This is a genomic window from Nonomuraea sp. NPDC050153 (genome assembly GCF_044460125.1).
Taxonomy (GTDB): Bacteria; Actinomycetota; Actinomycetes; order Streptosporangiales; family Streptosporangiaceae; genus Nonomuraea.
Genome location: NZ_JBITJQ010000017.1, coordinates 1 through 54,641 on the forward strand (window position 1 = coordinate 1; position 54,641 = coordinate 54,641).

Below are 54,641 nucleotides of genomic sequence, written 5' to 3' on the forward strand. Positions count from 1 at the left end.
CCCGTCCAAGGCCGGCCACCTCTGCAAGGCCATCGCCGTCCTCCAGAACCATCGTGTCGCCCAAGCCGCGTGAGGTTGAAATAGGTTCACTGATCGAAACCGTAGCATGGGATGCTCGTGAGAGCGCAAGTTAATTTGCTTACATCATGTACGTGACACGAGGGTGCAGCTTGTAGCGCTGACGATCAGATAGTGATCATGCGTACGTGGCGAACGACTAGTGGCCGCGGGAAAGAAAGTGGCCCCGGCCTGCGGACGGGGCCACTTGTGGTTTCCCGCCCGAATGGGGACTGATCCCCACCCTACTGACGCCTTCGGTGACGAGCGCGACGAGGCCGGTCGCCGTCTGGCCGTACGCAACGGGCTACACCAGCCAAGCGAGATCCTCACCATGGCTGTCGCGATCGAGGTCAAGGCCCCGCGCGTCAACAACACACTCCCTCAAGCCTGCTGCGAAACGGATCTACTACGGTCAGTCTGACGGCGGGTGAAGTTGCCTAGGAACGACGCGCTTGACTTCTCGCAAGAACTTTAGGACGTCCTGCTTGCGGGCGGCCGAGGTGGACCTGTCAGCCTCGGCTTTGACCGCGGCCATGAACCGCTTCACCTTGACACGCTCGGCCGGGCGGCCCTTTGACGCGGTCGCCAATGTTCGTTTGATCGCCGAAAGACTGGCGTCAGTTATGACAAAGGTCTCAGTCGGCTGGGGCTTGAGAAGCCGCGTGGAAGCGCCGGTAGTTCGTGTGCCTGGACGTAGCACGAGGTCGGCTGGGTGCCAATCGCGCTTCTGCAGCGCCGGATTGATGGGGAGTAGGACACAGATCTTGTCAATCGGAGTGCATCGTGCCCCCGTGTCAGGCCGAATCGTGTACGCAGTCGCGAGTGCGGTCGCCTCTGCGCTCAATGCGGCATTGCCAACTGGAGCGGCAGGTCGAAGCTCATAGTGGAGGGTGTAGTCGGCACAGTCCTCACTGCAGTGGCTTCTACTGAAGTGCATGCAGCTGTTGTATGTGCAGGCCCGGTCCGCCTGGCCGTGGGTGATGAGGTCATTGACAGAGCCGGTGTCCGTGTCGATGATGCTGTCACCATCGAAGCCCGAGGTGTGGACCCATATGTGCTGTTTGGGGAAGAGGAGGAGATCGGGACCCAGATCGGCGCCTGTGTGAGTTGACGATGGGAACGTCTCCGTTCCGTGGACGCACTCGGCACAGTCATAGAGCTTGGTCCATTCTTGGGCGCCGTTGTTGGTGTTAACCCAGAATCTCCAGTCGCCGTCGCCGCGCGCCCTGGCGAGATCGTCACCATCGTCATGTACTTTCATTGAATCGAGCCGCAGTCGCCAGCTGCGCAGCCCCCAGTTGTCCGCTGCGGGATAAGCCCAGGCTGCCAGGATCTTCCTGTCATATTGCTCACCAGTGAACGAGCCGAGATCGACTGAAACCTCCAGCCATGTGGCATCGCCGGATGTACGTCGGGTAATCGTGGGGTTCGGGCCGCCTGTTCCCAGAGTCCTTGTGAAGATCGGCACTGGCGGTGCTGTCCTTCCAAGCCTGCGCATGAGAACGCGCGGATCAGGCGGCAGGTATATGTTGAAGGTGAAGGTCCGGTTGATTGGGGATGGACCCCGGATGCACCGCCCGTTGTAATAGGTGCCACCTATCTTCTGTCCAGGTTGAGCGAGACCCGTGTCGCTACAGTTGCTTGTTATTTCACCTGAATGGCGATTGAAGAATATGTTCGTGATGATTCCGGGGACGAAGACGTTCCGCCCGAAGCCGTTCGGGAATCCTGCTGGTCGGAAGTCTGGAGGAATCTGGACCGGACGAGGCCGATGTACTGCTACTCCGACTGGTGGATGTATCTCAGTATAGAAGGGCGGGTGGCCGCAGTCGAATATCCAGTACCCGAAGACTGATGCACGGTCACCCGGGGTTGGGCGGAAGCGTTCCGGGAAGTGGTCGCGTTCCCATTCGACGCCAAGTGTGTACTCTTGTTCGGGCCATTCAGGTCTTTTCGAGACGAGCCGTCGGGATGGCCCGTCCGCATACACTGAGAAGTTGTGATCTTGAGATTCGTGATTAAGGAAGTTGTCCTTTCTGCTGATACGGCTCCGGCCTATCTCGCCTTCGAGTAGCTCGTAGTCCTGCGGCCCGTCCCAGCGAGATGTCGTAACCCATTGCGGGTCAAGAGCTCCGCCCCCGAGCGCACACTTTTCCTCGCGCTCCGATTCGGAGAAGTCGGTGGGGTTCGTTGCCGGCAGGAAGGGCAAACCAAACTCGGGTTCCAGCTCGGGTGGGACAGTTATTGTTCCTACTGCTGTGATGTCGGTGTCGGCATGTTGCGCCGGTACCGACACAGCCCTCCCAGCAATGGAGACGGAGCATTTGGTCGGGCAGGCGGTGAATCGCACCTTGTAGGAGCCCTGCCTGTCGAGGTTGAGAGAAGGAGTGAGCGACGTTCCTCCCGAGAGGGTCGCATTGCTCGCGCGGGGCTTGCTGATGAGGTTCCACTGAAACGTGGGGACTGACACCATTGGCGTTGGACATTCGTCTTGATTCCTGCCCATTAGCTTGGCGTTGGATCCGTCGATCTGGACGGAGGAGCCGGCAAGGGGCAGGCCGACGATATTTGCCCGGATGCTTAGTTGGATTGAGCCGCTGGAGCAGTTTCCCGTTTTTTCGGTGGGCTCCGGTGGAACTGCCATTCCCGGCGAAGCCGACATGACGAGTACGAGTATGCACGGAATTATGGCGAGCTTACGGTATCCGAAAAGTACTCTCTTGCCCTGAGTGGCGCGTTCGGGCGATATAGAGCAGGTCATTGCTTCCGCTCATTTCTTACTAAGATCTAGTATATATCAGTCCGACACAACACAAATATCCTCACTCCACATGTAAGCGGGCCTGCGGTCATCGCGGGGTAAACAAGCTTTCGGCGCGTCGTCAACCTCCTCTTCTTTTGTTCAGAGTTGGATGTCGGGTTTAGTGAGTTTTGCCATCGGCCTACGATGCGGGAAGTGACACTCGAGCCTCTAAATAGAACAACATTCGAACGGATAATTTGCAAAAGAATGAGCTTATTTAGCTCGATCGGGGCTACGGGAGAGGTGCTGATGTGCTGCCCATGGGGTGGTCAACAGGATGCGTGCCAGCGTTCAACGTGACATTGAGTTCGCGTCCGGTGAATTGGCGTAAGTAGTAGCACTTTCATTTAATGTAAAGGAGTTCAGCTGTGACGACACTCGCCTGCTCGCTGTGGGCACCCGTGCCCCTGTGGGAGGAGAACCACCTGGAGGCGTTCGTTATCGGCAGTCTCGCGTACCGCACCACCGATCCCCTGCTGGTGTGCATCGACCATGAACCCGGCCGGTTCACCGATTACTCACACGCGTTACTCGACGAGAGTCTTGCGTACGCCATCCGGTACGGCGAGGCCGAGATCCAGCACTGCGCCTACGACCCGGCGTTCCTCCTCGCCCGGTTCGTGACCGGCGGATAGGTGTGGCGAGTGCCCCGGCAGGCCGTCTCAACGTTCGTCATGCGCAGTCGCAACCTGGTGTCCTACAGCTCCGAGGATGAGCACATCGACTGGGACGCTGGCCTCGCGGTAATCGACGAGGAGCAGCCGTGAACGTTACGAAGCAGGACACCCTGCTGTGATCTGCCATGTAGGCCCACGAACTCGCGGATCTGCGTCTCGCGCGCCAACCAATGATCGTCATGGGCTGGCACAGAAAGGTGGGAAACATGGGCTGCGGGAGCCCTCGAATCCATGAAACCCCCATGAATGGGCATACCAAAGGCTACTATCGTCTACCAAGAACGACCAATCGAGTCGTCATGGGACGAGCGTGATCCGCGACCTTCGGAAAGCCTCGTCAAGCTGCGATAACACACCGAATGGCTAGTCACGCCGCCATTCCGCGGGGATGCCACTGTCCCCGGCGGTCGAGGACGTGGCGGAGGCCGGTGATGTTGTCGGTCATGATGCCGTCCACGCCCAGGTCGAGCAGGTGTTCCATGCGTACGGGGTCGTTGACGGTCCACACGTGCACCTGCATGCCGATGGCGTGCGCCGTACGGACCAGACGGCGGGTGGTCACCCGCAGCCCGCGGAAGCCCACGGGCACCTGCGCGCACGGCACGCCGGAGCGCGACAGGCGGGCCAGCAGGCGGCCGTAGCCGGAAGTGGACGCGGCGGCGCGCAGCGCGGCGACGCCGCGCGGGCCGAGCGCCGAGCACACCTCCCTGCCCATCGCCGCCCTGGCCAGCGTCAGGCGTTCGTCGGAGAAGGAGGTCAGGCAGATGCGGTCAAAGGAGTTGGTACGCCGGATCGCCTCGGCCAGCGGCGCGATGGCAGCGGCCTCCTTGACGTCGATGTTGAAGCGGATCTCGGGCCACGTGCCCAGCAGGTCCTCCAACAGCGGGATCTCGTGAACCCCGCCGATGCGGGCCTGCCTGACCGCCTGATAGGGCAGCTCCGAGATGCGGCCGCGATGGTCGGTCACCCGGTCGAGCGTGTGGTCGTGGAAGGCGAGCAGCACGCCGTCGGAGGTGGCGTGCGCGTCGGTCTCCAGATAGGTGTAGCCGAGCTCGACCGCCCGTTCGAAGGCCGCGACGGAGTTTTCCGCGCCCTCGGCGGCGCCTCCGCGGTGCGCGAAAGCCAGCGGGCCCGGATGGTCGAGAAAGGCGAATCGACGGCTCAGCACGTCCTGAGTATGCCTTTCGTGGGTGAACGGATCGGTTAAGGTTCGGGGAGATTCTCCCACTCCTGGCGGCGAGCCTCGGCCAGCGCGATGGCGGCGGCCACCGCCACGTTGAACGAACCCACCCGCCCGACCTGCGGGATGTAGCAGACGCCGTCCACGGCGTCGAGCAGGGCGGGGGAGCAGCCGTGGTCCTCGCTGCCGACCACCAGGCACACGTCGCGACCCAGCTCGGCGCGGTGCAGCGGCACGGCCTCGGCGGTCAGCTCGATGGCGTTCACGGTGTAGCCCGCTCCCTTGGCGGCCTTGACCGCCTCGGTGGCGGGGATCGGCTCGTGCCAGGTGACCAGGCGTTCGGTGCCGAGCGCGGTCTTGCCCGCCTTGGGGTTGGTCGGCGGGGTGGCGTTGCCCGCGAGCCAGATCTCGTCCACGCCGAACGCGGCGGCGCTGCGGAAGATCGAGCCGATGTTGAACGGGCCGGTGACCGACTCGATGATCAGGGCGAGCCGGTGCTCGGTGTTCCTGCGCCAGGTGCGGTTGAGCCGCTTGACGTCGGTGGGGCGCAGTTGCCTTCTCATCGGGTCACCTTCAGGATCCGGTAGGCGGCCCGGCTGGCCTCGCGGGAGGCCTGCCAGCCCTGCTCGCCGAGCCAGCGCTGCAGGGAGTCCGAGCCGAGGTGTTTCTGGACGACCAGGTAGGCGACGCCGTCGGGAGTGAGCCGCGTCAGCCACCTGGTGAGCATCTCGTGCAGGGCCTGCTTCCCAATACGGATCGCAGGATTAGACCAGATTGCCCGAAATTTCACATCATCTGGCACTTCATCGACATGTACTGACCGTACTTTGTAAAGGCCGGCGGCCTCGGCGTTCCTGGCGGTCAGCTCCAGGCTGCGCCGGTTCACATCGACGGCCCACACCGTCGCCTCAGGCGCCCTGGAGGCCATGGTCAGGGCGATCGGCCCGTACCCGCAGCCCAGATCGAGCAGGTCGCCCTCCTGGGGCGGCGGGGGGACGGTCTCCAGCAGGATGCGCGTGCCCACGTCGACCCGTTCCGGCGAGAACACGCCGCTGTCGGTCTCCAGCCGCAGGTGCAGATCGGGCAGAACCAGGTCGACGGAGCCCGGCTTGCTCGCTGCCTTCGGCTGTTCGGAGAAGTAGTGGGCCACGTCGCAAAACGTTACCGGACCGGCCCGGATCCCCGACCCACGCGGCAGTCCCGAGCATGATCATCGCAACGGCTCGGAGCGCGCGCCGGCCACCGCTCGGGGCAGGTGGGGCCATCCCCGCTGGGAGGTGGCGAGAGGCGATGTGCGGCCCTGAGCGCTGGTGCCGGTGCCGGTGCCGGTGGTGGTGGTGCGGGTGATGGTGGCGGCGGTGCTGTGATGATGGTGGTGGTTCGGGTGATGGTGGCGGTGGGGTGGTGGTGCGGGTGGTGGTGATGGTGGTGGTGCCTTGGGATTGCGGCGGGCAGGCTGGTGCTGTCATGGAGGGGCAGGACTGGGCGCCGTCCATGATCCTCGGACGGCGATGTGGCTCTGGAGCATGGCATCACCGGCCTTGGCGTTCGCGCCCATTGCGCTGCCTCAGCCTGGCCCCGGCTCCGAACCTCCGGCTCGTGGCCATGCGCATCCAGCGCTCGGCTCGTGGCCTGGCTCGCTTCCCCGACCGGTTTGGCTCCCGACCTCGCCTGACTTGGCTCCCAGCCTGGCCTGGCCGGCTCTCCGCGTCCGGCTCTCCATATCCGATTGCCCGCGCCGGGTCATCCGCGTCCGACTGCCCGTGCCGACTACCCGTGCCGGGTCCTCCGTGCCTCGACTGCCCGCTCCCGGGCCGCGGTCCGGCTCTCCCCGCCCCGTTCTCCGCGCCCGGGTCTGAAGCCCGGTCCGGCTCTCTGCGCTCGGGTCTGAAGCTCGGTCCGGGCTCCCCACACCCGGCTCTGCGAGACCGGTCCGATTCCCCGTGTCGGGCCCGGGGTCTGAGCTGTGGGTCTGGTGCGTGGTTTGGCCGGGCGTCGGGGAGGGGCGCAGAGAGCCGGGTGGGAGTGGGTCAGTGGGCTGGGGTCAGGGTGCGCTTTCTGGAGGCGTAGACGTCGTCCACCAGGCCGTACGTGCGTGCCTGCTCTGCCGTGAAGATGTGGTCCCGCTCGATGTCCTTCCTGATCTCCAGGATCCCCCGGCCCGTGTGGCGGGACAGCATCTCCTCCTGCTGGTCGCGCATCCGCAGGATCTCCCTGGCGTGGATCTCCAGGTCGCTGCCCTGGCCGCGGCCGCCCTCCGCGTGGGGCTGGTGCAGCAGGATGCGGGAGTGGGGCAGGGCGGCGCGTTTGCCGGCCGAGCCGGCCGCCAGCAGGACCGCCGCGGCCGAGGAGGCCTCGCCGATGCAGACGGTGTGGATCTCCGGGCGGATGAACTGCATGGTGTCGTAAATGGCCGTCATCGCCGTGAACGAGCCGCCGGGGGAGTTGATGTAGATGTTGATGTCCTGGTCGGGGTCGATCGACTCGAGTGTGAGCAACTGCGCCATCACGTCGTTGGCCACGGTGTCGTCGATGGGGGCGCCGATGAAGACGATCCGGTCCTCGAAGAGCTTGTTGTACGGGGTCATCTCCTTGATGCCGTACGACGTGCGCTCCGTGAACGAGGGCAGCACATAGCGGCCGCTCATATCAGTTCATCCCTTCTGCGATATGGTCGACGATGCCGTACTCCAGCGCCTCCTGGGCGGTGAACCAGCGGTCGCGGTCGGAGTCGGCCTGGATGCGCTCCAGCGGCTGGCCCGTGTGGTGGGCGATGATCTCGGCCATCCGGCGCTTGGTGTAGAGCATGTTGTCGGCCTGGATCTGGATGTCGCTGGCCGTGCCGCCGATGCCGCCGAGCGGCTGGTGCATGACGACGCGGGAGTTGGGCAGGGCGTAGCGCTTGCCCTTGGCGCCCGCCGTCAGCAGCACCTGCCCCATCGACGCCGCGAACCCCATCGCCACCGTCGCCACGTCGCACGGAATGAACTGCATCATGTCGTAGAGCGCCATCCCGGCGGTCACGGACCCGCCCGGCGAATTGATGTAAAGCGTTATGTCGCGGTGTGGGTCTTCGGCCGCCAGCAATAGGAGCTCCCCGCAGAGCCGGTTGCAAATCTCGTCGTCGACCTCCTGGCCGAGGACGACGATCCGCTCTTTCAGCAGGCGCTGGCTGAGCTGGTCTGGCCAGGCCGCACGCTGGGTCTCCGTCATGACCGGTCGCCTTTCTGCGCTGGGTATTTCCGAGAAAAACGCTAGACCCGGCGGGCGGTAATTTTGGGATTATTTCGCTGGGGGCGCATTTCTCTAAGGGCGCATTCCACCGAGAGCGAATAACCATCGACATATAATCGCGGATGTGAGAGGGAACCTGCCCGCCGATGGGCGTGCCTCATCCTGGGCGGCGCGTTGCTGATGCCGTACATGATGGCGGGCGTCCTGATCGTGGCCTAGTGGCAGGGCCAGAGCGCCAACCTGCTGCTGCCCATCCAGATCGGCGTGTTCGTGGCGGTGCTGCCGGTGGTGGCCGTGACCGGGCTGTTCCTGCCGGTCCGGGCTCTGGGGGTGAACGCGGCGCAGGGGCTGCTCGGCGCGCACGTCGAGATCCCGCCCAGGCAGGCGGGCCGCACCTGGCAGGACCGCCGCCTGGTTCACCCTTGCACCTGGTGATCGGCGGGCTGGTCAGCGGCTCCACACTGGCCATCGTGCCGTTCGCGCTGGTGGCGACCGCGGCCGGCGCGGGCGAGCTGCTGGCCAGGCTGGCTCCCGTCCTGCTCGGCCCCACCCCGGCCGAACGCCTGGCCGCCGCCGAAGAGCACGCCCGTACGCTCGCCGAACGCAACCGGCTGGCCCGCGAGCTGCACGACTCAAGGCGGTCAAGCTGGTCGCGGCGGGGGAGTCGCTGCTGTTCCCGGCCGCGATCCGGGCGCTGGCTGGGCGGCGTCTCCAAGGCGGCTCGGGGCGGGTGGCCGGGATCGAGAGGCTGACCGGGCGTGAGGGCGATGTGCTGCGGCTGATGGCCAAGGGGCTGTCCGACAACGAGATCGCCGCCGAGCTGGTCGTCAGCCAGGAGACGGTCAAGACGCATGTCGGGAACGGGCCGGCCAAGCTGGGGGCTCGCGACCGGACCCAGGCTGTGATCGCGGCCTACGAGTCCGGCTTCGTCTCCGCGCGCTGAGGTCCGCCCCCCGAGACGACCCCTAACCCCGGAGGGCAGGGTGGTCGCTCTCCCGCCATGCGGGGCCGAGGTCCCTTGGGGAGCGGGAGGCGGGTGGGTCGGTCGCCTTCCCGCCGCGCGGGCTGGGGCCACTTGAAGGGAATGGGGGTGCCCGTACGAACGCCTCGGCCGGCCCCTCGGCCACCACGTGCTCGCCCACGGTCACGCTCACCGGGTTCCGCCCGACGTTGGTGTGGCGGAGGTTGTGGTGGAACTCGTGCACGGCCAGATGCGCGATCCGCGATGAATTTCCATGCCGCGGACGCTGAAGCCTCCTGTTGGGTGAGGCTCGAGCTAGTTGAAGAGCGGGGACTCCTCGCCCAGCTCGTCGCCGGGCGTCTGGCCGGGGGTGACCTGCCCGCTCTCCGACGGAGAGGGCGTCTTGGACGGCGAGGGCCGCGGCTCGGGGCTGGCCGGCGTCGGCGGCGGCGTCGGCACGAACACCGTCGGCGGCAGCTGCCGCGGCTGCGGCTCGCTGTCACGCCTGCCGAGCAACATCAGCAGCAGGATCGCGATCACCAGCATGAGCAGCAGCACCAGCGCCAGCGCGGCCATCAGGACCCGCTTGCGGGTCTCGGTGAGCGGCCTGCGCTGCCGGGTCGGCCCGGGCAGCGCCGGGGCGCGGTCGGTCAGCCAGTACGGCACGAAGTCGGGCCCGTGCGCCTCCCCGATGAACGTCCCGCCCACCATGACGGGATCGAGGAACCGCTCGGCCCCGGGCCGGCCGGGCACGTACGGGACCGCCGCCCAAGGCGCGTGACCGCCGTCGAAGGCGAGCACCTCGGGCGTGTCGTCCAGCACCGCGCCCCGCGAGCGCCCCGGGCGCCCGAGCCAGCCGCGCAACCTGGACCGCTCGCCCCTGGCCTCCCTGACCGCGGTCACGAACCGCTCGCGGGCGGCGGCGTCGAGCGCGGCCCCCCTGGTGAGCACGGCGAGCGAGACCGCCCGCCCGTCGGGCCCCTGGCCCAGGTACACGAAACCCGCCGGGGCAGTGTGCAGACGGGCCTGGACCACGAATGGCCCCAGCCGGGGTGGATCGCCGTACTGCAGGGGACTTGCCACGTTTGCCATGAAAGCACAGACGTGGCGTCGTGCAGGTTTGCGGCGCGTTTGGTGGAATGGCGTCATGAGCGTCGCCGAAGAGTTGCCAGGCGGAAACGATGCGGCACTGCTGCGTCAAAGTCTCGACGAGGTCCGGCGTGTCATCGTCGGACAGGACCACATGGTCGAAAGGCTCATCGTGGCCCTGCTGGCCCGCGGGCACTGCCTGCTCGAAGGAGTCCCAGGCGTCGCCAAGACCCTCGCCGCCTCCACCCTGGCCACTGTCGTGGGCGGCACGTTCGCCCGGATCCAGTTCACCCCCGACCTCGTGCCGAGCGACATCATCGGCACCCGCGTCTTCCACCCCTCCAACGAGAAGTTCGATGTCGAGCTCGGCCCCGTGTTCGTCAACTTCCTGCTGGCCGACGAGATCAACCGCGCCCCCGCCAAGGTCCAGTCCGCGCTGCTGGAGGTGATGGCCGAGCGGCAGGTGACCCTCGCCGGGGTCACCCACCCGCTGCCCAGGCCGTTCATCGTGCTCGCCACCCAGAACCCGATCGAGTCCGAGGGCGTCTACCCGCTGCCCGAGGTGCAGCGCGACCGGTTCCTGTTCCGCGTACGGGTCCCGCACCCCAGCGCGCACGAGGAGCTGGAGATCCTGCACCGGATGAGCGTCACGCCGCCGGTCCCCGAGCGCGTGCTCGACCCCGGCAAGCTGCTGGCCCTGCAGGAGGCGGCCGAGCAGATCTCGGTGCACCAGCTCGTCGCCGACTACGTGGTGCGGCTGGTCATGTCCACCCGCAGCCCCGCCGAGTACGGCCTGCCCGACCTCGTCGAGACCATCGAGATCGGCGTCAGCCCCCGGGCCACGCTGGGCCTGGTCTCGGCCGGACGGGCGCTGGCCCTGCTGCGCGGCCGCGACTACCTGCTGCCCGACGACGTACGCGACGTGGCCGTGGACGTCATGTCGCACCGGCTCATGCTCACCTTCGACGCCCTGGCCGACGGCGTCGACCCCGAGCAGGTCGTCAAACAGATCCTGCAGGCCGTGCCCCCGCCCCTCGTCGTCTGGAACCAGAACCGGTGAGCGGCCTGTGAACACGGCGGAACAGGCGCTCAGGCGGCTGGAGCTGACGGTCACCCGGCGGCTGGACGGGCTGCTGCACGGCGCCCACCAGGGGCTGCTCCCGGGGCCGGGCAGCGAGGCCGGCGACAGCCGCGTGTACGTGGCCGGCGAGGACGACGTGCGCCGCATGGACTGGGCGGTCACCGCCCGCACGACCGTCCCGCACGTACGCGACCTGATCGCCGACCGCGAGCTGGAGACCTGGGCGCTGGCGGACCTTTCGCCCAGCATGGACTTCGGCACCGCCGACACCGACAAACGCGACCTGGTGGTGGCCGCGATCGGGGCGATCGGGTTCCTGTCGAGCAGGATGGGCGACAGGTTCGGCGCGCTGGTGCTGCACGACGAGTACGTGCACCGCATGCCCGCGCGCACCGGCCGCCCGGCCCTCTACGGGCTGCTGCACTCGCTCATGGACGCCCCGCGCGGCCGGATCGTGCCCGACGCGCCCGACCTGGCCGAGGGCATCGACGTGCTGTCGGCCAGCCGCAGGCGGCGCGGCGTGCGGCTGATCGTCTCCGACTTCCTCGACGCCCACCCCAGCCTCGACCCCGACGCCGAACGCCCCTGGGAGCGCCCCATCAGGCGGCTGGCGGCCCGCCACCAGGTGCTGGCGGTGGAGGTGATCGACCCGCGCGAGCTGGAGCTGCCCGACGTGGGGCGGGTCGCGTTCGCCGACCCCGAGACCGGGAAAGTACGCGAAGTGCATCTTTCGCCCAAGGTTCGGCAAGCGTACGCGGAGGCGGCCGCCCTGCAGCGCGAGGGCACCCGCGTGGCGCTGCGCCGCGCCGGCATCGCGCACCTCGTGCTGCGCACCGATCGGGACTGGGTGTTCGACATCGCGCAGTTCGTCCTCCGCCAGCGCCGCATGAGCCACCTCGCCCACAGGAGACCCACGTGACCGAGCGAAGCGAGGGAACAATCAGACGCAGCACCTTGGTCGCAAGGCCGACGAAGGAGGCCTTGTGACATTCCTAGCGCCCGGCTGGCTCTGGCTGTTCCTGCTGGTGGGGCTGCTGGTGGCCGGGTACATCGTGTCGATGTTCGCCCGGCGCCGCTACACGGTGCGCTTCACGAACCTGGCCCTGCTCGACCTCGTCGCCCCCGCCGGCCCCGGCTGGCGCCGCCACGTCGCCCCCGCGCTGTTCCTCCTCATGATGGCGCTCCTGGTCGTCGGCGCCGCCAAACCCGCCGACCAGGTACGCGTGCCGCGCGACCGCGCCACCATCATGATCGCGCTGGACGTGTCGCTGTCCATGGACGCCGACGACGTCCAGCCCAACCGGATCAGCGCCGCCAAGGCCGCGGCGCAGGCGTTCGTCAAGGAGTTGCCGGACCGCTTCAACGTCGGCGTGGTGTCCTTCGCCCGCTCCGCCAACGTCGTCATCTCGCCCACGACCGACCACCAGGCCGTGATCACCGCCATCGGCGCCCTCACCACGCGCCCGGGCACCGCGATCGGCGAGGCGGTCTTCAACGCGCTCGACTCGCTGCGCTCGTTCGACCAGCAGGCCGCCACCGACCCGCCCCCGGCGGCGGTCGTGCTGCTGTCCGACGGCGACAACACCTCGGGCAGGTCGGTGAACGAGGCCATCGACGCCGCCCAGCAGGCCCGCGTGCCGGTCTCCACGATCGCGTACGGCACCCAGGAGGGCACCGTCAACATCGACGGCCGGCCGGTGAACGTGCCGGTCAACAAGCAGACCCTGCAGTCGTTGTCCGACGGGACCAGCGGCCGGGCCTACGCGGCCGAGTCCGGCAGCGAGCTGCGCGAGGTCTACGACCAGATCGGCACCTCGCTCGGCTACAAGCTGGTCAGCCAGGAGATCACCCAGTGGTTCATCGTGGCCGCGATCGTGGCCGGGCTGCTGGTGGCGGGCGCGGCGGTGCTGTTCGGCTCCCGGATCCCCTGACGTCACCCCTGCCCCCGAGCCAGTTGGTGTGCGACTTGTACACTCTTGGGGTTTCTTGGGGGAAATCGGGGGAGTGGCGTGCCGCTGGAGCAGGTCCTGGTGTTGCTGGTCGCGGCGGCAGGGGCGGGATGGGTCGATGCCGTCGTGGGCGGGGGCGGGCTGGTGCAGCTCCCCGCGATCTTGATGACCGGGCTGCCCACCGTCGAGGCGATGGCCACCAACAAGCTGTCGTCCATCTTCGGCACCACCTCCGCGGCCGTCGCGTACGCGCGCTCCACCAAGATCGACCGGCAGGTGGCCCTCCCCGGCGCGGGGCTGGCGGTGCTGAGCGCCGGGCTGGGGGCGTGGGCGGCGGCGGCGATCTCGGCCGAGGTGCTGCGACCCGCCGTCATGGTGGTGCTGCTCGGGGTGGCCGCGTTCGTGACGCTGCGGCCCGCGCTCGGGTCCGTGCCCGTGCCGCACCTGCGGACCAACGCCCGGGTGCTGGCCGCGGTGGCGGTGGCCGGGGTGGGGATCGCCTTCTACGACGGCATCATGGGGCCGGGCACGGGGATGTTCCTCATCGTCGCCTTCACCACCATCCTGGGGCTGGACTTCGTCTCGGCCTCCGCGTCCGCCAAGATCATCAACGTGGGGACCAACCTCGGGGCGCTGGTGGTCTTCGGGGCGCAGGGGCACCTGAACTGGGGGCTCGGGCTCGGCATGGCCGTGTGCAACGTGGCCGGCGCCCAGCTCGGCGCGCGGATGGCGCTCAAGCGGGGCACCGGCTTCGTGCGGATCGTGCTGCTGTGCGTCGTGGTGGCCCTGGTGGCCAGGCTGGCCTGGCAGCAGTTCGGCGGCTGACCGCGCGCTCTAGCCGAGCAGGGAGCGGACGTACTCGCCGATCGTCCGGGTGGGGCGGCCGATGAGGTCGCGCAGCGTGCCGGGGGTGTGGTCGAGCCAGCCGCGGGCGATGTTGACGTCCACGTCCGCCATCATCTCCGCGAACGGCCCGGGCAGGCCGGCGCCGGCCAGCACGGCCGCGTACTCGTCCTTCGGCAGGTCCTGGTAGACGACCTCCTTGCCGGTGACCGCGGCGATCTCGGCGGCCAGGTCGGCCCGGCTCCAGGTCGTGTCGCCGGACAGCTCGTACACCTTGCCGTCGTGGCCCTCGCCGGTCAGCACGGCGGCCGCGCCGGCGGCGTAGTCGGCGCGGGAGGCGGAGGCGACCCGGCCGTCGCCGGCCGCGCCGTGCACGGCGCCGAACTGCGGGGCGGCCGTGATCGCCGCCTCGTAGACCTCGTTGTACCAGTTGTTGCGCAGGATGGTGTACGTCACCCCGGCCGCCTTGATGTACTCCTCGGTCGCCCGGTGGTCGGCGGCCAGGACGGCCTCGGTGGTGTCGGCGCCGGGCGCGCTGGTGTAGACGAGCGTGGCCCCGGCCTCCTTGGCGGCGTCCACGACGGTGGAGTGCTGCTGGAGCCGGTTGGGGTCGATGCCGGAGATGAGCAGCACCTTGGTGGCGCCCCGCAGCGCGCTCCTGACGGTCTCGGGCCGGTCGTAGTCGGCCTGGCGCACCTCGACGCCGAGGTCGGCGCCCTTCTCCGGAGTACGCGCGGCGGCGACGATCTGCCCGGCCGGGACGCGCTTCTTGAGGTCCTCGATCACCAGCCGGCCCAGATGTCCGGTGGCTCCCGTCACCACGATCATGATTTCTCCTATTCAGTACTGCCGCGATGGTTAGTACTTTCTATCAGAAAGTACTGCCGAACGCGTACGCTGAATTCCATGGAGGAGTTCGAAGAGCTGGTGGCCGATGTCTTCTCGCGCCGGTGCACCTCGCGCTCGGTGCTGGAGACGATCACCGGCCGCTGGGCGATCCTGGCGCTCGTGGCCCTGTACGAGGGGCCTTACCGCTTCAACGCGCTGCGCCGCCGGGTCGACGGGGTGAGCGAGAAGATGTTGTCCCAGACGCTCCACGCGCTCGAACGCGACGGCATGGTGCTGCGCGTGGCCGAGCCCTCGATCCCGCCCAAGGTCGAGTACAGCCTCACCGAGCTGGGCCGGGAGGCCGCCGAGCGGCTCGTCCCCCTCCTGGAGTGGGTGGAGGAGCGGATGCCCCAGGTGGTGACCTCCCGCGAGGAGTACGCCGCCCGCTGAACGGCCGCTCGCAGGCGGCGCGCTTTCCTAGAATGGGGCCATGCGCGCCAGCCGCCTGCTCTCGCTCCTCCTGCTCCTGCAGTCGCGCGGCCGCATGACCGCGCCGGAGCTGGCCGAGGAGCTGGAGGTGTCGGTCCGCACGGTCTACCGCGACGTGGAGGCGCTGTCGGCGGCCGGCGTGCCGGTCTACGCCGACCGGGGGCCCACGGGCGGCTACCAGCTGCTCGACGGCTACCGCACCAGGCTCAACGGGCTGACCGCCGAGGAGGCGTCCTCGCTGTTCCTGGCGGGGCTGCCCGGCCCCGCGGCCGAGCTGGGGCTGGCCGAGGTGGCCGCCACCGCGGAGCTGAAGCTGCTGGCCGCCCTGCCGCCCGAGCCGCGCTCGTACGCCTCGCGGATGCGCGAGCGGTTCCTGCTGGACGTGCCGAGCTGGTACCGCTCGGCCGACGACGTGCCGCATCTGAGCGAGGTGGCCGAGGCGGTGTGGGACCAGCGGCCGCTGCACATGACCTACCGGCGCTGGGGGCAGCAGGAGGTCGACCGGGTGATCCACCCGTACGGGCTGGTGCTCAAGGGCGGCTCCTGGTATCTGGTGGCCGCGCCGCCGGGCGGCGGTCCCCGCACCTACCGGGTGGCGCGGATCCTGACCCTGGAGACGCTGCCCGGCCGCTTCGCCTGGCCCGAGGGGTTCGACCTGGGCGAGTTCTGGCAGGGCTACGCCAAGGAGTTCCGCGAGCGGATGTACACCGCCGAGGCCGTCATCCGGCTCGCCCCCGACCACGGTGAGCTGCTGGCGTACACGATGGGCTCCGACGTGGTCGGCGCCGCGCTGGCCGCGGCCGGCGAGCCCGATCCGGAGGGCTGGCTGACGCTGACGGTGCCCATCGAGTCGCTCACGCACGCGCGCTGGCTGCTGCTGCGGATGGGGGCCGCAGTGGAGGTGCTGGGGCCGCCGGAGCTGCGGGAGCTGATGTGCGAGGCGGTCGCCGAGCTGGGCAAGATGTACGGCTGGGCCGCAGCTCAGGGTCGATAATTCAGGCGACTTCAGGGCGCGGTTTCTGCGAACATGCCGCGCATGTACCTTCTCGCTTTCGTGGGCGCATGCGTCCTGGTGGCCATGGTGCCCGGGGTCAGCACGGCCATCATCCTGCGTCAGACGCTGCGCGCGGGCCGCGGCTCCGGGATGGCCGCCACGCTGGGCAACGAGACCGGCATCCTGCTGTGGGGGCTGTCGGCCGCCTTCGGCCTGTCGGCGCTGCTGGTGGCCTCGCAGCTGGCCTATGACGTCATGCGTGTGGTCGGCGCCGTGGTGCTGGTCGTGATGGGCGCGCAGGCGCTGTGGCAGGCCCGCAAGGGGGCGCCGGTGACAGGGCCCGAAGCCGAGGGGGCGGTGGTGCCGGGCTGGCGCGGGCCTTACCTGGCGGGTGTCGGGACGTGCCTGGCCAACCCGAAGGCGGCGGTGTTCGCGATGTCGTTCCTGCCGCAGTTCGTCCCGCCGGGGCAGAACGTGCCGGCCACGCTCGCGACGCTGGCCGTCGTGTGGGTGCTGGTGGACCTGCTCTGGTACGGGCTGCTCATCTGGGCGGTGGCCAAGGCCAAGGCGTGGCTGGGCCGTCCCGCCGTACGGCGGCGGCTGGAGCAGATCTCCGGGGTGGTGCTGATCGGGCTGGGCGTGCGGCTGGTGGTGGATTCGCGGTGACGATCTGGCACGCCGAGCGCGGCGCGGGCGAGCCCGTGGTGCTGCTGCATTCGACGGCGGTCGACTCGGGCATGTGGGACGCGCAGGTGGAGGCCCTGTCCGACCGCTTCCGCGTGATCACGGTGGACTTCCGCGGCTACGGGCGCAGCCCCTACCGGGCGGAGGCCCCGTACAACGACGGCGACGACGTGGCGCGGCTGCTGGCCGCGCTGGAGGTGAGCCGGGCGGCGCTGGTCGGCTCGTCGGGCGGGGGCCGGGTCGCGCTGGAGCTGGCGGCGGCAGGGCTCGCCGACCGGCTGGTGCTGCTGAACCCTATCTCCGACCTGCCGCCCACCCCGGACCTGCGGGCTTACTGGGACGAGGAGGGGCGCCTGCTGGAGGCGGGCGACGTCGAGGGCGCGGCGGAGCTGAACGCGCGCACCCTGCTCGGGCCCGAGGCGCCGCGGGAGGCCTTCGGGCGCGTGGTGGAGATGCAGCGGCACGCGTTCGAGGTGCAACTGGCCGCCGATCCGGAGCCGTCGCAGGCCGAGAAGGAGCTCGCGCCGGCGGAGATCGACGTGCCGGCGCTGGTCGTGGCCGGCGCGCACGACCTGCCGTACTTCCGGGCCAGTGCCCGCCACCTGGCGGGCGAGCTGCCGCGGGCGCGGCTGGTCGAGCTGGAGTGGGCCGGCCACCTGCCCGCCCTCGAACGTCCTGAGGAGATCAACCGGCTGCTCCTGGACTACCTTTAGGGCATGACGAACGACCTGGCGACCCTCCTTCGGCAGGCGCAGGACGACGACCCGCTGCTGGCACTGCACGCCACGACCGCCCTGCGCCGCGAGATCGAGCGGCTGGAGGCCGTCCAGGTGCGGCGGGCGAGGGTGGCGGGGCTGGCCTGGGCCCAGATCGCCGTCGCGATCGGGGTGAGCAAGCAGGCCGTGCACAAGAAGTACGGCCGCCGCTAGCCCTTCCACCTGCCGGCGAACCAGCGCAGCGCGATGTTCCAGGAGTAGCCCCGCCGGATGCGCCCGGCCACGTCCGGGGGCAGCGTGTCCAGGCCGCGGTGCTCCAGGAGCACCTCGGTGCCGCCCTCGACCGGGCTGAAGGCCACCTCGATCTCCATCCGGCCGCCCTCGTTGAGCAGGTCGGCCCAGACGAGGCGGCGCGGCGGCTCCCAGACGAGGATCCTGCCGGTGTCGACGTGGCCGCCGTCGGACCACAGCTCGCGCAGGAAGCCCTCCTCGAAGCGGATGCCGACCGCGCGGTCCGGGTCGACCCAGCTGTGGCGGCCGCGCACGTACCAGCTGTCGATCTCGTCGGTGAAGATCCGGAACGCGGTCGCCGGATCGACCGGCACGGTGACGCCGGCCCGGACGGAGCTCACCGGCCCCGCTCCACATGGTCCTTGAACGAGCCGAGCTGCTCGGCCCAGAACGCCTGCACCTGGTCCAGCCACGCCTGCAGCGCCGCGAACGGCTCCTGGCGCAGCGTGTAGAGGCGCAGGCGGGCGTCGGCGCCACCCGCCTCGGCCCGCACGAGACCGCCCGCCCGCAGGACGCGCAGGTGCCTGCTGAGGGCGGGGGCGCTCATCTGGACGGCCTGCGCCAGCTCGCCGGCCGGCCGCGGTCCTTCGCGCAGCAGGTCGATGACCTTGCGCCGGGTGGGATCGGCGAGCGCGGCCAGCGTCGCGTCGATTTCGTTAACGCCTGTGTTAATTGTTGCCTGCTTCCGTTAGGCTGTTAATCCTTAACGCTAGCGGCAATTATTGCGGAGGCGCTTACATGAGTGTCGAGCTGGGCTACTACACGCTGTCCGTCGCGGACCTGGACCGGGCGGCCGCCTTCTACGGGGTGCTGTTCGGCTGGGGGTTCAAGCGCGAGCACGAGACGTACCTGCACGTCACGAACACGGCCGTGCCGATGGGGTTCGTCGCGGGCGGGCCCTCGTCGCAGCCGAACCTCTACTACCACGTCACCGACATCGACGCGGCCGTCGAACGGGTGCGGGAGCTGGGCGGCAGCGCCGGCACGGTGTACGACAGCAAGTCGGGGCGCGGCTGCGCGTGCGTCGACGACCAGGGCACGGAGATCAGCATCTGGCAGCCCGCCCCCGGGTTCGATTAGCCGGGGGCCTTGACGGTGGCGATGCCGAGGGTGCTGGTCATCGGCAGCAGCCCGGCCTCGAAGACCGCGCCGAGGAACGGCCCGGCGAGCCGGGCCAGCCGCTCGGCGCGCTCCTCCCCGAGCAGCCGCCACGGCTCGGCGGCCAGCGCGTCGGTCATCCGCTCGACCTGGTCGCGCAGCGCCCGCCCCCGCTCGGTGGCCTGCCCGTCGGGGCCGACCAGCCCGCGGGCGGCCAGCCGCTCCCGGGCGGCGTCCCACTCCTGCTCGCTCCAGCCGCGCCCGGCGAAGTTCGCCGCGGGGGCCGCGCCGATCGCGGCGAACGACACCAGCGACTCGCAACCGTCCAGCTCCGCGGCCTGCAGCGCCGCCAGATGGCCGTCGCCGCGGTGCTCGCGCAGCACGGTGGCGGCCTGCCACAGCACCAGGTGCGGCTCGTCGGGCCAGGGCAGGTCCAGGTTGGCCGCGGCGAGCGGCCGCCCGGCCACGCCCACGCTCTCGGCGGCCCGCCTGGCCAGCTCCGCGGCCTCCGCCGCCTCGGCCGTCGCCACCTTGCCGCCCAGTAGTTGGCGGTACGTGCGGTCGACGGCGGTCATCCGGGCCTCCAGCACCCGCTCGGGCGGGGCGACCTCCCACACGGAGGGCACGTGCTCGGCGATCGTCCGCGGGCTGAAGCTGTAGTAGGCCGCGGTGGCGAAGTGGGCGCCGGCCCGCCCGAGCGGGGCCGTGCGGTAGGCGAAATAGCTCGGCCAGCGCGACTCCACGTCGTAACCGAGCGCGGCCGCCTCCTCGAACGCCTGGGGCGAGAAGTACAGCACCGCGTGGATCGGTTCGAGCTGGTGCCACATGCGGCGGGCAAGTACGGACGATGCGCTCATCGCAATCCCTCACTGTCTAGATAAGCTATGTCAGTGACGATAGAGGCTTGGCGCATCACTGGTCAATCGCAAATAGACAGTTATGTCGGGAGGTGGGCGGAGCTGGCCGTCCTCCTGGTGAACGAGCTGGCAGTCACCCAGGCCCGCGGTCGTCCCGCGGAGCCGCCCGCCGACCGCCGGGCCGCGCTGGAGGCGGCGTTCGCCCAGCGGGGCTGGACCCCCAGCCGCGCGCTGACCGGCGCGGACGCCGACCGGCTCGCGGACGTGGCCGCCGAGCTCCACCCGGCCTTCGCCGGCGACGTCGCCGCGCTCAACGCGGCCCTCGTCCGCCACGCGGCCGTGCCCAACCTGCACGGCGACCCGCCCGTCCTGGCCTTCCACGGGCCCGGCGCCGACCTGGTCGACGCCTGGGCGGCCGACGCCGGCACGGCCCTGGCCATGGTGATCGGCGTCGGCCAGGGCCGGCGGCTGCGGAGCTGCGAGGCGGACGGGTGCGAGCTGGTCTTCTTCGACGTCACCAGGAACGCCTCGCGCAGGTTCTGCGGCCTGTCCTGCCAGAACCGCGCCAAGGCCAGCGCCTACCGCGCCCGCCGCCGCGCCTGACCCCGGCAGCCGGCAGGTGCTCCGCACGACGCCCGCGACGAACGCCGGGCGGGTGAGCCGATTCTGTCGGTCGCGGCGGCATGATGGCGGGCATGATGGCGGGCATGATGGCGGGCATGATGGCGGGCATGATGGCGGGCATGGCTTCATGGCAGGAGTTCGAGCGGCAGGCGCCGGAGCTGGCCGGGGTGGCGGGGCGGCTGCTGGCGGCCTACCGGCACAAGGTGCTGGCCACGTTGCGCAAGGACGGCTCGCCCCGGGTCAGCGGCACCGAGACCATGTTCCGGGACGGCGAGCTGTGGACGGGGTCGATGCCGGGCGCGGTCAAGGCGTCCGACCTTCGGCGCGACCCGCGGATGGCCGTCCACGTCACCTCCCGCGCCCCCGAGGGGGACGATCCGTCCTCGTGGGAGGGCGACGTGAAGCTGGCCGGGCGGGCCGTGCAGATCACCGACCGGGAGGTGCTGGCGTCGTTCGGGCTGCCGGGCGAGGAGTCGGACCTGTTCCGGATCGAGCTGACGGAGGTGGTGTGGACGCGGGTCGAGGGCGACGAGCTCGTCATGGACGCGTGGCGGGAAGGGGTGGGGGTGCGCCAGATCCGCCGCAAGTGAGCAGCCCACCCGGCCACGCCTCCGCCCCGGGGCTAGTGGACGGAGAAGCCGCCGTCCACGAAGAGCATCTGCCCGGTGACGAACGCGGAGGCGTCACCGGCCAGGAAGACCGCCGCGCCCGCGAAGTCCTCGGGCACGCCGTTGCGGCCCACCATGTGGCGGGCGGCGAGCGCTTCCACGCGGCCCGGGATGGCCTGGGCGGGCTCGGTCAGCGGGGTCAGCACGAAGCCGGGGATGATCGTGTTGACGCACACCCCGCGGGCCGACCACGCCTCGGCCTGGGAGCGGGTCAGGCCGGCGACGGCGGCCTTGGCCGTGCCGTACGCGCCGCTGTCGCCGAAGGCGCTGATCGACTGCTGGGAGCCGAGGTTGATGATGCGGCCCCATCCGCGGGCGGCCATCCTCGGGCCGAAGTGCTGGCCGAGGAGGTAGGGGGCGGTGAGGTTGACGGCGATGGTGCGCTCGTAGTCGTCGAGGGAGAGGTCGGCCATGGGCTTGCGGATGTTGTTGCCGGCGTCGTTGACGAGGATGTCGATGTCGCCCGCCGTGGCGCAGACCCGCTGGACGTCGTCGCGGTCGGCCAGGTCGGCGCTGATCCGCGAGGCGGTGACGCCGTGCTCGCGCAGGCGGGCGACGGCCTGGCCGAGCTCGCTCTCCCTGCGGGCCACCAGCACGACCTCGGCCCCGGCCCGGCCGATCGCCTCGGCGATGGCGTACCCGATGCCGGAGCTGCCGCCGGTCACCAGGGCGCGCCGGCCGTCGAGGGAGAACAGCCCTCGCAGATAGTCAGACATGGTCGGACAAGCTAGCACCCCGGGGTGGGCGGCCCATCGCCCGAGGGGCACCACCGCGTGGCTCCAGGCGTCGTCGCGGGGCCGGCCGGGCCGCTCGTGCCTTCGGCCGGCGCGGTGGGGACCGACCCGGAGGTCTTCCGGCGGCTGATCGGCCTCCCGGCCGTGGATCCCGAAGCCCTGCTCGCCGGCGTCGCCCGGCTCGGCTGATCGACGACCTGGTTTCGCCGGCTTGGACGCGGCAGATTGGCGGGCAGGTCGGGATGGGAGAGAATGTGAGCCCGTTCACCCACTGGGAAGAGGCCTCGGGTGCGTCATGAGCCTGGATCCGACCCGCGCGTCCGGCGACGGCACCGGCACCCCGCTGAGCGCCGCGATCGGGGCCGCACGGTGGATCAGGACGGCGGCCGCGGGTGACGCGCGGGCGCGGCACTGGGTGGCCAATCCCGACCCGCGGGGCCGCTCCGCGCTGACGCCCGAGCCCGCCTCCCTGTACGGCGGCGCGGCCGGCATCGTGCTGTTCTTCCTGGAGCTGGCCGCCGCGACCGGGCGGGAGGAGTACCTGGAGGACGCCCGGGCGGGCGTGCGGTACCTGGTCAAGGCCTGGCCCGGGGTCGGCGACGTGACCTTCCACCACGGGCTGAGCGGGATCGCGGTCGCGTTGTGCGAGGCCGGGTGGGTGCTGGGCGACGGTCTGGCCGAGGAGGCGGCCATGGCGGCGCTGGAGCGGGTGGCGCGGGCGGCGCGGCCGATGGAGGGCGGTCCCGGCTGGTCGGGGGACCCGGCGCAGCGGGGCGACGGCGGTGTCGTGCTGGCGCTGCTGCACGGCGCCTCGATGCTGAGGACGCCCTCGTACGGGGAGCTGGCGGCCGAGGTGGGGCTGCGGGCGGCGCGGCTGGCGGTGCCGGGGCACCGATTCGGCGACTGCGCGGGCCTGCCGGCGGACGCGGTCACGCCGGGGTTCCTGGCCGGCACGGCGGGGACGGCGTTCCTGCTGGCCCGCCTGTACGGGGTGAGCGGGGACACCCGGTTCCTGGAGGCGGCGCGCAGGGGCGCGAACTTCGTCCGCGGGGTCAGCGTGGTGAGCGGCCGGCGCGCGCTGGTGCCGCATCACCTGCCGCAGGCGCGGGGGCTGTACTACCTGGGGTTCTGCTCGGGTTCCGCCGGGGTGGCGCGGATGTTTGTGGAGCTGTTCCGGGCCGGGGGCGATCCGGCCGACCTGGAGTGGGCCGAGCGGCTGGCCACGGGGATCGTGACGAGCGGCGTGCCGGGCCGGCGGGTGCCCGGGTTGTGGGACACGGCCTGCCAGTGCTGCGGGCTGGCGGGGCTGGTGGAGCTGTTCGTCGGGTTGTGGGCGGTGACAGGACGGGAGGCGTACCTGAGCTTCGCCCGGACCCTGGGCGCGCACCTGGCGGGCAGGGCGAGCGGCGACAGCGGGGGGCTGCGGTGGTATCAGGCCTTTGAGCGGGTACGTCCGGGAGAGGTCAGCGCGGACACCGGGTACATGGCTGGTGCGGCGGGCATCGGCGCGGCGCTGCTGCATCTGGAGGCGGCGGCGCGGGGGCGGCGGGTGATCCTGCTGCCGGACAACCCGTTCCCGGCGATCCCGGCACCGGCGGGCACGCTGCCCGAATAACACCTGGAACACGGCAATGAGGAGATTGCGCGCACGCGCGCGCGGCGTTAAGCTCGATTGCCCAATTCAGGCAAAGGTTTCGCAATCCTCCGGTTAGGAGTATATCAGCGAATGGCTAATCGTCAAGATGGTCTTGCGGAAGCCCTTGACAGCGAACAGCGTACTGTGTCGTGGCTCTACAGCAGGCTCGACGTCGCCAGGCAGCGGGCCCAGGCGACACTGCGGGACGTGTACGCCAGGGCCGGCGGCACCCGCCAGGCGATGGTCGAACGCGAGGCGATGGCCTCGGAGCAGGCCAGGAGACTGGCCCAGCTGAACGCGGTCGAGCGGGGCCTGTGCTTCGGCCGCATCGACGACGGCGCGGGGCAGAGCGCGTACATCGGCAGGATCGGGCTGCGCGGCGAGGAGCACGAGTCGGTCCTCATCGACTGGCGGGCGCCGGCGGCGCGGCAGTTCTACGTGGCCACGGCCACCCACCCGGGCGGGCTGGTGCGCCGCAGGCACCTGCACCTGAAGGACCGTACGGTCGTCGGCATCGACGACGAGGTGTTCGACCTGGAGGGGATGAGCGATGGGGACCGGCGCACGCTCGTCGGCGAGGCGGCGCTGCTGGCGGCGTTGCGCCGGGGCCGGACGGGCCGGATGGGCGACGTGGTGGCCACCATCCAGACCGAGCAGGACCGGGTGATCCGCGCCTCGCTGCAGGGCGCGCTGGTGGTGCAGGGCGGGCCGGGCACCGGCAAGACCGTGGCGGCGCTGCACCGGGCGGCGTACCTGCTCTACACCCACCGCGCCACGCTCGAACGGCGCGGCGTGCTGGTGGTGGGCCCCAACTCGATGTTCCTGCGCTACATCAGCCAGGTGCTGCCGGCGCTGGGGGAGACGCAGGTGGTGATGACCACGGTCGGGGAGATGTTCCCGGGGGTGCGGGCGAGGGCGGTCGACGCGCCGGCGACGGCGGTGGTCAAGGGCGACGTGCTGATGGCCGAGGTGGTGACCCGCGCGCTGGAGCTGCGCCAGCGCACACCCGAGGGCGATCTGGTGGTCGAGCTCGACGGCCTGAACCTACGGGTCCCGCACGCGACCTGCGTGCAACTGCGCAACCGGGCGCGGGCGGTGCGGCTGCCGCACAACATGGCGCGCAAGCTGTACGTCACCGAGATGCTCAAGGAGCTGGCCAGGGCCGAGGCGCGGGCGCTGGAGGAGTCGCTGCACATCGAAGAGCTGGTCATCGAGGACGAACCGGAGCTGGCGCAGCCGCTCGACCTGGAAGGCGACCTGGACGAGCTGGACCTGGAGCTGGCCTCGCAGCGGCTGTGGGGCGAGCCGGAGGTGCGGCGGGCCGTCGACGACCTGTGGCCGGAGCTGACGCCGCAGGGGCTGATCTCGCAGCTGCTGGCCTCGCCGGAGACGTTGTGGTCGGTGGCGCCGTCGGGGCTGGACTGGCAGGAGCTGGTCCGCCCGGTGGACGCGCCGTGGACGGCCGGGGACGTGCCGCTGCTGGACGAGGCCGCCGAGCTGCTGGGCGAGGACGACTCGGAACGCCGGGTCGTGGCCAGACGGGAGTCCGAGGAGCAGGCGTCGGGGGAGCTGTACGCGCTGGAGGTGCTGCAGACCACGGGGGTGCTGGAGGAGGGCATCTTCGACCGGGCCGACGTACTGGCCGGGCGGCACGCCGACGACGGGCTCGGGCTGACGACGGCCGACCGCGCGGCGGCGGACCGGACGTGGGCGTACGGGCACGTGATCGTGGACGAGGCGCAGGAGCTGTCGGCCATGGCGTGGCGGATGATCATGCGTCGGGTCCCGGCGAAGTCGCTCACCGTCGTGGGCGACCTGGCGCAGACGGGGTCGGCGGCCGGGGCGCGGTCGTGGGGGGAGGTGCTGGACCCGTACCTGGAGGGGCGCTGGCGCGAGGAGCGGCTGCTGGTCAACTACCGCACGCCGGTGGAGATCATGTCGGTGGCGGCGGACGTGCTGCGGGCCTTCGCGCCCGAGCAGGAACCGCCGGAGTCGGTGCGCGAGGGCGGCTCGCGACCGCGCGCGGTGCGCCTGCCGGTGCCGGGGCTGCCCGGGCTGGTGGCCGAGGAGCTGGCCTCGATCGGTGAGGGCCGGGTAGGCGTGGTCACCTCGGACGCGCGGCACGCGGAGGTGGCCGGGCTGTTCCCTGAAGGTGACCTGGACGCGCCGGTGGTGGTGCTGACGGTGGGGCAGGCCAAGGGGCTGGAGTTCGACGCGGTCGTGGTGGTGGATCCGGCGGGGATCATGGGGCAGTCGCCGATGGGGGGTCAGGATCTGTACGTGGCGGTTACGCGGGCCACTCGGCGGCTGACGGTGGTGTATGAGGGGGAGTTGCCGGGGGTGTTGGCTCGGCTGACTTCCGAATCCTCAATGTAAAGGCGCCGGGCGGCGGCTTCGGCCCTGGCGTTCGGGGCCGCCGCCGTTCCCGCGTCTGCCACCCGCCTTCTCAGGTGTCGGCGCTTCCCGTGAGGAAGGCGTCGCCCGTCCTCCGTCCAGGGGTCGCGGGTGGAGCGCCGTCAACGGTGGGGTGGCGGAAACCGATGGCGTGGGTCAGCCGTTGTAGAGCTTGTCGGCCACCGCGCGGATCGTGCGGGTGATGTGGTCGAGGGAGCGAAGGGTTTCGAGGTCGAGGTGGTCCAGGATGCGGCGGTAGTGCTGGAGCCCAAAGTTGTGGATCTCCTCGACCAGGGCGGTCCCGGCGGGGGAGAGCTCGACGCGGCGGACGCGGCGGTCCTGGGGGTCCTCGTGGCGGGTGACGAGGCCGTGGGCGACGAGGCGGTCGACGAGGCCGGTGACGGTGCCGAGGCTGACACTGAGGTGGTGGGCGAGCTCCTGCCCGGAGGCGGAGCCGTTGAAGGCCAGGAGCATGACGACATGGAGTTGTCGCATGGTCAGATTGGAGGTGAACAGCGGGGACTGATCCTGGGCGAACAGCCGCCCCATGCCACGCTGTGTCTCGCTGATTCGACGGATCAGGTCTTCGCGTTCGTCGCTCACACTCACCTCTCGCTTCCTGAGAAGGTTATCAGGAAAGCTCAATCTGTCTAAATATTCGTTCAAGGCGAAGTGTTAGTCTGGGGCGAACTCTTGGAGGGGACGCCTATGACCGCATTCGCCCGGTTGAGCTTGGTCAACCGCACCCTTGTGATATTGATCGCGCTCGTGCTCAGCGCGTTCGGCGCGTTCACGATTCCGCAGTTGAAGCAGCAGCTGCTGCCATCTTTGAGCTTCCCTGGCGCGTTCGTGGTCGCGGCGTATCCGGGTGCCTCGCCTGAGATCGTCGAGGACCAGGTGACGAAGCCGATCGAGGACTCGTTCCAGGGCCTGGACGGCATGGAGCAGATGACCTCGACGTCGAAGGAGGGCCTGGCGCAGATCCAGGTGGCCTTCGAGTACGGCACTGACGTCGAGTCCTCGCTGAACAAGATGCAGCAGGCCGTCACCCGGGTCACGCTCCCGGACGGGGTGGACCCGCAGGTCGTGGCGGGCAACACCGACGACATCCCCGTGGTGGTGCTCGCGGTGGGCGACGGCGGCGACGAGCGGGCGATGGCCGACAAGCTGCGCCGGATCATGGTGCCGGAGCTGCAGAGCGTGGAGGGCGTACGGGAGGCGTCGGTCACGGGCACCCGCGACGAGGTCGTGACGATCGAGCCGGACACCAAGAAGATGGCGGCGGCCGGGGTGTCGGCCGCGCAGATCCCCGACGTGCTGAAAGCGAACGGCACGCCGATCCCGGCGGGCGCGCTGACGGCCGACGGCAAGTCGCTCACGGTGCAGGTGGGCACGCGGGTCGACTCGGTGGCCAAGCTGAAGGACCTGTACCTGACCCCGGCCCAGCCGGCGGCCACCCAGCAGCAGCCGAGCCAGGCGCAGGCACGCCCGCAGACCGGGCAGGCCGGTCGGCCGGGCCAGTCCCAGGCGGCGCTCGCGCAGCAGCAGGTGGTCAAGCCCAAGCCGCTCAAGCCGGTCAAGCTGGGCGACGTCGCCGAGATCAAGCAGGGGCTGGCGGACGCGACGACGATCACCCGTACGGACGGCAAGACGAGCCTGGGCGTGTCGGTGACGATGGTGCCCGACGGCAACGCGGTGTCGATCTCGCACGACGTCCGTGAGAAGCTGCCCGACCTGACCAAGGCGCTGGGCGACGGCTCGGACACGGCGGTGTCGGTGGTGTTCGACCAGGCGCCGTACGTGGAGGAGTCGATCCGGAGCCTGACCACCGAGGGCCTGCTGGGCCTGGCGTTCGCGGTGCTGGTCATCCTGGTGTTCCTGCTGTCGGTGCGTTCGACGCTGGTGACGGCGGTGTCGATCCCGCTGTCGGTGGTGATCGCGCTGATCGTGTTGTGGGCGGGCGACTACTCGCTGAACATGCTGACCCTGGGCGCGCTGACGATCGCCGTGGGCCGGGTGGTCGACGACTCGATCGTGGTGCTGGAGAACATCAAGCGACATCTCGGGTACGGCGAGGCCAAGCTGCAGGCGATCCTGGCGGCGGTCCGCGAGGTGTCGGGCGCGGTGACGGCCTCGACGCTGACGACGGTGGCGGTGTTCGCGCCGATCGCGATCGTGGGCGGCATGGTGGGCGAGCTGTTCCGGCCGTTCGCGATCACGGTGGCGGTGGCGCTGCTGGCCTCGCTGGTGGTGTCGCTGACGGTCGTGCCGGTGCTGGCGTACTGGTTCCTGAAGGCGCCGGACCTGACGCCGGAGCAGGCGCGCAAGCAGCGCGAGGAGGCCGAGGCCAAGGAGCTGCGCTCGCCGCTGCAGCGGGCCTACCTGCCGGTGCTGCGGTTCGCGACGCGGTTCAAGCTGGTGACGATCCTGATCGGCGTGGCGGTGTTCATCGGCACGATGGGCCTGGCCGGCGGGCTGCAGACGAACTTCCTGGACTCCTCGGGCCAGAACACGATCTCCCTGTCGCAGAAGATGCCGGTCGGTACGGACCTGGCGACCACGGACAAGGCCGCCAAGCAGGTCGAGGGCGTGCTGAAGGGCCTGGACGGCGTGGAGACGTACCAGGTGAACGTGGGCGGCGGCAACGCCATGCAGGGCGGCGCGGTCGGCGGCGGCGCGGACCGGGCGTCGTACTCGGTCACGGTCAAGGAGGACGCCGACCCGGACAAGGTGCAGCAGCAGCTGCGCGAGCGGATCGACGGCCTGTCGGGGGTCGGCGAGGTCACCGTGGGCGGCGCCGGCGGGGGCGGGTTCTCCTCCGACACGATCGACGTGATCGTGCAGGCGCCCGACGCCGAGACGCTGAGTACGGCGACCGACACGGTCAAGACCGCGATGGGCGGGGTGTCGGGACTCACCGAGGTGTCCTCCAACATGGAGGCCAGCGCGCCGCGCGTCGAGGTCGTGGTGGACCGGCAGGAGGCCGCGGAGCGGGGCCTGTCGGAGGCGCAGGTCGGGCAGGCGGTGGCGCAGGCCTTCCGCGGCGCGCCGCTGGGCCAGATCACCCTGGACGGCCGCTCCAGCGACCTGGTGCTGCGCGGCGCGGACGCGCCGGACGACATCAAGGCGATCAAGGACCTGAAGCTGCCGACGGCGGCGGGCATGGTGAAGCTGTCGACGGTGGCGGACGTCAAGGAGGTGGCCGGGCCGACGCAGGTGACGCGGATCGACGGCGAGCGTTCGGCCACGGTGTCGGCCAAGGCGGCCGACCCCGGCAACCTGGGCAGCGTGACGCAGGCGCTGACGACCAAGCTGGACGGCCTGACGCTGTCCGCGGGCGCCACCTACGAGATCGGCGGCGTGTCGGCCCAGCAGTCGGACGCGTTCTCCGACCTGGGGATGGCGATGCTCGCGGCGATCGCGATCGTCTTCCTGATCATGGTGGCGACGTTCCGCAGCTTCGTCCAGCCGCTGATCCTGCTGGTGTCGATCCCGTTCGCGGCCACGGGCGCGATCGGGCTGCTGGTCGGCACCGACACCGCGCTGGGCGTGCCGGCGCTGATCGGCATGCTGATGCTGATCGGCATCGTGGTGACCAACGCCATCGTGCTCATCGACCTGATCAACCAGTATCGGGAACAGGGCATGGACGTGGTGGAGGCCGTCATCGAGGGCGGGCGGCGCAGGCTGCGGCCGATCCTGATGACGGCGGTGGCCACGATCTGCGCGCTGACGCCGATGGCTCTGGGGGTGACCGGCTCCGGCGGGTTCATCTCGCAGCCGCTGGCGATCGTGGTCATCGGCGGTCTGATCAGCTCGACGCTGCTGACCCTGGTGCTGGTGCCGACGCTGTACACGATGGTGGAGCGGGCGAAGGAGCGGATGCGGCGCAAGCCGGCCGAGCCCAAGCACGAGGCGAAGGTCCTCACGCCGACCTCCTGACGGCGGCAGCGCCCTTGCCCGGCGGGGTCCACACCCCGCCGGGCACGTGGCCGGGCGGCGGCTGTGTCGAACGACCTGACGAGGTCAAAGAAGGCATCCTGGAAGCGATGCGAGCCGGGGGTGAGGCATCCTGTCGGCGTCTCACCGGCTTGAGGCAGTCGGTGACCCTGCTCGCAGTCCTCTCGCGCCGAGGAGGGCAGGAGGTCAACAAAACGGAACGCAAGGGAGATCCCTCGACTCTTCTCCGTGGCGTTGCCGGTGATCGTAGGATCGTCAGCGTGGATCTGGACGCCGCCGCCGCCCGGCTCGGGGTACCCGTCGAGGACGTCGACCGCGTGCACCGGCTCGCCGGCGACCGGCCCTCGGCTCCGCTGCCCGCCAAGGCCGACGCGCCCGCGATCCTCGACCGGCTCGCGGTGCGGCCGGACGACGCCGCCGAGATCATGGCGGGCTGGCCCGACCCCGACTCTCCACTGTGGACTCCGGAGCTGCGCTGGCTGCTCGACCGCTCGATCGCCCTGGTCCGCGCCGATCTCGGGGGCCACGGCTGGCTGCCTCCCGGTCCGGAGTTACCGCGCGAACGGGGGCCCGCCTGGCGGCATCTCTACGTGTACGCGTACCTGGCCCTGGTCGACGTCGTCACGGGGTACCACCGCGACCACGGCATCGCCGATGCCGTGTCGTGGGCGACCCTCGCGGATCTGGGCCGCAACCTCGCGATCGACCGGCGGATGCACCGCGAGGGCTGGCCGGTCATGCAGAGTTGGCTGACGCTGCACGCGCGGGGCGGCATCTACGAGCTGGGCCGGCTGCAGCACCATCGCGGCGGCACCACCATCGACCTGCACATCCCCGAGTCGGGGCCGATGACCCCGGAGGCGGTCGCGGCGTCGCTCGACGAGGCCCGCGCGTTCTTCCCACGCCACTTTCCCGACGAGCGCTACACGGCGTTCTCCTGCAGTTCGTGGCTGCTCGACCCGCAGTTACTGGAGTACCTGCCCGGGGACTCCAACATCGTCCGGTTCCAGCGGAGGTTCGAGCTGGAGCCCCACGAAGAGCTGGAAGGGCTGGACGCCGACGTCGAGGTGCTGCGGTTCGTGTTCCGTACCCTGACCACGCCGCTCGACCAGCTGCCGCGCCGTACCGTGCTCCAGCGCGCGATCGTCGACCACCTGAAGGCCGGCCGCCACTGGCGCATCCGCCGCGGCCGCTTCCCGATCTAGTACTTGCGGCAGTCGTGCTTGGCGAGAGTCAGGGTCATCCCCGCGACCTGGTTGGTCTTGTTGGACACATAGAAGAGGTAGAGCGCCTTCTTGTTGCCCGGCACGCCGGCGGTGGGATAGCCGCCGGGACCACGCCGCAGGTCGGGGTAGGCGGCCTTCAGTTGTGCCCTGGTGGAGCCGATGCCGATGCCCTTGGGCGTCCTGAGGCCAGAGGGTGCGACGATCATGGTCACGCCGTAGTTCTTGGAGATGTACATCCCGACCCGGTAGTTGGGGTACGGGTTCTCCTTCAGATCCCAGCCCGTGCATCTGGCGTTGTCCCCGACTGATTTGCGGACGATTCTCCCGGTCGCCTTGGCTTTCGCGGCGCTCATGCCGAGCTTCAGGTTGCCGTACCCGTACGGTCCCAGTGTCGCCTTCTGGGCGGCGAGCGCGGCCGGCGCGACGGCGACCGGCACGAGCCCGCCTGCCAGCGCCACGGCCAGCGCCGACAGGCCGATCCGTAGGGCGTTCGTTCGGTTCATGGCGTTCCCTCCTTGGTTTGACTTGATCACTTTAGTGATAGTGCGGATTGGTTGTTGGGGATTCGCCGGATTGCAGGCAGGCGCAGCCGCCCTCGGATCACCCACCGGCGCTGGCTTTCGCGTAATCGACCCTCTCGGAGATCCCCTCATGTGCCCGAACGGCGAACCGCACAGCCAGAACCGCGTCACCGGATCCGCTGTGAAGGTCCCCGACGAGGCTGTCGAAACCCGCTCCTGGAACGTGCTCGCGTGCGCCCTCATCGCCCGCCGGCTCGGCGAGGGATGCATTCGGTACGGGTAGCAGTCTCCCGAACACATCGGAGGATTGGGCCGGGTATTGGCTTGATGAATACGCCACCATGGTTGTATGGCGGACGGACCCATCACTCACCTGACACTGACCGTCCATGGTCCTGACCTTCAGGCTTTTGAGCTGACCGACGTCCCAGTGGACACGTGTGTCCGCGACGTGGCTCGTGCCGTTATCGATCAGTACCCCGGCGCAGGAGAATTGCGCTACGTCGTAGACTTCCAGGACCCCGATGGCTCGTACCGCCGTCTCGACCCCGAAGCCACGCTGGAAGAGGCCGACGTCACTTCAGCAGGCACACTCACCGTGTCTGCGGAGGCGACTGCGGGTGGGCTCGGCGTTGAAGCGATGGTCGATCTCGTCACCTTCCTGGCTGGTGCAGTTGCCGGCGGCGTGGCGGGAAACGCGGCCTATGACCTTCTGAAGAACCGAGTCGCCGCCATGAAGGGAAGGCGCGTCCGCCGCCTGCGCAAGCGCGAAGCGATCCAGGTAGCTCGTGCCTGCATCTGCATCCAGCGCGGGCTTTCCCAAGAGCAGGTACGGCTGGCGGGGGCGAGCAGGGGCACTCTCCATAAGCGTGAAGGGGAACGGCGCGCTCCGCGTGCATGGGTTTTGGATTTCGAGTTCGGCGAAGAGACGGACACGGTCTGGGTATTCCTGGATCGCAGCGAGGTGGGCGCGGAAGCGATCAAGCTTGACAGCCATCAAATTTGGCTGTCCAGCCTCACTCAGCGAGAAGATCCGCCGTCCACCTAGGTGACGTCAGGATGGTAGATCCGGCTCGATCACGCACGTCACGCGCCCGAGAACGTGGCGGAACCGATACACCGGATCGAGCATATGCGGCCCTGCCGAGGACCGCTGTGGCATGGAACCGTCTCCACGGTTCGGGGGATGGACAGTCGGCGGGCGGGCTGGGACGTGAGCCCAGCCGGAGTGTGTGCGCCGCTGCCACCGGGTGCCTGCTGGGGCGACCCGGTGATCGTTAGCGGTGGGTAGGCGCGCCGTCACTTGCTCCAGGCCACCAGGAACTCCGCCAACGAGATACGCCCGTCCACATCCCCATCGTGCTCGTCCGAGACCTTGAAGATCGAGTCGAGTTCGGCGGCGGTGACCTCCTCGCCGCGCGCGTTCATGGCGAGTGCGAACTCCTCGCGCGTGATGTATCCGTCCCCGTCGCGGTCGAATTCCTGGAACGTGGCGGTCGGGTCGTCAAGATCCGGCATGGGTGACCTCTCATCGTGCGATTTATTCGGTGTACGGACAAAGCAATATCGAAGCACGTGCCTGTACCCCATGCGAGGATGACGGGCCGAAGACGCCGGTCGCGCCATCGAGGCGCAACGCGAGCTGATCGTGGCGACACCGACGACGGCCGTGCACACTCGCGGCCGCATCCGTGGGCACCGGCCCAAGCTCACCTCGGGCCGGCCGGCGTGCCGCCGCAGAACGCTACGCGTTGTCGACGGGCATGAGCAGGCCGAAGCTCCGTACCGCGAGCTTCCCGTGGGGGAGCGGTGCCTGGCTGTCCGCGACCACCGCCTCGCCACCGGGCCACCGCTCGCTGTCCAGCAGCACCTCGTTGGTCTGCAGCCGACCGTCGTGGTAGGCGATGAACAGGCGTAGCCCGTGGACCTTCCGCGTGAGCGGTTCGGCGCGCAGCACCTCCAGCAGCCGGTCCAGCAGTGGCCCGACCGATGGCACTGACCGGTCGGTGAACAGGTTGATCTGGGCGCCCAGCACCAGTTCGAACGTGCCGCTCGGGTGCTCGTAACGCATGCGCTCGACCTGGTCGGGGGCGGCGCCGGGGCGTAGGAGGCCGTCGACGATCGGGTGCAGCGCGCCGAGCCTGAACTTGTCCATCGCCTGGCCGATCGCCTCGCGCCAGGTGGTGCCGTGCCCGGCGAAGCTCTCCACCAGCCATGGCCTGGCCAGCGCCGGGTGTGAGACGGCGAAGTCGACCTGGGCCATCACCACGCCGGCCGGGGCGGGGTGGACGAACAGCTCCGCGCCGACCTTCGTCTCGCCGTTGAGCGGTACGCCGTGCCCGCGCAGGAAGTCCTCGAACGCGGCTCGCGGCGAGGGTATGCCGCCGTCGCCTGGCTCGACCGGTTCCAGGTCCTTGACCAGGGTGGTTTCGCTGAGCATCAGGTCCGACAGCTGCGATCCGGCGTGCAACGCGTTGTTGATCGCGTTGAACTCGCCGCTGCGCATCGCGATCCGCCTGACCTCGTCACGGCCGGCCCGCTGCGCGCGGCTCAGCGCTGCCATGAACACCGGTTCGGCCGAGAGGCTCACCCGCCCGCCGGGGGTCGTCAGCCCGTCCGGGTACGAGACGTCCGGTAGCAACCGCCGCGTGTACGCCATCGGCAGGAAGATCAGCAGCCGCTCGGCCAGCCACGGCTCGACGCCGGCCCCGGTGAGCCGCTCCCACACCTCCTCGTCACCCGGAGGCTGCTCACCCGCGCAGAACGCGGCGATCCCCACCTCGACAGCGGCATCCAACCCCATTGATCCGATCATGGCGCAACGCTACTTCCAACCCGAGGGCAAGCTTCACCCCGATCTCCCACCGTAGACTTCGGGTATGTCCGCTCGGAGCGCCACGAAATGGGGCGCGGCCCTCGGTGTGGCGGCGCTGACCCTGGTGGCGGGTTGCGCCAACGACGACGAGATCTACGTCTCCAACTTCAGCGATTCACACGGCAGAGCCTGCACGTTCGTTTATACCGCCCGCGAGGGTGAGGGGTGGGGCGGAAGTCGCGATGTGGACGTCAGCCAGCTCGACTGCGAATACCCGCCGGCCGGCCGCGCCCCGGGCCCGCCGACGACCACCCACCTGGAGACCACTCCCAGCCCCGGGAAGTGAGGCCGGACCGTCTTTGGCCCGGCCCGTTCGTTGACGTTGCCCAGGACGATCAGCTGGAGGCAGCGGTGCCCGCTTCGCTAGCGGAGAGCGGCGAGGTCCCCCTGCTGGACGGTGCCGCCGCGCACGACGCCTGCTTGCAGGCCGAACCGTACCTGGTGGGCGTGACCGAGCAGCTTGAGGAGCCGCGCGTCGGGTCCGAGCCCCACGTGGGGCTGGGGCATGCCGACCATGACGCAGCGGGGCATGCCCGGCCCGAGACACAGCTCCACCTGGTGGCCGATGGTGAGATGACGGCCCTGCCAGTCGTCCTCGACGAAGCCGGCGCCGTCCACATCCAGCACGAGGTTCGCGCGGAAGCGGGCGACGTCGACGGGTTCGCCGAGCAGCTGCTCCAGCTTGCGCACCGCGGCCGTGGTGACGAGATGAACAGGGGCTTCGTCGTGGTGGGGTACGGAGGACTGCCTATTCAGGCGTAGTGGCCGGTCGAGCAGCGTGCTGAGCGCCTGACCGGCTGCCGGGTCATCGGCACGATGTTCTCGCCCGTCCGGGAGGATCAGCAGTGGCACGTCGGCGTCTCCTGGGGCTGCGGCGGGCGGCCCGTCCAGGCGGGCGCGCAGGTCGAGCAGACCGTCGATGCGGCGGAAGCGGCGGGTGGTCTTGCCGCTGCCGATCCCGCCGTCCGCGGTGTAGACCGCCCAGCTCCGGTCTCCGGCGACCCCGTCGGCGGTGAAGCGCGCACGGGTCAGCCGCTCGCCACCCAGGGACTTCACCGGATAGCGCGCCAGCTCGACGACCTGGCCCACCGGCAGGGGCGGCGATTCCGCCCGGCCCGGGAGGTTCTGGCAGGGGCAGGAGTGCAGCTGCCGGGTCACGCTCACCGGCCCTCCGCCGCCGGTCGCGGCCCGAGCCCGAGGCGCAACGTGCGCACCGTGCCCCCGGTACGCCGCGCCAACTCGTCCACTCGCATGACCGGAACCGTAAACCCTACCCCTGGGGTACAGGTCAACCCGCCAGTCGGCGCCGTAGGGGAGGTGGGTTCTCCACGTCGTCGATCTCGCCACCCGGGCCGGCATCTCCTCCCACGCCGGTGGTGCTGGGGGCCCTGTACAACGCGCCTGGCCGTCGAGCACTTCCCCGAAAGGGACTGGTGCGGAGCGCGCGCCGCCGGGGCGAGCTGGAGCCGGATATGACTCTCGCCTTCGAGGGCCATGCGGGAGCGCTCACCCGCTGACGCCGCGCCACGAGGGGCGGCCCGGTTGCCGCGGGCGGGCTATCTCGGCTGCCAGCGGCCGATCTTCTTGGTGATGAGGTCCGCGCCGATGCGTGCGTAGAAGCGTTGCGCCGCCACGTTGGCCTCGGCCACCTCCCAGCGGATCAGCCGGCCCTTCGCGGCCTCGGCGGCCGCCCGCATCAGTTGCTCGCCCACGCCGCCCCCGCGTTCGGCTTCGGTCACGTACAGGTCGTCCAGCGCGAGGTAGTCCTCGCCGGACCAGAAGCTGATGCGCTCCAGCCAGGAGACGTAACCGACGGGTCGGCCGTCCCGCTCGGCGATCAGGTAAGTGATCTCCGGGCGGGTCAGCAGCCGCTGGAGGTCGGCGACGCTCACGGTGACGGCCGAGGTCTGGCCTTGGTGCTCGGCCAGCGCACGGATGAGGCCGTGCACGGTGGAGGCGTCGCCGGAGGTGGCGCGGCGGATGGAGATCACGGTGGTCCTCTCGGAAGTGGTGTTCATGCCCGGCCCCGGGGCGAGGAGACCTCCGGTACGGCGGCGGCGCGGTCGAGCAGTTCGTGGATCAGGGCGACCACCTCGCCGGGGGTGAAGTCCATGGAGTTGTCGCCGACGCTGATCTCGAAGCTGCAGCGGCCGGGATCGGGCGCGGAGCGGACCCGGCCCCAGAGCTGGATGCCGTGCTCGGTGAGGATCTGTTCGCCGGCCCGCTCGACGGCGCGCCGACCGGCCGGCAGGTGGACGTGGAACAGCGGTGTCTGCGGCGGGTCGGGGTGGGCGCGGGCGGCGCCGTCGGCGTTGATCGCGGCGGCGATGGCGATGGCGTGCTCCCGGTAGGCGGGCATGCGCGTGGCCAGGGTGTCGAGGCCGACCAGGGCGGCCAGGGCGAGCGGCCAGGCGTCGCGGATGCCGCCGCCGAGCCGCTGTCGCCACACGCGGGCGGCGTCGATCGTCGCGGCATCGGAGGCGAGCACCGCGCCGCGCACGCCCTGCAGGCTCTTGTACAGGGAGACGTAGACGGTGTCGAAGAGCGCGGCGATCTCGTCGAACGGCCGCCGGTAGTAGGTCTGGGCCTCCCACAACCGGGCGCCGTCCAGGTGCGCGGCGGCGCCGGTCGCCCGTACGAGCTCGACCTGCGCGCACAGCTCCTCCCATTCGGGCAGCAGGCCGCCGAGGTCGCGCTGCGGCAGCTCCCAGACGACCGCGGCGAGCGGCTCGCCGATCGCGGCCAGGTCGCCGACGGTGATCAGCTCGTGCAGGTCCCCGGTACGGCGCACCCGCAGGCCGTGCACGGCGTTGTAGCCCTGCTCCTCCCACACCTCCAGATGCGACTGCGGGTGGGCGGCAAAAGTGCGGCGCCCGCGGTCGTCGGCGTGCAGGCGCAACGCCACCTGCTGCGCCATCGTCCCGCTGGGGAAGAACAGCGCGCTCTCCTTGCCGAGTAACTCGGCCAGCCGGCGCTCCAGCACCGCGACCGGGCCGTCGGGGCCGTCCGCCGGGGTGTCGTCGTCCACCAGGGCCAGCATCTGCTCCAGCATCACGCGTGGTTTGCGGCGGATCGGCGCGTGCAGGAACAGCGACCTGCGCACGGGCGGGTTGGCGTCGCGCATGAGGCATCTCCTTCGTAGTTGCGACTGATGTGCAACTATAATGAACCTTACCGGGGTTAGGTATATCGCAGCCGTCACCGCCGCGCCCCTCAGGCGCCGGTGGCGGCTCAGTCCGGGAGGGTCGCCAGGATTCCGCCGGTGATGAAGGCGACCAGTCGCTCGCGGTCGGCGGCGCCCGGCCGGCCGTCCGGCGGGGTGCGGTTGGGTCCCGGCTGCCAGTCCACTGTCCGGAAAGTCCCGGTCTGGTGCAGGCTCAGCAGGCCGACCATGCACGTGAAGGCGAACCGGACGTGCTCGTCGTCGACGCCGGGCAGGGCGCGGCCCAGCGCGACCAGGTAGCGTCCCTCCACGGGGCGGACCTGATCGGCGAAGATCTGCCGGGTCTGCGGATCGGGCTCACTGATGACCCGCCCGATGAAGCGGGCGATGTCGGGCCCGCCGGGGCCGTGCCGATCCACCAGGTCCGCGGCGGGTTCGACGAAGGCGCGCACCAGGGCGGGCATGGAGGGCGGCTCGGACGCTGATTCGAGGTCGTCCAGACGGTGGCGGCGTTCGTCGTTGACCACGCGCATCGTCCGGTCGATGACGGCGCGCAGCAGGCCTTCTTTGGACCCGAAGTGGTAGTTGACCGCGGCGATGTTGGCTCCGGCCGCGTCGGTCAACGCCCGCAGCGAGGTGGCCGCGATCCCTTTCTCGCCGAACAGTCGCACGGCCGTCGCGATGAGCCGGTCCCGGGTGGAGGCCGCCTCTCGCGTCCTGGGGTCGCGGTCGGCTTCGACCACTGCATCTCTCCTTCGGGGCGGCGCCGGCTGGAGGAAGCATGCTATAACACTCGTTTCAAACGATAGTTTGAAACGAGTGTTTGACCAACGGAGGTGCCGCAGTGAACGGGAAGACGGCGATCATCGTCGGGGCGGGGATCGGGGGCCTGACGGCGGCCCAGGCCCTGCGACGCACCGGGTGGAACGTGGTGGTCTACGAGCAGGCATCCGCTGTCGCCCCGGTCGGGGCGGGCGTCGGCATCGCGCCCAACGCCGTCAAGGCCCTGGACCACCTCGGCCTCGGGGAGGCCCTGCGCGATCGTGCGCAACGCCAGCTCAGCCTGGAGATCCGCCTGCGCAGGGGCGCGCGCGTGGCCCACATTCCCGCCGCGAGCTTCGAAAGTCGCTACGGCACGCCGTTCTACGCCCTCCACCGCGCCGAACTCCACCGGCTCCTCATGACCGGGCTCGATCCCGCCGCGCTGCACACCGGTCACCGGGCCACGGGAGTCGAGCTGCACGCCGACGCCGCCACGATCACCTTCCAGGCCCCGCATGGCGCGGTCTCGGCGACGGCGGACCTGGTGGTGGCCGCCGACGGCATCGGCAGCCGCCTGCGTACGGCCCTGCTGCCCGACTACCCCGGCGCCACCTACGCCGGATACACCGTCTGGCGCGGCATCGTCCCGGCGGAGCGGAGCGCGGCCCTGGGCGTGACCCCCGTGCTGTCGGAGACCTGGGGGCGCGGTGCCCGCCTGGGCATGGCCATGATCAACGACGGCCAGACCTACTGGTTCGCCTGCGAGAGCGTCCCCGAGCACGCCACGCCCGAGCACGACCTCGGCCTGCTCGCGGCCAGGTTCGCCGACTGGCACGACCCCATCCCGGCGCTCATGACGGCCACGCCGGAGACCACGCTGCTGCGGCACGATGTCTACTACCTGCGGGACAGGCTGCCGGGGTTCGTGCACGGCCGGGTGGCTCTGCTGGGCGACGCCGCCCACGCCGTCACGCCCGACATCGGCCAGGGAGCCTGCCTCGCCGTCGAAGACGCCGTCACCCTCGCAGCGGCGATCGAGGACAGCGGGATCGACGCCGGGCTGCGCACGTATGACGCTCTGCGGCGACCTCGGACCGAGCGGATGGCACGTACCTCGGGCCGGCTCGGACACATCATGCAGACCCGCAACCCGGCCGCGGCGCTGATCCGCGACGCCGTCGCCTCGGCGTTGCCGGACTCCCTGCTGATCGGCGCGGCGGGAGCGGCTTTCACCTGGACGCCTCCCCTGGGCGCGGCCACCTGAGACGCCCGCGCGAAGGCACGATCGGGGCAGCAGGTCAGAGCCACCCTCGGGACTCGGCCACGCGAGCGGCCTCGACCCGGTTGCGGGCTCCCGTCTTGCCGATGGCGGAGGACAGGTAGTTGCGTACGGTCCCCTCGGTGAGGAAGAGCCTGCGGGCGATGTCCGCCACGGTGCTGCCGTCGGCCGCCACGCGCAGCACCTCGGTCTCTCGCTGGGTGAGCGGGCTGGGCCCCACGGTCAGCGCGCTCACCGCCAGCCGCGGGTCGATCACCCGTTCGCCGGTCATCACCCGCCGCACGGCGGCCGTCAGCTCGGTGACAGGGGCGTCCTTCACCACGAAACCGGCCACACCGGCATCCAGCGCCCTGCTGAGGTAGCCGGGCCTGCCGAACGTGGTCACGATGATCACCCGGCGGCCGCGGAGGCGTTCGGCGACGTCGAGGCCCGACAGTCCGGGCATCTCGATGTCGAGCAGGACCACGTCGGGATCGTGCTCGGCCACCGCGGACTCGACCAGGTCCCCGCGCCCGACCTCGGCCACCACCTCGATGCCGTCCTCGAGCGCGAGGAGCGCCGCCAGGCCGCCCCTGACCAGGTCCTGGTCGTCGGCGATCAGCACCCGGATCATGACGCCTCCAGCGGGACGCGCACGCACAGCCGATATCCCCCGCCGGGCGGCACCCCCGCCTCCAGCCGACCGCCGGCCTCCGCGACCCGCTCGGCCAGCCCGGTGAGCCCGTGCCCGGCCCGCGCCGCGCCGGACTCGTCGTTCGGGGGAGTGCCATCGTCGCGGACCTCCAGGCCTGCGGCCGTGTCGTCCACGCTCAGGTCGATCCGGCAGCGTCCGGCCCGGCTGTGGCGCAGCACGTTGGTCACGGCCTCCCGTACGGCCCAGGCCAGCACGATCTCGGCGGAAGCGGGGATGGGCCCCTCGGCGGGCGAGACCTCCAGCTCGATCCCGGCGGCCCGCAGACCGCGGGCCGCCTTGTCGAGCTCCTCCGACAGGGCGGGGGCGCGGTAGCCGGTGACCGCGTGCCGTACCTCGTCGAGGGCCTGGCGGGCGGCGTGCTCCACGTCGGTCATCTCGCGGGCGGCGCGGTCGGGGTCGGTACGGGCCAGCCGCGCCGCGAGCTGGCTCCTGATCGTGATCGACGTGAGCGTGTGGCCGAGGATGTCATGCAGGTCCCGGGCGAAACGCAGCCGCTCGTTCTCGACGGCCATCTGCGCGACCTCGGCGCGGGCCGCCTCCAACCGTGCCACCAGCACCCCCATCTGTTTCAGGCTCTGCACCACCACCGCCTGCACCGCGATGACGAGCGGCACCCACCAGATCCCGGCGAACGGCGCTCCCAGCACCCGCAGGACGACCACGTCCACGACCGCCGTCACCACCGTCGCCGCGACGAACACGACCGGCCGCAGCGACGCGGCCAGCGCGGAGACCACCAGAACGAAGCAGACGTACGCCCACGGCCGCCCAGGACGGACAGCCCGAAGTAGACGGCCATCATGGCCAGGTTCGCCGCCTGCCCTCTGAGGGTGTAGCCGAACGCGATGCCCAGCGCGGCGAAGGGCATGACGCCCAGCCAGATCAGCACCACCAGCGCCGGCCAGGTCCACGGGGACAGCCGCACCCCGCCCAGCCCCGCGCCCGCGGCCAGCACGACGAGGATGCTCGGCAGCACGCCCGCCATCCCGCTGACCAGCTTGGCCACCACATAGCCGTGCGGCGGCAGCGGCGTCACCGCGAGCTGCCGCGACCAGCCCTTGCTCCGCTCCAGCGCGATGGCGCCCCCGATGAACAGCGCGCCCCCCATCGCGCCGTACGTGGCCATGGAGACCATGGAGAACGCGGCGAAGTCGCCGCGCTGCCCCTGCGGCACCACGTTGAGCACCTTGGTCCACAGCAGGTAGAGCGCCAGCGGGAAGCCGGTGAGCATGATCAGCCCGGCCGGGTTGCGGAAGGCGCGCCGCAGTTCGAGTCTCAGGTACGACCTCATCCCCCTCCTCCCGTCAGGCTGAGGACGGCGCTCTCCAGATCGGTGCTCATGGTGCGTACCTCCCGGACATCGTCGAACGTCGCGAACAGGGCGCGAAGCGTGGCGTCGGAGTCACCCGTGCGCAGCGCGACGGCACGCCCCTCGATCCGCACCTGGCGCACGCCCGGCAGCGTCTCGAGCCCGTTCACGTCGGCGCGGTCGAGGACGAAACGCACCTCCGTGCCGCCGACCAGGGATTTGATGGTGTTCACCGGGCCGTCGGCGACGATCTTTCCGCCGGCGAGCAGGACGACCCGGTCGGCGTAGTCGTCGGCCTCGGTGAGGTAGTGGGTGGCGAAGACCACCGTGCGGCCCTTGGCCGTGCGGGCGCGTACCTCCTGCCACAGCGCGCGGCGGCTCTCGACGTCCAGCCCCACGGTGGGCTCGTCGAGCACGAGCAGCCTCCAGCAGCCCGGAGTCCTGCAGGAGCGCGCCGACCTCGCCGGCGTGCAGCGCCTCCAGGGGCGTGCGGCCGAAGACCCGGGCCGTTCCGGAGCTGGGGCCGAGGAGCCCGAGGGCGATCGACAACATCGTGGTCTTGCCCGCGCCGTTCGGCCCGAGAACGGCGACCGTCTCCGCTTCCCCGACGTTCAGGTCCGCGCCGTCGAGCGCGACGGTGTCGCCGAAACGCTTGCTCACGGCCTTGAGTTCCACTGCTGTTCGCATGGCCACCAGCCTGACCGAGGGCGCGGGACCGGCTGAAGTGCCATAGGTCAGCGCGGACGATGTGACACATGTCAGCCCAAGGGCGCCACGATCCGGCCGCCGCCGCGTCCGGCGGTCTCAGCCGAGCAGGCCGAGGTGCTCGGAGACCGGGCCCAGGGTGAGGAGGCCGCTGCCCGCGCCGGCCAGCTCGGCCGCCGCGGGTGCGAGCGCGACGCGGGCGCGTGCCATCGTCTCCCTGTCGCCGACGGCGACGGCGGCCCGCGCGACCAGGCACCACATGGCCTCCTGGAGCAGGTCGTGCGGCGGGTCGGGCACGTCGCGCAGCTTCGCCGCGGCCTCGCGGCGGTGCCCGTGGCCGAGCAGGACCAGCGGACGCGTCCACGGCTCGTAAGGTCCGAAGTCGCTGCTCTCGTCGGCCGGTGTGGGCAGGGCATGGCGGACGCGCAGGCACAGGAGGGCGAGCGGCAGGAGCCCGTGCTCCAGGCCGGGCATGCCGGCGCCGTCCAGCCGGGCGGCGGCGGCCCGGTAGGCCGCCTCGACCTCCCGCGGCGGGGCCTGACCGGTCGCGTCGAGGCGCAGTGCCCGGTACCACTCGGTGAACACGTTCACCAGCGGCAGCTCGTGCCGCGCGGCCAGGCGATCGGCGGCGGTCGCGTGGGCGTCGGCTCCGGCGAAGTCCGCGAGCGCGCCGCGGGCCTGGAGGCGGATGAGATGGCCGAGGACCTCGTAGGTGGTCAGGCCGTGCCGGGCCGACAGCGCGATCAGCTCGGCGCCGACGGCGTCCCGGCGCGGTGCCAGGCCCGTGCGGTGGAACGTCTGCATGAACACGCCGTTGAGCGCGAACGCCAGCAGCCCCGGATCGTCCAGCCGGCGCGCGAGCAGCTCCGCCTCCCGGGCGGCGGCGGGTCCGCGCGTCGCGTTCGTTCCGCGGGACTCCAGCGCGATCGTGGCCAGCAGGCGGGCGCGCAGCGCGTCGCGCGCCGTGCCCGGTGGGGGCGCGGTCGCGACCTTCGGGGGAGCGGCGGGGCCCGGTGGGAGGGCGGCGAGGGTGCGTTCGGCGGCTGCGATCACCTGTCCCGCCTGGCCGGGGTCGTCGAGGCGGGTCCAGATCGCGGGTACGTCGTAGGCGCCGATGACGCGGGCCGTCAGCTCCGCGTCCCCGAGTTCCTCGGCCGCCGCGACGGCCGCCACCCGGTGCTGGCGGGCCGCCCGCAGGCCGCCGCCCCCCGTCACGGCGAGGTCGCGCATCAGCCCCACCGTCGACTCCAGCCGGGCCCGCGCGCCCGAAGGCACGCTGCGGTCGTAGGCGGCGGTCGCCCGTGCCCACACCGTGTCCGCCGGGCCCTGGCGGCCGGGGTCGAGGTGCGGGGCGTGGTGGAGGATGTCCGCCTCCAGGCGGCGCAGCCCGGGGCCGGGGTCCACGCCCAGCTGCTCGACCAGCAGCTCCCGCGCCCGGCGCAGCACCGCGAGCGCGTCGCCCTGGCGGCCGGTGCGGTACAGCGCCAGAGCCAGCAGCCGCCAGCCCTCCTCCCGCCAGGGATGTTCGGCGACGTGCGCGTCCAGGTCCGGGACCGCCTCCCCGGCCGCCCCCAGGGCCACGCGGGCCTCGGCCAGGCGTTCGACGGCGTGCAGCCGCAGCTCCGTCAGCCGGGAACGTTCGGCGCGGGCCCAGGGCTCGTCGGGGAAGTCGGCGTAGGCGGGCCCGCGCCACCATCCCAGCGCCTCCTCGAGCCGGGGGAGCACGTCCTCGGGCGGCCCCGCGGCGGATACCGACCGTTCGAAGCGCCAGGCGTCCACCGCGTCAGGCTCGGCGCGCAACGCGTAGCCCGGACCCTCGGTGACCAGCAGCCGGGCCGGGGACCTGGGCGGGCGCTGCGGCTCCAGCGCCCGGCGCAGCGCCGCCACGAACGTGCGCAGCGCGCCCACCGCGTCCGGCGGCGGGTCCTCCCACAGGTCCGTCACCAGGTGGGCGACCGGGACGACGCGGCGCCGGGCGACGATGAGCCGGGCCAGCACGGAGCGATGGCGCGGCCCCTTCAGGCCGATCGCGTCCCCCGCGCCGTCCCAGGCCGTCACCGGTCCCAGCACGCCGAACGTCGTCGCTGGCACTTCTCCCGTCACCCCCGGTTCTCCTCCGTCCACGCCTTCCGGCCGATTCGCGGCTCCGCGCCCTGCCCGCCCACCGGCGGGGGCCTCGCGTCGCCAGTGGGCGGGCAGCCCCGGCGACCGGGTTCGGCGGACGCGGCCCGATGCCCGGGGACGCGCGGCGTCGCAGGGTGGGCGGCCTCTGGTCACGGTAGCGCGCTGATCGGATGCTCATTCACGCCCGGCACGCTGGAGCCCGACCAGCCGAGCCAACCGGAGGAGAGCACCGCTGTGATCATCGAAGGCTTCACCTACCACCGCGTCCCCGTGGCCGACGGCGTGTCGCTCAACGCGGCCGTCGCGGGCGAGGGCAGCCCGATCGTGCTGCTGCACGGCTTCCCGCAGACGCACGTCATGTGGCGGCACGTCGCCGCCGACCTCGCGGCCGGCCACATGGTGATCTGCCCCGACCTGCGTGGGTACGGCGCCAGCGACAAACCCGCCGAGACCGGACCGGACACCTACGCCAAGCGCACCATGGCCGCCGACGTCGTGGCGCTGGCCCGCGCGTTCGGGCACGAGCGTTTCGCCCTGGCCGGGCACGACCGCGGCGCCCTGGTGGCCTTCCGGGCCGGGCTCGACCACCCCGCCGCGATCACCCATCTGGCCTGCCTGGACGTGCTGCCGACCGTGGACATGTGGGAGGTGATGCGCGGGGCGTCGGCGGCGGTCGGCTTCCACCTCTATCTGATGGCGCAGCCGCCCGGTCTGCCGGAGGCGATGATCGCGGCCTGCCCGGACCTCTTCTTCGGCCACTTCCTCGACGCCTGGACGGGCGACGCGCAGGCGATCCCCGCCGGCGTGCGTGCCGCGTACCTGGAGGCCTGCCGGGGCGCGATCCCCTCGATCGTGGCCGACTACCGTGCCTCGGCCGGCATCGACGCCGACCACGACCGGGCGGACCGGGAGGCGGGGCGGCGCCTGGAGATGCCGGTGACGGTGCTGCAGCAGGACTGGGGCGCCGCCCTCGGCTACGACGCGGCGGCGCTGTGGCGGGCGTGGGCGCCGGACCTACGGCACGTCACCGTCGGCCACGGTCACTTCATGGCCGAGGAGGCGCCCGCCGACGTCGCCAAGGCGCTGCGGGAGCTCATAGCTCTCTGAAAGTTTCAGCCTGTTGTGACGTGCGTATGGCGAGGGTGCCGGGGGCGTGGAGGCCGAAACGTTTAGGGGAGTCGTTGACACTTTTCGGACCCGCTCCCGACACTGGCGTTCTCGGGTCGAGGCCCTGGGAGGATGCCGTGCACCGCCGTTATCGCCTTCGGTCGTGGATCGTCGCGATACCAACACCGTCATCGCCATGCAGGACGCCAACAGGAACAACCTGTTCGAGGCCTCCAACGTCTACAAGATCAAAGGCGCGAACCAGTACCTGCTGCTGGTCGAGGCCATCGGCGGCGACGGCAAGCGCTACTTCCGCTCCTGGACCTCCACCGGCATCACCGGCCCGTGGAGCCGGCTCGCGGACACCGAGAGCAACCCGTTCGCCCGCTCGAACAACGTCACCTTCGACTCGGGCGCGTGGACCAGCGACATCAGCCACGGCGAGATGATCCGCGACGGCTACGACCAGACGCTGACGATCAGCCCCTGCCGGCTGCGCTACCTCTACCAGGGCAAGGACCCGAACGCCGGAGGCGACTACAACACGCTGCCGTGGCGGCTGGCCCTGCTCACCCAGACCGACTCCACGTGCTGACCGGCTCCCGCCCGCCGAGTTCCGCTCCTTCAATGTGGTGTACGGGCCGCGTTCGTCCGCGGTGGCCGGATGATCCGTCGCGCCGGCAGCCGGACGAGACGGCCAGGGCGCTGCGGGCGGGCCCGATGGTGCGTGACCTGGCGGCGATCTGACCGCCGGGGGCGTCAGGCGTTCGGGCAGCGCGGCGGGGCCGTGCCGTAGGCGTACTGCAGGAAGTCGACCAGCATGGCGGGCCAGGAGTTCCAGTCGTGGCCGCCCGTGCCGTAGCAGTAGCGGTGGCCGACGCCCAGGCCGGTCAGGGTCTGGTCGAAGACGCTCGCGTACGAGCCGAGGATGGCCTCGTTCACCGACAGGGCCTCGGTGTTCTGCTGGGACGTGGTGCTGTAGCCGCACTCCGGGGGTGCCGGGCCGCTGCCGTCGCCGAGGATGTACTGGTTCGACGAGTCGCGCGGCAGCGTGGCGCAGCCGCCCGCGTACAGGCCGAGCCTGCCGCTGAAGGGCGCGTACCTGCCCTGCGTCACGAGCACGGCCGGGTTGGCGGAGGGCCAGTCGTAGTCCCCGGAGGCGCTGGTGGTGTGCGGCCCGAACAGGGTGTCCAGCCGGTAGACGAGTTGTTGCCGCTGGTCGAGCACGGGCAGCCAGCCGTCGTACTTGTTGACCCGGTACGGCCCCAGGTCCGCGATGGTGATCGCGGCCCCGGCCTGCCACATCGAGTCGGAGACCGTTCGCTGGGCGGGCTTGCCGCGCAGGTCGATGCCCGGCGAGAAGGCGCCGATGACGGAGAACAGGTCGGGGTGCGCGGCGGCGTACTTCAGCGTGCCGAACCCGCCCATCGACAGCCCCGCGAGGCCCCGCCCCGACCGGTTGGCGATCGTGTTGAAGTTGGCGTCGATCCACGGGATGAGCTGGGAGATGTGGTACGTCTCCCACTTCGGCGCGAAATATCCGTCCGTACGCCCGGCCCAGTCGCTGTACCAGCCGGTCATGCCGCCGGTCGGCATGACCACGATGCCGTCGTACGGATGGCCGGGCGTGGTGCGGATCAGGGACACGAGGTCGGTCTTGGTCGTCCACTCGTCGAAGTTGTCGCCGCCGCCGTTGATGAGGTAGAGGGAGCGGTAGCGGGCGCTCCTGGCGGGGTCGTACCCGGGTGGCAGGTAGAGGCGCACGGTGATCTCGTGGGCCAGCGGATCGATCACCGGAGTGCCGCCGGCCGCCTGGAAGATCGCCGTCGAGGTCATGACGACGTCGCGCAGCTCCGAACCGTCGCTCTGGGGATGTCGCTCGACCCGCAGGCAGGTGATGCCGTGGCCGTTCGGCTGGGGGAGCGTGGTCGAGCACGTCTCGGCGTACGCCGTCGTCGCCGGCGCCACGAGCGCCGCGGCGAACAGGAGCACGGCGGCAAACCGTCGCATCGCATCTCCTCTACGGACCGTCCCGATCATGGCACCAGGCTTCGGCGGCGGCGTCAACACCCGGCCGCATTGACAGTGAAAACAACCAAGCGCATGCTTGCCGTCATGGTCGAATCCAGCCTCACCCCCCAGGGCCAGAGCCGGCGCGCCCTGTTACGCGGGGCCGCCGTGGCGGGCGGCGCAATGGTCGCGGGCGCCGCGCTCGGCAGCGCGCCGGCCCGTGCCGAGGTCGAGTACGACGTCGTGGTGGTCGGCGCCGGGGCCGCCGGGATGACCGCGGCGCTGACGGCGGCCAAGCGCGGGCTGCGCGCGGTCGTGGTGGAGAAGGCCCCGACGTTCGGCGGCTCGGCCGCCCGTTCGGGCGCGGGCATCTGGATCCCGTGCAACGAGGTCATCCTCGCCGCCGGAGTCCAGGACACCCCGGCCAAGGCCGCCGCCTACCTGGCCCGCGTCGTCGGCGACACCGTGCCGATCGAGCGGCAGCGGGCCTTCCTGGCCGCCGGGCCGGCGATGATCTCGTTCGTGATGCGGAACAGCCCGCTGCGGTTCCGGTTCATGGAGGGCTACTCGGACTACTATCCGGAGTTCCCCGGCGGCATGCCGAACGGGCGCTCCATCGAGCCCGCCCAGCTCGACGGCCGCATCCTCGGCGCCGAGCTGGCCCGCCTGAACGGCCCGTACATCCAGACCCCCGCGGGCCTGGTGGTCTACAGCGCCGACTACAAGTGGCTGACGCTCGCCGCCGTCAACCCCAAGGGCCTCGAGGTGAGCGCCGCGTGCCTGCTGCGCGGCACCGAGGCGGCGCTGCGCGGCGAGAAGCCGCTGACCATGGGCCAGTCCCTGGCCGCCGGCCTGCGCGCGGGGCTGCTCTCGGCCGGCGTGCCGGTCCTGCTGAACACCCCGCTGCTCGACCTCAAGGTCGAGTCCGGCCGCGTCACCGGCGTCGTCACGCCGACCGGCCTGATCAGGGCCAAGCGCGGCGTGATCGTCGGCTCGGGCGGGTTCGAGCACAGCGCGGCCATGCGTACGGAGTTCCAGCGCCAGCCCATCGGCACGAGCTGGACCGTCGGCGCCAAGGAGAACACCGGCGACGGCATCGAGGCCGGCGAACGGGTCGGCGCCGCGCTGGACCTCATGGACGACGCCTGGTGGGGCCCGGCCATCCCGCTGCCCGACGAGCCGTACTTCTGCCTGGCCGAACGCACCCTGCCGGGCTGCCTCCTGGTCAACGGCAACGGCGTGCGCTTCGTCAACGAGGGCGCCCCCTACAGCGACGTCGTCCACGTCATGTACGACCGCAACACCCCGTCCGCGTCGCACATCCCCGCCTGGCTCGTCGTCGACCAGAACTACCGCAACAAGTACCTGTTCCGGGACGTCGCGCCGCTGCTGCCGCTGCCCGACGAGTGGTTCACCAGCGGCGCCGCGTACAAGGCGTGGACGATCGAGCAGCTGGCCCAGAAGATCGGCGTCCCGCAGGCGGCGCTGCGCGGCACCGTCGACCGCTTCAACGGGTTCGCCGCGACCGGCAAGGACCTCGACTTCCACCGGGGCGACAGCGCCTACGACCGCTACTACGCCGACCCGCTGGTCAAGCCGAACCCGTGCCTCGCGCCGCTGTGGCTGCCGCCCTTCTACGCGTTCAAGATCGTCCCAGGGGACCTCGGCACCAAGGGCGGGATGCGCACCGACGCCAAGGCACGCGTGCTGCGCGCCGACGGCTCGGTCATCCCCGGCCTGTACGCCGCCGGCAACGCCAGCGGAGCCGTCATGGGCCACAGCTACGCCGGCTCCGGCTCGACCATCGGCCCCGCCATGACCTTCGGATACGTGGCCGCCAACGACATCGCCGACACGCCTTAATACGATTGCCGTCCCCCGCCGCGGGCCAGCAGCATGGCGGGATGCACTTCTCGATCAACATTCCGAACTTCGGCGACTTCGCCGACCCCAGGACCGTCGCCTCGGTGGCCGTCGCCGCGGAACAGGCGGGCTGGGACGCGCTGTTCGTCTGGGACCACGTCGTCCACGTCAAGAGCAAGCGGCGCGCGTTCGGCGACCCCTGGATGCTGCTGACCGCGGCGGCGCTGGCGACCACCCGGATCAGGCTCGGCACCCTGGTCACCCCGGTCGCCCGGCGCCGGCCGCAGCAGCTGGCCCGCCAGGTCGCCACGCTCGACGTGCTCAGCGGCGGCCGGGTGATCTTCGGCGCGGGGCTGGGCGGGCCGGTCGAGGACGAGTACGGCAGCTTCGGCGAGCCCACCGACCCCGTCGTGCTCGCCGAGCGACTCGACGAAGGGCTCGGCCTGCTCGCCCGCTACTGGAGCGGCGAGCCGGTCACCCATCACGGGCGGCACTACCGGGCCGAGGACGTGGCCCTGCTGCCGCCGACCGCGCAGCGCCCCCGCCCGCCGGTCTGGGTCGCCGGGTTCTGGCCCAACCGCCGGCCGATGCGCCGGGCCGCCCGCTGGGACGGCGCGGTCCCGCTGTTCGGGCCGGGTTCGCACGGGTACGGCCCGCCCGTCGACCAGGTGCGGGAGCTGGCCGCGTACGTGCGTGAGCAGCGCCGCGAGGACGACGGCCCCTTCGAGCTCGTCGTCGGCGGCGTCAGCCCCGCCGACGGAGCGCAGTCGCGCGACCTGCTCGGGCCGCTCATGGACGCCGGCGCCACCTGGTGGGACGAGCGCCAGCCGATCGACGGCCCCGACCTGGAACGGCTCGCCCCCGTGCTGCGCCGCATCGAGCAGGGCCCGCCCGCCGTGCGGTGAATCGAGGAGTCTCTGCGGTCTGCCATGATTCAAACGCAGTTCGTGACCATTGTCCCCTGAGGAGTTTCCCCCTTGGACCGCAGACGCTTCCTCACTCTGACCGGCACCTTGACGGGCACCCTGGCAGGCGCCGCGGGCCTGTCCGCAGCGGGCCTGACCCGGCCGGCGCTGGCGGCGAGCTACCCGTTCGCCGACGCGGGCGTCCCCGCCGAGCTGCATGCCAAGACGGGGGAGCTGGCGCCGTACGGCCTCACCACTGTCGCGTTCACGCCGTCGAACGGCTGGGTGGTCGTCACCCAGGACGGCCGCTATTTCGCCCGTGGCGTGCCCGACGCGTGTTTCGCCGAGCTCGGAAAGATGGTCAAATCCGGGGCGAAGATCCACTGTGTGGCCTTCCCGCCGGAGGGCGGCGACCGTTGGGTGATCACGAGTGACAAGGGGATGGCGGCGCGCGGCCTGCCCGAGGCGTGCCACCAGCGCGTCAGCGACTCCTACACGGCCGGGCGGCAGGTCGTGCACGTCGCTTTCCCGCCGGCCGGCGGCGACCGCTGGGTGGTGGCCGACACCACGGGCTTCTACACCCGCGGCGTCGACGACGAGTGCTACCAGATGATGCGCAACCTGACGCAGGGCGGGCGCCGCGTGACCCGCGTCGCCTTCCCCAAGAGCGGCGGGTGGGTGGTCGTCGCGCAGGACGAGTTCCACGCGCGCGCCGTCGACGACGCCTGCTTCAAGAAGCTGAACGAGCTGGCCGCCGGCGGCTGGCAGCTGCACAACGTCGCCTTCTCACCGGCCGGCGGCTGGTCGGTGAGCACGCGCGGCAAGGTCCCGGCACTGCCCGCCGACCGGGTGCGCCAGGTCGAGAACGCGGTCGGCGGCGCGACCGTCTGGCAGCGGATGAACGCGTGGAAGACGCCAGGCGTGGCCGTCGCCGTGGTGGTCGGCAACAAGATCGCCTGGTCCACCGGGTACGGCTGGCTGGAGGCCGGCAGCGGCGCCGCCGCGCACCCCGAGACCGCCTTCCAGGCCGCCTCCATCAGCAAGGCCGTGGCCTCGGTCGGCGTCCTGCGCCTGGCGCAGACGCTCAAGCAGCCCCTGACCGGGGACATCCGCCCCCACCTGGGCTGGACCCTGCCGAGCCGCTCCTGCGTCTCCTCGACGGCGGTGCCGACCATCGATCGCGTGCTCACGCACCGGGCCGGCATCGTCGGCCGCGGCTCCACCTCCCCGGCCGATGCCTGCTCCGGCTTCGACACGGGCGGCGGCGGCTTCGCCGGCTACGGCCCCGGCGCGACCGTGCCGTCGCTGCTGCAGGTCATGAACGGCGAGGGCAACTCCCCGAAGATCGAGCTCACCACCGCCCCCGGGGCCGAGTTCCACTACTCCGGCGGCGGGTTCGTGCTGCTGCAGCGGATGGTGGAGCAGCAGAGCGGCCTGTCGCTGGCCTCCTACATGGACAAGGAGGTGTTCGGACCGCTCGGTATGAAGAACAGCTCCTATGCGCTGTCGCCGGGCTTCGAACTGGCCGCCGGCCACACCGCCACCGGCACGGTGATCCCCGGCAAGCGCAACCGCTACCCGGAGTCGGCCGCCGCCGGCCTCTACACGAACGTCCTCGACCTGTGCCGCCTGGTGTGCTACCTCAACAAGGCGTGGACCGCCTCCGGCGACATCGCCGGGCCGCTCACCAAGACGTCGGTCCGCACCCTGCTCACCGCGGGCCCCGAGCCCACCATGGGGCGGGGCTTCTTCATCGCCGGCTCCGGGACGAAGAGCTTCTCCTACACCCACGACGGCTCCAACCACGGCTTCAAGTCCGTGTTCAAGGGCTACCCGGAGCTCGGGGCCGGGTACGCGATCCTGGCCAACGGCAACAACATGACCCTGGTCAACGAGATCGCCGCCGCCGTCCGCTCGGTCTACGGCTGGGCCTGACCGGCCTCAGGGGCAGGTCGGCTTCTTCTCGACCTTGAAGGTCTCGAGCCTGACCGAACCGTCGGCCGGTAGAGCGATCGCCCGCGCCTCGGGGGCGGAGCCTCGGCAGGCGGGCAGGAGGAAATACTGCCGGTTGGAATGGATCAGGAGGCGCAGGCCGGTGTACTGGTAGCGGTATCTCGCGTTCGGCTCCATGAGCGGGGTCTCCGTGATTCCCGGACCCTTCATGTTCAGCGGCTGTGGCGCGTAGACAACCACGCCCAGCATGGTTGCCTCTACCTTTTGGGCGTCTTCCTCTCCCACTGTCTTCGCACGATGGGTCACCACCCACAGCAGCGAGATCAGGAGAAAGGCTGCCAAGACCGTGCGCTGGACGATCTGGCTCGTGGAGGAAACCACCGGGCCGGAGTTGATGGTGTACAGGTACACGCTGAAGTACACAAGGATCACGCCGACGTCCAGGCAGAGCGGCGCGACCAAGAATGGCGGAGGCGGACGCCACTGATCGAACATGGCCACCATGGCCACCGCGATGCTCGCGAATCCGAGCGTGGCGAGTGCCAGGATGGCCCCTACCGTGGCGTCGCGATGCCGGGAGGTGCATCGGATCAGCGCCTTGTGTGCGAAGGGCGCCGCCCGGAGGACCACCAGGAGCCCCAGCAGGAAGAGCACCAGCGGTACCTCGACCACATCGATGCTACGCAACACATAGTCCTGGAAGGTGAAACTCAGCATGCTGGAATTGACCCCGAACTTCCAGTACATGGTGCTGAGGCGGACCGATCCGAAATACATCAGGACCGACGCGATGAAAGTGGTCGGCGCGACGATCTGGGCGAGGATGCGGCCCACGCGGGCGAGGTCCTGGCCGAGTCCGGCTTCGTCGCCTGCGGACGGGTCCATGGTGCCTCCCGATCCCTGATCCCCGGGTCTCCTCTTACCGCGCCGGAATCCACCCCACTCCGCAGCGACCCGCGGATGACCATGAACTGGCGAATCCTTGCCGTCAGGCGTTCGCTGGGGTCTCCTCCTTGGCGGGGTCGGGGAGGTCCAGGCTGTCGCGGAGTTTGGCCGGCTTGAGGAAGGCCGCGGCGACGAGGCCGACGGTGGCGATCGCGGCCGAGATGAGGAAGATGTGGCCGGTGGCGTCGCCGTACGCGGACCTGATGATCAGCTTGATCGGCTCGGGCAGCGCGGCGATGTCGAGGCTGCCGCCCGCCGCCTGCCCGCCCGCCGGGATGCCGGCCTTGGCCAGGCCCTCGGCGATGTTGGAGGCCACCCGGTTGGCCAGGACGGCGCCGAGCACCGACACGCCGACGGTGCCGCCGAGCGAGCGGAAGAAGGTGATCGAGCCGCTGGCCGCGCCGATCTCGCGCAGTGGGACGGTGTTCTGGATGACGAGGACGAGGTTCTGCATCGACATGCCGACGCCGACGCCCACGGCCAGCATGTACGCGGAGATCAGCACCAACGAGGTCCGGTGGTCGATGGTGGCCAGGCCGGCGAAGCCGAGCGTCAGGACGACCAGGCCGGTCAGGATGTACGGCTTGGTCCGGCCGCTCCTGGAGACCATCCGGCCGCTGACGGTCGAGGAGAGCAGCACGCCCGCCATCATCGGGATCGTCAGCAGGCCCGCGGCGGTCGGGCCGTACCCGCGCCCGATCTGGAAGTACTGGCCCAGGAAGACCGAGCCGCCGAACATCGCCATGCCGACCGCGAGGCTGGCCAGGATGGCCAGGGCGGGGGTGCGCCTGCTGATGACGTGCAGCGGCACGACCGGCTCCTTGACCCGGGACTCGACCCAGGTGGCCAGGGCGAGCAGGAGCACGCCGCCGCCCGCCATGGCCGCGGTCTGCCAGGACAGCCAGTCGAACTCGTTGCCGACGAAGGTGACCCAGATGAGCAGGACGCTGACGCCGGCGGCGATGAGGGTGGCGCCCCAGTAGTCGATGCTCACGTCCGAGCGGCGCACGGTCGGGACGCGCAGGGTCTTGGTCAGCAGGGCGAAGGCGATGACGGTGAACGGCACGGCGATGAAGAAGCACCAGCGCCAGCCCAGCCAGGAGGTGTCGGCGATGAGGCCGCCGAGCAGCGGGCCGCCGACGGTGGCCACGGCCATGACCGCGCCGAGGTAGCCGTTGTAGCGGCCGCGCTCCTTGGGGCTGATCATCGCGGCGATGATCACCTGCGCGAGGATCTGCAGGGCGCCCATGCCCAGGCCCTGGATCGCGCGGAAGGCGATGAGCTGCCCGGTGTTCTGGGCGAAGCCGCAGGCCAGCGAGCTGACCATGAAGATCACGATGGAGATCTGCA

The 54,641-nt window shown here is 70.8% G+C and carries 57 protein-coding genes and 2 pseudogenes (1 of these 59 running past the window's edge); 29 read left to right on the forward strand and 30 right to left on the reverse strand.

The window, feature by feature from the left end; all coding sequences use genetic code 11:
- Positions 1–472: 472 nt before the first annotated feature.
- Positions 473–2,821, reverse strand: coding sequence for a hypothetical protein (locus ACIBQ1_RS34355; protein WP_397283470.1), 2,349 nt, complete (start codon positions 2,819–2,821; stop codon positions 473–475).
- Between the two features lie 410 nt (positions 2,822–3,231).
- On the opposite strand from ACIBQ1_RS34355, the gene ACIBQ1_RS34360 reads away from it, so the two are divergent.
- On the forward strand, positions 3,232–3,498 hold the full coding sequence (locus tag ACIBQ1_RS34360; protein ID WP_397283471.1) for a hypothetical protein: 267 nt from the start codon (positions 3,232–3,234) through the stop codon (positions 3,496–3,498).
- Between the two features lie 409 nt (positions 3,499–3,907).
- Here ACIBQ1_RS34360 and ACIBQ1_RS34365 read toward each other — a convergent pair whose 3' ends face one another.
- The 5 genes from ACIBQ1_RS34365 to ACIBQ1_RS34385 all read right to left on the reverse strand — a co-directional run bounded on the left by ACIBQ1_RS34365 (position 3,908) and on the right by ACIBQ1_RS34385 (position 7,933).
- On the reverse strand, positions 3,908–4,705 hold the full coding sequence (locus tag ACIBQ1_RS34365) for a glycerophosphodiester phosphodiesterase family protein (RefSeq protein ID WP_397283663.1): 798 nt from the start codon (positions 4,703–4,705) through the stop codon (positions 3,908–3,910).
- A gap of 38 nt (positions 4,706–4,743) precedes the next feature.
- Positions 4,744–5,283: a TrmH family RNA methyltransferase gene (locus ACIBQ1_RS34370; RefSeq protein WP_397283472.1), complete on the reverse strand. Its 540-nt coding sequence runs from the start codon at positions 5,281–5,283 to the stop codon at positions 4,744–4,746.
- On the reverse strand, positions 5,280–5,870 hold the full coding sequence (locus ACIBQ1_RS34375; protein ID WP_397226846.1) for a class I SAM-dependent methyltransferase: 591 nt from the start codon (positions 5,868–5,870) through the stop codon (positions 5,280–5,282). Before ACIBQ1_RS34375 ends, ACIBQ1_RS34370 begins: the two co-directional genes overlap by 4 nt.
- Before the next feature lie 880 nt (positions 5,871–6,750).
- On the reverse strand, positions 6,751–7,368 hold the full coding sequence (locus tag ACIBQ1_RS34380; RefSeq protein WP_397283473.1) for an ATP-dependent Clp protease proteolytic subunit: 618 nt from the start codon (positions 7,366–7,368) through the stop codon (positions 6,751–6,753).
- Between the two features lies 1 nt (position 7,369).
- Positions 7,370–7,933, reverse strand: a complete 564-nt coding sequence (locus tag ACIBQ1_RS34385) for a ClpP family protease (protein ID WP_397283474.1) — start codon at positions 7,931–7,933, stop codon at positions 7,370–7,372.
- Between the two features lie 285 nt (positions 7,934–8,218).
- Between ACIBQ1_RS34385 and ACIBQ1_RS34390 the strand changes: the two genes are divergently transcribed.
- The 3 genes from ACIBQ1_RS34390 to ACIBQ1_RS34400 are packed head-to-tail and all read left to right on the forward strand — an operon-like array spanning position 8,219 to position 8,897.
- Positions 8,219–8,389, forward strand: coding sequence for a hypothetical protein (locus ACIBQ1_RS34390; protein ID WP_397283475.1), 171 nt, complete (start codon positions 8,219–8,221; stop codon positions 8,387–8,389).
- Positions 8,377–8,706 (forward strand): hypothetical protein, encoded by a 330-nt coding sequence (locus ACIBQ1_RS34395; RefSeq protein WP_397283476.1) that lies wholly within the window; start codon positions 8,377–8,379, stop codon positions 8,704–8,706. Before ACIBQ1_RS34390 ends, ACIBQ1_RS34395 begins: the two co-directional genes overlap by 13 nt.
- Positions 8,685–8,897: a response regulator transcription factor gene (locus ACIBQ1_RS34400; RefSeq protein ID WP_397283477.1), complete on the forward strand. Its 213-nt coding sequence runs from the start codon at positions 8,685–8,687 to the stop codon at positions 8,895–8,897. The genes ACIBQ1_RS34395 and ACIBQ1_RS34400 overlap by 22 nt, the downstream gene beginning before the upstream one ends.
- Before the next feature lie 22 nt (positions 8,898–8,919).
- Here the strand turns inward: ACIBQ1_RS34400 and ACIBQ1_RS34405 are convergent.
- A pseudogene (locus ACIBQ1_RS34405) lies at positions 8,920–9,180 on the reverse strand (DUF2268 domain-containing putative Zn-dependent protease); the annotation flags it as partial.
- A gap of 50 nt (positions 9,181–9,230) precedes the next feature.
- Positions 9,231–10,007 (reverse strand): hypothetical protein, encoded by a 777-nt coding sequence (locus ACIBQ1_RS34410; RefSeq protein WP_397283478.1) that lies wholly within the window; start codon positions 10,005–10,007, stop codon positions 9,231–9,233.
- Between the two features lie 55 nt (positions 10,008–10,062).
- Between ACIBQ1_RS34410 and ACIBQ1_RS34415 the strand changes: the two genes are divergently transcribed.
- The 4 genes from ACIBQ1_RS34415 (at position 10,063) to ACIBQ1_RS34430 (ending at position 13,859) form a co-directional block, all read left to right on the forward strand.
- Positions 10,063–11,064: an AAA family ATPase gene (locus ACIBQ1_RS34415; protein ID WP_397283479.1), complete on the forward strand. Its 1,002-nt coding sequence runs from the start codon at positions 10,063–10,065 to the stop codon at positions 11,062–11,064.
- A gap of 7 nt (positions 11,065–11,071) precedes the next feature.
- Positions 11,072–12,004 (forward strand): DUF58 domain-containing protein, encoded by a 933-nt coding sequence (locus tag ACIBQ1_RS34420; RefSeq protein WP_397283480.1) that lies wholly within the window; start codon positions 11,072–11,074, stop codon positions 12,002–12,004.
- Positions 12,005–12,068: 64 nt separating this feature from the next.
- A complete protein-coding gene (locus ACIBQ1_RS34425) occupies positions 12,069–13,016 on the forward strand; it encodes a VWA domain-containing protein (RefSeq protein ID WP_397283481.1) in 948 nt (315 codons plus the stop codon).
- Between the two features lie 78 nt (positions 13,017–13,094).
- Positions 13,095–13,859 carry a sulfite exporter TauE/SafE family protein gene (locus ACIBQ1_RS34430; RefSeq protein WP_397283482.1) on the forward strand — a complete coding sequence of 255 codons (765 nt, stop codon included), beginning with the start codon at positions 13,095–13,097 and terminating at the stop codon, positions 13,857–13,859.
- Positions 13,860–13,868: 9 nt separating this feature from the next.
- On the opposite strand, the gene ACIBQ1_RS34435 is transcribed toward ACIBQ1_RS34430, so the two are convergent.
- Entirely contained in the window at positions 13,869–14,705 is an 837-nt protein-coding gene (locus ACIBQ1_RS34435) for an SDR family oxidoreductase (RefSeq protein WP_397283483.1), read from the reverse strand.
- Between the two features lie 78 nt (positions 14,706–14,783).
- Between ACIBQ1_RS34435 and ACIBQ1_RS34440 the strand changes: the two genes are divergently transcribed.
- The 5 genes from ACIBQ1_RS34440 to ACIBQ1_RS34460 are packed head-to-tail and all read left to right on the forward strand — an operon-like array spanning position 14,784 to position 17,801.
- Positions 14,784–15,155: a winged helix-turn-helix transcriptional regulator gene (locus ACIBQ1_RS34440; protein WP_397283484.1), complete on the forward strand. Its 372-nt coding sequence runs from the start codon at positions 14,784–14,786 to the stop codon at positions 15,153–15,155.
- Between the two features lie 40 nt (positions 15,156–15,195).
- Positions 15,196–16,188: a helix-turn-helix transcriptional regulator gene (locus ACIBQ1_RS34445; protein ID WP_397283485.1), complete on the forward strand. Its 993-nt coding sequence runs from the start codon at positions 15,196–15,198 to the stop codon at positions 16,186–16,188.
- A gap of 42 nt (positions 16,189–16,230) precedes the next feature.
- Positions 16,231–16,854 carry a LysE family translocator gene (locus ACIBQ1_RS34450; RefSeq protein ID WP_397283486.1) on the forward strand — a complete coding sequence of 208 codons (624 nt, stop codon included), beginning with the start codon at positions 16,231–16,233 and terminating at the stop codon, positions 16,852–16,854.
- Positions 16,851–17,585, forward strand: coding sequence for an alpha/beta fold hydrolase (locus tag ACIBQ1_RS34455; RefSeq protein WP_397283487.1), 735 nt, complete (start codon positions 16,851–16,853; stop codon positions 17,583–17,585). The genes ACIBQ1_RS34450 and ACIBQ1_RS34455 overlap by 4 nt, the downstream gene beginning before the upstream one ends.
- Before the next feature lie 3 nt (positions 17,586–17,588).
- A complete protein-coding gene (locus tag ACIBQ1_RS34460; protein ID WP_355371990.1) occupies positions 17,589–17,801 on the forward strand; it encodes a hypothetical protein in 213 nt (70 codons plus the stop codon).
- Here ACIBQ1_RS34460 and ACIBQ1_RS34465 read toward each other — a convergent pair.
- Both ACIBQ1_RS34465 and ACIBQ1_RS34470 read right to left on the reverse strand, forming a co-directional pair.
- Positions 17,798–18,220, reverse strand: a complete 423-nt coding sequence (locus ACIBQ1_RS34465) for an SRPBCC domain-containing protein (RefSeq protein ID WP_397283488.1) — start codon at positions 18,218–18,220, stop codon at positions 17,798–17,800. The two genes, ACIBQ1_RS34460 and ACIBQ1_RS34465, sit on opposite strands and share 4 nt — an antisense overlap.
- Entirely contained in the window at positions 18,217–18,552 is a 336-nt protein-coding gene (locus tag ACIBQ1_RS34470) for an ArsR/SmtB family transcription factor (protein ID WP_397283664.1), read from the reverse strand. The genes ACIBQ1_RS34465 and ACIBQ1_RS34470 overlap by 4 nt, the downstream gene beginning before the upstream one ends.
- Positions 18,553–18,617: 65 nt before the next feature.
- Here ACIBQ1_RS34470 and ACIBQ1_RS34475 point away from each other — a divergent pair, with 65 nt between their 5' ends.
- A complete protein-coding gene (locus tag ACIBQ1_RS34475; RefSeq protein WP_397283489.1) occupies positions 18,618–18,959 on the forward strand; it encodes a VOC family protein in 342 nt (113 codons plus the stop codon).
- Here the strand turns inward: ACIBQ1_RS34475 and ACIBQ1_RS34480 are convergent.
- Complete coding sequence (locus ACIBQ1_RS34480; RefSeq protein WP_397283490.1) at positions 18,956–19,834, reverse strand: hypothetical protein; 879 nt, start codon at positions 19,832–19,834, stop codon at positions 18,956–18,958. The two genes, ACIBQ1_RS34475 and ACIBQ1_RS34480, sit on opposite strands and share 4 nt — an antisense overlap.
- A gap of 117 nt (positions 19,835–19,951) precedes the next feature.
- Between ACIBQ1_RS34480 and ACIBQ1_RS34485 the strand changes: the two genes are divergently transcribed.
- The gene (locus ACIBQ1_RS34485; protein ID WP_397283491.1) at positions 19,952–20,437 is read left to right on the forward strand and encodes a CGNR zinc finger domain-containing protein; all 486 of its coding nucleotides are present in this window, start codon (positions 19,952–19,954) and stop codon (positions 20,435–20,437) included.
- A 92-nt stretch (positions 20,438–20,529) separates the two neighbouring features.
- Positions 20,530–21,048 (forward strand): pyridoxamine 5'-phosphate oxidase family protein, encoded by a 519-nt coding sequence (locus ACIBQ1_RS34490; protein ID WP_397283492.1) that lies wholly within the window; start codon positions 20,530–20,532, stop codon positions 21,046–21,048.
- Positions 21,049–21,080: 32 nt separating this feature from the next.
- On the opposite strand, the gene ACIBQ1_RS34495 is transcribed toward ACIBQ1_RS34490, so the two are convergent.
- On the reverse strand, positions 21,081–21,842 hold the full coding sequence (locus ACIBQ1_RS34495) for an SDR family NAD(P)-dependent oxidoreductase (RefSeq protein WP_397283493.1): 762 nt from the start codon (positions 21,840–21,842) through the stop codon (positions 21,081–21,083).
- A gap of 57 nt (positions 21,843–21,899) precedes the next feature.
- Here ACIBQ1_RS34495 and ACIBQ1_RS34500 point away from each other — a divergent pair, with 57 nt between their 5' ends.
- The 3 genes from ACIBQ1_RS34500 (at position 21,900) to ACIBQ1_RS34510 (ending at position 25,872) form a co-directional block, all read left to right on the forward strand.
- Positions 21,900–22,049, forward strand: coding sequence for a hypothetical protein (locus ACIBQ1_RS34500; RefSeq protein WP_397283494.1), 150 nt, complete (start codon positions 21,900–21,902; stop codon positions 22,047–22,049).
- Positions 22,050–22,155: 106 nt separating this feature from the next.
- Positions 22,156–23,475: a lanthionine synthetase LanC family protein gene (locus tag ACIBQ1_RS34505; RefSeq protein ID WP_397283495.1), complete on the forward strand. Its 1,320-nt coding sequence runs from the start codon at positions 22,156–22,158 to the stop codon at positions 23,473–23,475.
- 111 nt (positions 23,476–23,586) lie between these two features.
- Positions 23,587–25,872: a HelD family protein gene (locus tag ACIBQ1_RS34510; protein ID WP_397283496.1), complete on the forward strand. Its 2,286-nt coding sequence runs from the start codon at positions 23,587–23,589 to the stop codon at positions 25,870–25,872.
- 174 nt (positions 25,873–26,046) lie between these two features.
- Here ACIBQ1_RS34510 and ACIBQ1_RS34515 read toward each other — a convergent pair whose 3' ends face one another.
- Positions 26,047–26,493 (reverse strand): MarR family winged helix-turn-helix transcriptional regulator, encoded by a 447-nt coding sequence (locus ACIBQ1_RS34515; RefSeq protein WP_397283497.1) that lies wholly within the window; start codon positions 26,491–26,493, stop codon positions 26,047–26,049.
- Positions 26,494–26,598: 105 nt separating this feature from the next.
- Here ACIBQ1_RS34515 and ACIBQ1_RS34520 point away from each other — a divergent pair, with 105 nt between their 5' ends.
- Both ACIBQ1_RS34520 and ACIBQ1_RS34525 read left to right on the forward strand, forming a co-directional pair.
- A complete protein-coding gene (locus ACIBQ1_RS34520; protein WP_397283498.1) occupies positions 26,599–29,832 on the forward strand; it encodes an efflux RND transporter permease subunit in 3,234 nt (1,077 codons plus the stop codon).
- A 278-nt stretch (positions 29,833–30,110) separates the two neighbouring features.
- Positions 30,111–31,055 (forward strand): acyltransferase domain-containing protein, encoded by a 945-nt coding sequence (locus tag ACIBQ1_RS34525; RefSeq protein ID WP_397283499.1) that lies wholly within the window; start codon positions 30,111–30,113, stop codon positions 31,053–31,055.
- On the opposite strand, the gene ACIBQ1_RS34530 is transcribed toward ACIBQ1_RS34525, so the two are convergent.
- Positions 31,052–31,579, reverse strand: coding sequence for a hypothetical protein (locus ACIBQ1_RS34530; RefSeq protein WP_397283500.1), 528 nt, complete (start codon positions 31,577–31,579; stop codon positions 31,052–31,054). The two genes, ACIBQ1_RS34525 and ACIBQ1_RS34530, sit on opposite strands and share 4 nt — an antisense overlap.
- Positions 31,580–31,946: 367 nt before the next feature.
- Here ACIBQ1_RS34530 and ACIBQ1_RS34535 point away from each other — a divergent pair, with 367 nt between their 5' ends.
- Positions 31,947–32,645, forward strand: coding sequence for a hypothetical protein (locus ACIBQ1_RS34535; RefSeq protein ID WP_397283501.1), 699 nt, complete (start codon positions 31,947–31,949; stop codon positions 32,643–32,645).
- A gap of 251 nt (positions 32,646–32,896) precedes the next feature.
- Here the strand turns inward: ACIBQ1_RS34535 and ACIBQ1_RS34540 are convergent, their stop codons facing one another.
- The gene (locus tag ACIBQ1_RS34540) at positions 32,897–33,115 is read right to left on the reverse strand and encodes an EF-hand domain-containing protein (RefSeq protein WP_397283502.1); all 219 of its coding nucleotides are present in this window, start codon (positions 33,113–33,115) and stop codon (positions 32,897–32,899) included.
- Between the two features lie 226 nt (positions 33,116–33,341).
- Positions 33,342–34,412 (reverse strand): DUF6348 family protein, encoded by a 1,071-nt coding sequence (locus ACIBQ1_RS34545; protein ID WP_397283503.1) that lies wholly within the window; start codon positions 34,410–34,412, stop codon positions 33,342–33,344.
- A gap of 64 nt (positions 34,413–34,476) precedes the next feature.
- Here ACIBQ1_RS34545 and ACIBQ1_RS34550 point away from each other — a divergent pair, with 64 nt between their 5' ends.
- On the forward strand, positions 34,477–34,758 hold the full coding sequence (locus ACIBQ1_RS34550) for a hypothetical protein (protein WP_397283504.1): 282 nt from the start codon (positions 34,477–34,479) through the stop codon (positions 34,756–34,758).
- Between the two features lie 77 nt (positions 34,759–34,835).
- Here the strand turns inward: ACIBQ1_RS34550 and ACIBQ1_RS34555 are convergent, their stop codons facing one another.
- The 4 genes from ACIBQ1_RS34555 to ACIBQ1_RS34570 form a co-directional block, all read right to left on the reverse strand.
- Positions 34,836–35,636 carry an MOSC domain-containing protein gene (locus tag ACIBQ1_RS34555; RefSeq protein ID WP_397283505.1) on the reverse strand — a complete coding sequence of 267 codons (801 nt, stop codon included), beginning with the start codon at positions 35,634–35,636 and terminating at the stop codon, positions 34,836–34,838.
- Between the two features lie 392 nt (positions 35,637–36,028).
- On the reverse strand, positions 36,029–36,490 hold the full coding sequence (locus tag ACIBQ1_RS34560) for a GNAT family N-acetyltransferase (protein WP_397283506.1): 462 nt from the start codon (positions 36,488–36,490) through the stop codon (positions 36,029–36,031).
- Complete coding sequence (locus ACIBQ1_RS34565) at positions 36,487–37,596, reverse strand: threonine aldolase family protein (protein ID WP_397283507.1); 1,110 nt, start codon at positions 37,594–37,596, stop codon at positions 36,487–36,489. Before ACIBQ1_RS34565 ends, ACIBQ1_RS34560 begins: the two co-directional genes overlap by 4 nt.
- A 107-nt stretch (positions 37,597–37,703) precedes the next feature.
- Positions 37,704–38,378 carry a TetR/AcrR family transcriptional regulator gene (locus ACIBQ1_RS34570; protein ID WP_397283508.1) on the reverse strand — a complete coding sequence of 225 codons (675 nt, stop codon included), beginning with the start codon at positions 38,376–38,378 and terminating at the stop codon, positions 37,704–37,706.
- A 101-nt stretch (positions 38,379–38,479) separates the two neighbouring features.
- Here ACIBQ1_RS34570 and ACIBQ1_RS34575 point away from each other — a divergent pair, with 101 nt between their 5' ends.
- Positions 38,480–39,661, forward strand: a complete 1,182-nt coding sequence (locus ACIBQ1_RS34575; protein WP_397283509.1) for an FAD-dependent monooxygenase — start codon at positions 38,480–38,482, stop codon at positions 39,659–39,661.
- 34 nt (positions 39,662–39,695) lie between these two features.
- On the opposite strand, the gene ACIBQ1_RS34580 is transcribed toward ACIBQ1_RS34575, so the two are convergent.
- From ACIBQ1_RS34580 to ACIBQ1_RS34605, 6 genes and pseudogenes are all read right to left on the reverse strand, one after another.
- Positions 39,696–40,289, reverse strand: coding sequence for a response regulator (locus ACIBQ1_RS34580; RefSeq protein WP_397283510.1), 594 nt, complete (start codon positions 40,287–40,289; stop codon positions 39,696–39,698).
- Positions 40,286–41,107: a sensor histidine kinase gene (locus tag ACIBQ1_RS34585; RefSeq protein WP_397283511.1), complete on the reverse strand. Its 822-nt coding sequence runs from the start codon at positions 41,105–41,107 to the stop codon at positions 40,286–40,288. The genes ACIBQ1_RS34580 and ACIBQ1_RS34585 overlap by 4 nt, the downstream gene beginning before the upstream one ends.
- A complete protein-coding gene (locus tag ACIBQ1_RS34590) occupies positions 41,047–41,661 on the reverse strand; it encodes an ABC transporter permease (protein WP_397283512.1) in 615 nt (204 codons plus the stop codon). The genes ACIBQ1_RS34585 and ACIBQ1_RS34590 overlap by 61 nt, the downstream gene beginning before the upstream one ends.
- Positions 41,658–42,095, reverse strand: a complete 438-nt coding sequence (locus ACIBQ1_RS34595) for a hypothetical protein (RefSeq protein WP_397283669.1) — start codon at positions 42,093–42,095, stop codon at positions 41,658–41,660. Before ACIBQ1_RS34595 ends, ACIBQ1_RS34590 begins: the two co-directional genes overlap by 4 nt.
- A 49-nt stretch (positions 42,096–42,144) precedes the next feature.
- A pseudogene (locus tag ACIBQ1_RS34600) lies at positions 42,145–42,366 on the reverse strand (ATP-binding cassette domain-containing protein); the annotation flags it as partial.
- A gap of 117 nt (positions 42,367–42,483) precedes the next feature.
- Positions 42,484–44,487 (reverse strand): BTAD domain-containing putative transcriptional regulator, encoded by a 2,004-nt coding sequence (locus tag ACIBQ1_RS34605; protein WP_397283513.1) that lies wholly within the window; start codon positions 44,485–44,487, stop codon positions 42,484–42,486.
- A gap of 255 nt (positions 44,488–44,742) precedes the next feature.
- Between ACIBQ1_RS34605 and ACIBQ1_RS34610 the strand changes: the two genes are divergently transcribed.
- Both ACIBQ1_RS34610 and ACIBQ1_RS34615 read left to right on the forward strand, forming a co-directional pair.
- Positions 44,743–45,615, forward strand: coding sequence for an alpha/beta fold hydrolase (locus ACIBQ1_RS34610; protein WP_397283514.1), 873 nt, complete (start codon positions 44,743–44,745; stop codon positions 45,613–45,615).
- A gap of 163 nt (positions 45,616–45,778) precedes the next feature.
- A complete protein-coding gene (locus ACIBQ1_RS34615) occupies positions 45,779–46,210 on the forward strand; it encodes a non-reducing end alpha-L-arabinofuranosidase family hydrolase (RefSeq protein WP_397283515.1) in 432 nt (143 codons plus the stop codon).
- 164 nt (positions 46,211–46,374) lie between these two features.
- Here ACIBQ1_RS34615 and ACIBQ1_RS34620 read toward each other — a convergent pair whose 3' ends face one another.
- Positions 46,375–47,625 carry an alpha/beta hydrolase gene (locus ACIBQ1_RS34620; protein WP_397283516.1) on the reverse strand — a complete coding sequence of 417 codons (1,251 nt, stop codon included), beginning with the start codon at positions 47,623–47,625 and terminating at the stop codon, positions 46,375–46,377.
- A 105-nt stretch (positions 47,626–47,730) separates the two neighbouring features.
- Here ACIBQ1_RS34620 and kstD point away from each other — a divergent pair, with 105 nt between their 5' ends.
- The 3 genes from kstD (at position 47,731) to ACIBQ1_RS34635 (ending at position 52,328) form a co-directional block, all read left to right on the forward strand.
- Positions 47,731–49,488: a 3-oxosteroid 1-dehydrogenase gene (kstD, locus tag ACIBQ1_RS34625; RefSeq protein ID WP_397283517.1), complete on the forward strand. Its 1,758-nt coding sequence runs from the start codon at positions 47,731–47,733 to the stop codon at positions 49,486–49,488.
- A gap of 41 nt (positions 49,489–49,529) precedes the next feature.
- The gene (locus ACIBQ1_RS34630; protein ID WP_397283518.1) at positions 49,530–50,393 is read left to right on the forward strand and encodes an LLM class flavin-dependent oxidoreductase; all 864 of its coding nucleotides are present in this window, start codon (positions 49,530–49,532) and stop codon (positions 50,391–50,393) included.
- Between the two features lie 72 nt (positions 50,394–50,465).
- Entirely contained in the window at positions 50,466–52,328 is a 1,863-nt protein-coding gene (locus tag ACIBQ1_RS34635) for a serine hydrolase domain-containing protein (RefSeq protein ID WP_397283519.1), read from the forward strand.
- Between the two features lie 6 nt (positions 52,329–52,334).
- Here the strand turns inward: ACIBQ1_RS34635 and ACIBQ1_RS34640 are convergent, their stop codons facing one another.
- Entirely contained in the window at positions 52,335–53,231 is an 897-nt protein-coding gene (locus ACIBQ1_RS34640; RefSeq protein ID WP_397283520.1) for a hypothetical protein, read from the reverse strand.
- A 103-nt stretch (positions 53,232–53,334) separates the two neighbouring features.
- Positions 53,335–54,641 carry the 3' portion of an MDR family MFS transporter gene (locus ACIBQ1_RS34645; RefSeq protein ID WP_397283665.1) on the reverse strand. Its footprint extends 226 nt past the window's final position, so the window shows 1,307 of its 1,533 coding nt (coding positions 227–1,533); the start codon falls outside the window, past its right edge — the gene reads right to left on this strand; its stop codon occupies positions 53,335–53,337.

What these genes read in the sequence shown, in the direction of transcription:
- ACIBQ1_RS34355 (WP_397283470.1), bottom strand. Translation starts at nt 2,821, where the DNA reads ATGACCTGCTCTATATCGCCCGAACGCGCCACTCAGGGCAAGAGAGTA.
- ACIBQ1_RS34370 (WP_397283472.1), bottom strand. Translation starts at nt 5,283, where the DNA reads ATGAGAAGGCAACTGCGCCCCACCGACGTCAAGCGGCTCAACCGCACC.
- ACIBQ1_RS34380 (WP_397283473.1), bottom strand. Translation starts at nt 7,368, where the DNA reads ATGAGCGGCCGCTATGTGCTGCCCTCGTTCACGGAGCGCACGTCGTAC.
- ACIBQ1_RS34385 (WP_397283474.1), bottom strand. Translation starts at nt 7,933, where the DNA reads ATGACGGAGACCCAGCGTGCGGCCTGGCCAGACCAGCTCAGCCAGCGC.
- ACIBQ1_RS34410 (WP_397283478.1), bottom strand. Translation starts at nt 10,007, where the DNA reads ATGGCAAACGTGGCAAGTCCCCTGCAGTACGGCGATCCACCCCGGCTG.
- ACIBQ1_RS34415 (WP_397283479.1), top strand. Translation starts at nt 10,063, where the DNA reads ATGAGCGTCGCCGAAGAGTTGCCAGGCGGAAACGATGCGGCACTGCTG.
- ACIBQ1_RS34435 (WP_397283483.1), bottom strand. Translation starts at nt 14,705, where the DNA reads ATGATCGTGGTGACGGGAGCCACCGGACATCTGGGCCGGCTGGTGATC.
- ACIBQ1_RS34440 (WP_397283484.1), top strand. Translation starts at nt 14,784, where the DNA reads ATGGAGGAGTTCGAAGAGCTGGTGGCCGATGTCTTCTCGCGCCGGTGC.
- ACIBQ1_RS34445 (WP_397283485.1), top strand. Translation starts at nt 15,196, where the DNA reads ATGCGCGCCAGCCGCCTGCTCTCGCTCCTCCTGCTCCTGCAGTCGCGC.
- ACIBQ1_RS34450 (WP_397283486.1), top strand. Translation starts at nt 16,231, where the DNA reads ATGTACCTTCTCGCTTTCGTGGGCGCATGCGTCCTGGTGGCCATGGTG.
- ACIBQ1_RS34460 (WP_355371990.1), top strand. Translation starts at nt 17,589, where the DNA reads ATGACGAACGACCTGGCGACCCTCCTTCGGCAGGCGCAGGACGACGAC.
- ACIBQ1_RS34475 (WP_397283489.1), top strand. Translation starts at nt 18,618, where the DNA reads ATGAGTGTCGAGCTGGGCTACTACACGCTGTCCGTCGCGGACCTGGAC.
- ACIBQ1_RS34480 (WP_397283490.1), bottom strand. Translation starts at nt 19,834, where the DNA reads ATGAGCGCATCGTCCGTACTTGCCCGCCGCATGTGGCACCAGCTCGAA.
- ACIBQ1_RS34490 (WP_397283492.1), top strand. Translation starts at nt 20,530, where the DNA reads ATGATGGCGGGCATGATGGCGGGCATGATGGCGGGCATGATGGCGGGC.
- ACIBQ1_RS34495 (WP_397283493.1), bottom strand. Translation starts at nt 21,842, where the DNA reads ATGTCTGACTATCTGCGAGGGCTGTTCTCCCTCGACGGCCGGCGCGCC.
- ACIBQ1_RS34505 (WP_397283495.1), top strand. Translation starts at nt 22,156, where the DNA reads ATGAGCCTGGATCCGACCCGCGCGTCCGGCGACGGCACCGGCACCCCG.
- ACIBQ1_RS34510 (WP_397283496.1), top strand. Translation starts at nt 23,587, where the DNA reads ATGGCTAATCGTCAAGATGGTCTTGCGGAAGCCCTTGACAGCGAACAG.
- ACIBQ1_RS34520 (WP_397283498.1), top strand. Translation starts at nt 26,599, where the DNA reads ATGACCGCATTCGCCCGGTTGAGCTTGGTCAACCGCACCCTTGTGATA.
- ACIBQ1_RS34530 (WP_397283500.1), bottom strand. Translation starts at nt 31,579, where the DNA reads ATGAACCGAACGAACGCCCTACGGATCGGCCTGTCGGCGCTGGCCGTG.
- ACIBQ1_RS34535 (WP_397283501.1), top strand. Translation starts at nt 31,947, where the DNA reads ATGGCGGACGGACCCATCACTCACCTGACACTGACCGTCCATGGTCCT.
- ACIBQ1_RS34540 (WP_397283502.1), bottom strand. Translation starts at nt 33,115, where the DNA reads ATGCCGGATCTTGACGACCCGACCGCCACGTTCCAGGAATTCGACCGC.
- ACIBQ1_RS34545 (WP_397283503.1), bottom strand. Translation starts at nt 34,412, where the DNA reads ATGATCGGATCAATGGGGTTGGATGCCGCTGTCGAGGTGGGGATCGCC.
- ACIBQ1_RS34550 (WP_397283504.1), top strand. Translation starts at nt 34,477, where the DNA reads ATGTCCGCTCGGAGCGCCACGAAATGGGGCGCGGCCCTCGGTGTGGCG.
- ACIBQ1_RS34560 (WP_397283506.1), bottom strand. Translation starts at nt 36,490, where the DNA reads ATGAACACCACTTCCGAGAGGACCACCGTGATCTCCATCCGCCGCGCC.
- ACIBQ1_RS34565 (WP_397283507.1), bottom strand. Translation starts at nt 37,596, where the DNA reads ATGCGCGACGCCAACCCGCCCGTGCGCAGGTCGCTGTTCCTGCACGCG.
- ACIBQ1_RS34580 (WP_397283510.1), bottom strand. Translation starts at nt 40,289, where the DNA reads ATGATCCGGGTGCTGATCGCCGACGACCAGGACCTGGTCAGGGGCGGC.
- ACIBQ1_RS34590 (WP_397283512.1), bottom strand. Translation starts at nt 41,661, where the DNA reads ATGAGGTCGTACCTGAGACTCGAACTGCGGCGCGCCTTCCGCAACCCG.
- ACIBQ1_RS34620 (WP_397283516.1), bottom strand. Translation starts at nt 47,625, where the DNA reads ATGCGACGGTTTGCCGCCGTGCTCCTGTTCGCCGCGGCGCTCGTGGCG.
- kstD (WP_397283517.1), top strand. Translation starts at nt 47,731, where the DNA reads ATGGTCGAATCCAGCCTCACCCCCCAGGGCCAGAGCCGGCGCGCCCTG.
- ACIBQ1_RS34630 (WP_397283518.1), top strand. Translation starts at nt 49,530, where the DNA reads ATGCACTTCTCGATCAACATTCCGAACTTCGGCGACTTCGCCGACCCC.
- ACIBQ1_RS34640 (WP_397283520.1), bottom strand. Translation starts at nt 53,231, where the DNA reads ATGGACCCGTCCGCAGGCGACGAAGCCGGACTCGGCCAGGACCTCGCC.